This is a genomic window from Actinoplanes flavus (assembly GCF_017592555.1).
GTDB classification, from domain to species: Bacteria; Actinomycetota; Actinomycetes; order Mycobacteriales; family Micromonosporaceae; genus Actinoplanes; species Actinoplanes flavus.
Map to the genome: position 1 here is coordinate 126,432 of NZ_JAGFNS010000006.1, position 57,671 is coordinate 184,102.

Consider the following 57,671-nt stretch of genomic DNA (forward strand, 5'->3'; position numbering starts at 1 on the left):
GGGGGTGTGGCTCTCCGCCCCCCCCCCCCCCCCCCCCCCCCCGGCCGGAGGTGTGACGGCGGGCGGGAGGATCAGTTGGCGAGCCGGGTCCAGAGGGTGGTGGCCTTCGCGGTGTCGCCGGACTCCTCGGCCAGCTGGGCCTCGGCGAACCGCTGCTGCCAGCCGTCCGGCGCCCGCCCACCGGCCGCCTTCTCCTGGGCGGCGTCCCGGGCGTCGGGCGAAGCCATGGTGCGCAGGCCCCAGCCGTAGGGGAACAGCGGCTCGTACCCCCGGTCGCCGACGTTGACCGGAACCTGCTTCACCGAATCCGGCCAGCTCATCGGTAGGCGGCCGGTGAACGGCCGCCTACCGAAGAGGACGTCGGCGACACCGCCGCCCTCGCTGCCGGGCAGCCAGGAGGCGACCAGGGCGTCGATCTCGCCGAGCTGGTCGCTGATCACCTGTGGACGGCCGGAGACGATCAGGACGACGCACTCGGCGACCGCGCCGCAGACCTTGGAGACCACGGCCCGGTCGGCGGGTCGCAGGGTGAGCGACTTGGGTTCCTTCTGCTCCTCGGTGCCGCGCGTCCAGGTCGCGCTGCCGACGTCACCGAAACCTTCGGCGTACGGCGTCTCGCCGACCACGACCACACCGACGTCGGAGCCGCCGACCGGCGCGGAGGCGTCGGCGCTGTACGTGACGGTCGCGCCCGGGGCGACCTCACGGATGCCGTCGAGGATCGTGGCGCCGGGGATGATGTCGCCGTTGCGGCCCTGCCAGTCGATGGTCCAGCCGCCGGCCTGGTTGCCGATGTCGTCGGCGTTGCGGCCGGCCACGTAGATCTTCGCGTCGGCGGCGAGCGGCAGTACGTCGCCGCTGTTCTTGAGCAGCACCTGCGATCGGGCGGCCGCGGTGCGGGCCAGCGCCCGGTGTTCGGTGCCGCGGACGTCGCCGAGGGTGGCGTACGGGTTCTCGAAGAGCCCGAGCCGGAACTTGACGGCGAGGATCCGCCGGACCGCGTCGTCGATCCGGTCGGTGCCGATCCGGCCGGCGTCCACCTCGGCCTCGAGCACCTCCTGGAAGCGCGGCGCGGTGTGCGGCTCCATGAACATGTCGATGCCGGCGCCGACTCCGGCGCGGACCTGGCTGGGGGTGGGTTCGGGGGTGCCGTCCGGGTCGGTGGAGGGCAGTTGGTGGATGCCCTCCCAGTCGGTGATCACGAAGCCGTCGAAGCCCAGGTCGCCCTTGAGCTTGCCGGTGATCAGCTCCCGGTCGGCGTGCATCTTGACCGGGTTGCCGGTGCCGTCCTCGGTCCAGTCGACGCTGGAGTAGGACGGCATGACGCTCCGCACGCCGTGTTCGGTGACGGCGGAGACGTACGGCGCCAGGTCGACGCGGTCGAAGTCGGCGCGGCTGGTGACGGTGACGCCCTGGTCGATGGCGTAGTCGCTGTCGCCGGTGCCGTACTCGGTGTCGCCGTCGCCCGCGTAGTGCTTGACGGTGGCGATCACACCGTTCTTCTGGAGGCCGTCGACGGCCGCGCCGCCGAGCCGGCCGGCCAGGGCGGGATCCTCGCCGAAGCTCTCGAAGGCCCGCCCCCACCGTTCGTCGCGGGAGACGCAGACGCACGGCGCGAAGTCCCACCGGATGCCGGTGGCCAGCATCTCCCGGGCGGTGGCCTGGTAGACCTGTTCGACGAGGCGCGGGTCGCGGCCGGCGCCGAGGCCCACGTTGTGCGGGAAGACGGTGGATCCGTGCACGTTGCCGTTGCCGTGCACCGCGTCGATGCCGTAGAGCAGCGGGATCCTCAGCGGGGTGGCGAGCGCCGCCCGCTGGAGCGAATTGATCATGTCGACCCAGGCCTGCGGCGTATTGGGGTCGGGCACCGAGCCGCCGCCGGAGAGGACCGAGCCGAGCCGCCACTCGGTGACCAGGTGCGGGTCGCCGGCCACCTTGACCCGCTCGGCCTGGGTCATCTGGCCGATCTTGTCGGCCAGGGTCATCCGCCCGAGCAGGTCGGCGACCCGGCTCTCGACGGGTTGCCCGGCGTCCAGGTAGAGCGCGCCGGCGTCCTCGGCGGTGGAGCCGTCGCGTACCAGCGCGGTGGCCACGCCCGTCACGACGGCCGCCGCCAGCACGATGCCCCCGAGCACCGCCAGCCGGTTCCGTGATCGCATTCGTCCCCCTGATGGTTCGGGTGCAGCGGCTCCGAGTCTGCCGGAGGGATCCGGCCGCCCGTTCCGCGGGTCGCGGGGGCGGCGGCATCCGCGTTCGTAATCGCCCGGAAACGCCCCGGGTCGCGGCCGGCTGGCGCATGCTGGGACGAAGCACTTCCGACGGAGCTGACATGGTCGCATTGCTGATCGCCGAGGACGACGAGGACATCTCCCTGGTTCTGGCCCGGGTGTTCAAACGAGCCGGAATGACCGTCCTTCGCGCATCGGACGGATGGACGGCGTTCGAGACGATCGTCGAACAGCGGCCGGACGTCGTGCTGACCGATCTCGGCATGCCGCGGATGGACGGCTGGGAACTGATCGACGCCATCCGGTCACACGAGGACAAGGGGATCCGGCACATCCCGGTGGCGATCCTGAGCGGGCACCTGCGTCCCGGGGATCCGCGGGCCGGCTCCTCGAAGGTGTGCGCCATCCTGCTCAAGCCCTGCCCCAACGACCAACTGCTGGCGACCATGGAGGAGCTGGTCACGATCGGGCCGCACGACCATGACACGGTTGACTCCCGCTGTCCCGCCGACCTGCCTGTTTCAGTATGAAAATGTATGGAATATAGGGATCGGGCTAGGATGGTGACAGCCCGTGGCCACGGGCCTCGGTCGGGAGAATCGGGCGGGTCATGGTGGTGCTCGACGAGGCGGTGCTGACGGATCCGGGTCGTCTGCGTGCGGTCGACCGTGCCCTCCTCTCGCTACCCGGCCGGTCCACCCCCCTCGACGACACCGCCCGCCTGGTGACCCGGCTGCTGCACACCCCGATGGCCTGCGTCTGCCTGATCACCGAGGACGAGGAGCTGTTCGTCGGGGAGTACGCCATCCCGCACGAGCTGAGCCTGCCGCGCCGTGCCCCGCTGGCCTACTCGGTCTGCAAGTACGCGGTCTCCGCCGACGGGGTCATCCTCAGCCGCGACATGACCGCGGAACCCGACGAGATCCTCAGCAGGCACCTGCTCGTCGTCGAGTTCGGGATCAGGGCGTTCCTCGGCGTGCCGGTCCGCGACCGCGACGGCCGCCCGATCGGCTCGCTGGCCGTCCTGGACCGCCGTCCCCGGGACTGGACCGGCGAGGAGACCGAGATCCTCACCGCGGTCGCCGACACGATCCGGGTCCAGGACGACAGCGCCTTCCACGCCACGTTGCTGGAGAGCATGGAGGCCGGTGTGGTGGCCTGCGACCGCTCCGGCCGGATAGTCTACGCCAACCGCTCGGTGCGGGAGGTGATCGGGTTCGGCCCGGACGGGCCGCTGGCGCCCGAGTTCGAGGCGGAGGCCTACCGGCTGCTCGCCACCACCGACCAGCGGTCGATGCCACCCGGTGAGAGCCCACTGATCCGCGCCCTCAACGGCGAGTGCGTCGTCTCCGAGGACGTGCTGATCCGCCGGCCCGGCCACCGCACCCGGATCTTCGACACCTGCGCGCAGCCCATCCTCGGCCCGACCGGTGACGCGCTCGGCGCGGTGGCGGTCGCCCACGAGGTCACCGCGCTGCGCCGGGTCGAGCGGTTCCGCAACTGCCACATCGCCGTGCAGCACGTGTTGCAGAGCGCCGGCACGGTGGCCGAGGCGACCCCCGAGGTGCTGCGCGCGGTCACCGCCACCCTGGGCTGGCCGGCGGCCGAGCTGTACCTGATCGACGAGGCGACCGGGCTGCTCCAGGCGGCCGGGCACTGGGACTTCTCCGGGGTGGAGCCGGACGGCTTCTTCGGGCACACGCCGATCCGTGGGCAGGGCATCACCGGGCGGGCGTGGGAGACCGGGCGGCCGATCTGGGTGCCGGACCTGAGCTCGAGCCCCGATCTGCGGACCGCCCACGAGCGCGAACGGGTGGAGATCTGCCTGCGGCGTGGCGTCCGGACCGCGCTGGCCGTGCCGGTCCGCGACGGCGGGACCCTGCTCGGGGTGCTGACCTGCTACGCCGGCACCCAGGAGTACGAGCCGGACCTGCTCACCGTGCTGCTCGACGGGGTGGCCGCGCAGGTCGGCGTCTTCGTGGCCCAGCGCCGCGCCGAGGAGCTGTCGCGCCAGCTGGCCCGGGCGCAGGCGGACTTCGTCGACCTGGTGGGGCACGAGCTGCGCACCCCGCTCACCTCGATCACCGCGAACGCCGCCCTGCTGGCCGAGGAGACGTCCGGTCTGGACGCCGAGTCCCGGCACATGGTGGAGACCGTCGCCCGTAACGCGGCCGTCCTCCAGCGGATCGCCGACACCCTGCTCGACCTGGCCGGGCTCGACGCCGGGCACCTCGAACTGGACGTCGCCGAGGTGGACCTGGTGGCCCTGCTGTGCGACGCGGTGACCGAGGTCCGGCGCACCGCCGACCGGCTCACCCTGGTCATCGAACTGCCCGCCGAGCTGCACCTGCCCGGCGACGCGGAACGGCTCCGGCAGGTCGTCGACGACCTGCTGCTCAACGCCGTCCGGTACAGCCCGCCGGGCGAGCCGGTGCACGTCACGCTGTGCACCGACGACACGATGGCCGACCTGTGCATCGCCGACCACGGCATCGGCACGCCGCCCGGCGAGCACGACCGGGTGTTCGACCGGTTCTTCCGCGGCAGCAACGTGCGCCACCAGGGCACCCCGGGCAGCGGGCTGGGTCTCAGCCTGGCCCGGGCCATCGTGCTGCTGCACGGCGGCACGATCCGGCTCTCCGACAACCGGCCGTCCGGGACGGTCGTGTCCGTGCGCCTGCCGCTGGCCGGTCCGCCCGGCGCCTGATCAGGCCGCCCGGCGGCGGTCCACGGCGTCGAGCAGGGCGGTGGCGCGCAGGCCCGCGTTGATGCCGAGCCACCGCGCCGGTTCCGGCTCCCAGCGGCGCGAGCGATGATTCACCCACGGCAGGGCGGTCCGGTCGCTGTCGCGGCCGATGATCAGATCAGCGAGGGTACGCCCGGCGAGGTTGGCGGCCGCAACGCCGTCGCCCACGTAGCCCCCGGCCCAGCCGATCCCGTCCCGCAGGCCGACCGACGGCATCCAGTCGCGCGGAACGCCGAGCGGCCCACCCCACCGGTACGCGATCGGCGGGTCGATGCCGAACAGGTCGGTGAGCGTCGCCCGCAGCGCCTCGAACACCCGGGGCGCCCGGTCGTACTCCGGCCGGACCCGGGACCCGAAGTGGTACGGCGCCCCGCGCCCACCGAAGGCCAGCCGGTCGTCGGCGGTCCGCTGGCCGTAGACGACCAGCCGCCGCTCGTCCGTGAACGTCTCCCGGCGGGCCAGGCCGACCCGCTGCCAGAACTCCGCGGGCAGCGGCTCGGTGACGATCATCAGCGAGTAGACCGGGGCCAGGTCGCGGCGGTGACCGGCGAGCCCGGAGGTGTAGCCCTCCAGTGCCCGCACCACGTGCGCGGCGCGCAGCGTACCCCGATCGGTGGTGATCTGTCCGGTTTTGATCTGCTCGGCCCGGGTGCCCTCGTGGATGGTGACGCCGAGCCGCTCGACCGTCTCGGCGAGGCCGCGGACCAGTTTGGCCGGATGCAGGGCGGCGCAGTGCTCGCTGTAGACGCCGCCGAGCACGCCGGTGGCGGCGCAGATCGCGCGGGCCTCGCCGGCGCCGACGAAGCCCGGGTCCCGCCGGGCCCGCCGCACCTGGACCGGGTTGCGGGCCAGCGAGATGACGCCGCCCTTGGCGTAGTCGCAGTCGATGCCCTCGGCCGCGGTGACCCGCCCGACCTCGTCGACGGTGTCCTCGAGCGCCCGGGTCATCGCGGCGGCCGCCGCCGGCCCGAAACGGCGGGACAGTCTCGCCTCCGGGACCGGGAACAGACCGGACGCCCAGCCGCCGTTGCGGCCGGACGCGCCGAAGCCGCAGTACTCCGCGTCGACGACGACGATCCTCTTCCGCGGGGCGGCCCGGGCCAGGTAGTACGCGGTCCAGAGGCCGGTGTACCCGCCGCCGGCGATGGCCACGTCGGCCTCCCGGTCACCGTCCAGCGGCGGGCGTCTCCCGATCGGGCCCAGGGAATCGAGCCAGAAGGAGGGGCTGCTCATACGGTTACCGGGTCCCCCAGGCGTATGTCTGTTTCGCGAGGCGCAGGTACATGAAGGTGTCGGTCTCGCTGACGCCCTCGATGGCCCGGACCTTCTCGTTGAGGATGTCGAGCAGGTGCTCGTCGTCGGTGCAGACCAGCTCGACCAGCAGGTCGTAGCGGCCGGCGCAGATCACCACGTAGTCCACCTCGGGGATCTCGGCGATCCGGTCCGCGATGGCGCGCAGGTCACCGTTGACCCGCAGCCCGACCATCGCCTGCCGGGCGAAACCCAGCGTGAGCGGGTCGGTGACCGCGACGATCTGCATGAGCCCGTTGTCCAGCAGCCGCTGTACGCGCTGGCGTACCGCCGCCTCGGAGAGCCCGATCGTCTTGGCCAGCGTCGCGTACGACATCCGGCCGTCGCGCTGCAGGTGCTCGATGATCAGTTTGTTGGTGTCGTCCAGGGTCACGTCCGTCACGGCGCGATTCTTCCCTGTAGCGCTTGACGTAGGCAAAGGGGTCGCCCGTCAGGATCGCAGCGCGGCGTGGAGGATCTCGATGCCGCGCCCCAGGTCGGCGTCGGAGATGACCAGCGGCGGCAGGAAACGCAGCACGTTGCCGTAGGTCCCGCAGGTGAGTGTGAGCAGGCCGGCGTCGTGGCAGGCCCGCGACACGCGCGCGGTCCGGGTGGCGTCCGGCTCGATCCCGCCCGGCAGCACCAGCTCGATCGCGATCATCGCGCCCCGGCCGCGGATCTCGGCGATCCCCGGATCGGCCGGCTCCGCCAGCGCCGGTTTCAGGATCGACTCGATCCGCCGGGCCGCGGCGGCGAGGTCCAGCTCGCGCATCGTCTCGATGGCGGCGAGCGAGGCCGCGCAGGCGATCGGGTTGCCGCCGTACGTCCCGCCGAGCCCGCCCGCGTGCACCGCGTCCATCAGCTCGGCCCGGCCCACCACACCGGCGATCGGCAGCCCGCCGCCCATCCCCTTGGCCGTGGTGATCAGGTCCGGCTCCAGGCCCTCGTGCTCGGAGGCGAACCACTGACCGGTACGCGCGAAGCCGGTCTGGATCTCGTCGGCGATGAACACCGCCCCGTTCGCCTTCGCCCACGCCGCGATCGCCGGCAGGAAGCCCGGCGCCGGCACCACGAAACCGCCCTCACCCTGGATCGGCTCGATCAGCACGGCCGCCACGTTCGGCCCGCCGACCTGCTTCTCGATCACGTCGACGGCCTGGCGGGCCGCCTCGGCGCCGGACCGGCCGCCGTCGCGCAGCGGGTACGACATCGGCGCCCGGTACACCTCCGGGGCGAACGGGCCGAACCGGTGCTTGTACGGCATGTTCTTCGCGGTCAGCGCCATCGTCAGGTTGGTCCGGCCGTGGTACGCGTGGTCGAACACCACGACGGCCGGCCGCCCGGTCGCGTGCCGGGCGATCTTCACGGCGTTCTCCACCGCCTCGGCGCCGGAGTTGAACAGCGCGGCCCGCTTCTCGAACGAGCCCGGCGTCAGGGCGATCAGCTGCTCGCAGACCGCCACGTACGACTCGTAGGGGGCGACCATGAAGCAGGTGTGGGTGAACCGCTCCACCTGGGCGCGGACCGCCTCGACCACCCGCGGCGCGGCATTGCCCACGGTGGTCACCGCGATGCCGGAGGCGAAGTCGATCCACTCCCGGCCGTCGACGTCGGTGATCGTGCCGTGGCGCGCGTGGTCGACGTAGGCGTTCACCACCGAGCCGACACCCTTGGCGACGGCCGCCAGCCGCCGCTTGTGCAGGTCTTCCGACGAGGTCACGGTCAGGCCCCCACGTGGTGCATGACGTGCTTGATGCGGGTGTAGTCCTCGAACCCGTACATCGACAGGTCCTTGCCGTGGCCGGAGTGCTTGAAACCGCCGTGCGGCATCTCGGCGACCAGCGGGATGTGGCAGTTGACCCAGACGCAGCCGAAGTCGAGCCGCTGGGTCATCCGCATGGCGGTGCCGTGGTCCTTCGTCCACACGCTGGAGGCCAGCGCGTACTCCACGCCGTTGGCGTTGCGGACCGCCTCGTCCTCGTCGGTGAACCGCTGCACGGTGATGACCGGGCCGAAGACCTCGTTCTGGATGATCTCGTCGTCCTGCCGCAGGCCGGAGACGACGGTGGGGGAGTAGAAGAAGCCGCGGTCACCGACCCGGGCGCCGCCGGCCTGGAGCACCGCGTGGTCCGGGAGCCGCTCGATGAATCCGGCCACCCGGGCCAGCTGGTTCGCGTTGTTCACCGGGCCGTAGAGAACGTCGTCCTGGTCCGGGGCGCCGGTCTTGATCTCCCGGGCCTGGGCGGCCAGCGCGGCCACGAAGTCGTCGTGGACGCCGGCGCCGGCCAGCACCCGGGTCGCGGCGGTGCAGTCCTGGCCGGCGTTGAAGTAGCCGGCCTCGGCGATCGACGCGGCCGCCGCCTCCACATCGGCGTCGTCGAACACCACGACCGGGGCCTTGCCGCCCAGCTCCAGGTGGGTGCGCTTGAGGTCGGCGGCGGCGCTGCCGGCCACCTCCATGCCGGCCCGCACCGAACCGGTGATCGACACCATCCGCGGCGTCCGGTGGGTGACCAGGGCGCGGCCGGTGTCCCGGTCGCCGAGGACCACGTTGAACAGGCCGGCCGGCAGGAACTCGGCGGCGATCTCGGCCAGCATGACGCTGGTGACCGGGGTGGTGTCGGACGGCTTGAGCACCACGGCGTTGCCCGCGGCCAGCGCCGGAGCGATCTTCCACATCGCCATGAGCAGCGGATAGTTCCACGGGGTGACCTGGGCGCAGACGCCGATCGGCTCGCGCCGCACATAGCTCTCGAACCCGTTCATGTACTGCCCCGCGGAGCGGCCCTCCAGCACCCGGGCGGCGCCCGCGAAGAACCGCAGATGGTCGACGGCCGGCGGCAGCTCCTCGCTGGCGGTCAGGCCGAGCGGCTTGCCGGTGTTCTTCGACTCGGCGGCGACCAGCTCGTCGGCGCGGTCCTCGATGGCGCCGGCGAACCGGAGCAGGGCACGCTGCCGCTCGCCGGGGGTGGTGTCGCGCCACGTCTCGAAGGCGGTGGCGGCGGCCCGCATGGCCCGGTCGACGTCGGCGTCACCGGAGACCGGCGCGGAGGCGAAGACCTCACCGGTGGACGGGTCGACGAGATCCTCGTACCGGCCCTCGGCGGGTGCGACGGCCTCGCCCCCGATGAGGTTGTGCAGCACCGTCTTCGCCGTCATTACGCCTCCTGAGCCGTGGTATCAGCGCATTCGGCCCCATCTTTTCCGCTGAATCCGTGGCGAACAAGAGGTCCGAGAAATATTTCCGCACTGACCCGGGACCGGAAAACAGCCCGCCCTGGAACGGTGACACACCGGCCGTCAATCGCGGCGGCGAACGGCGAGAACCGCCACGTCGTCGGTCGGGGGATCGGCGATCCGGTCCGCCATGACGGTAGCGCAGACCTCCTCCGCCGCGTCGGCCCGCACGATGCGCAGCAGCCGGTCCAGCCCCTCGTCGATCACCTGGGCGCGCCGCTCCACGAGGCCGTCGGTGAAGCAGAGCAGCAGGGACCCGGGCGGCATCGGCACCGCGGTGGCGCGCCGCGGCCCGCCCGGGTGGGCCACCCCGAGCGGCGGGTCGACCGGGACCCCGGCCAGCACCGGCGGGTCACCGGGCACGGCCAGGATCGGGCGCAGGTGCCCGGCCGAGGAGATCACCGCACGGTCCCGGGCGGGGCTGACCATCGCGTAGAGGGCGGTGGTCAGGCTGCCCGCCTCGAAATGCAGAACCTTGCGGTCCAGCAGGGTGAGCGCCTCCGCCGGGTCGTCGCAGATCAGCGCGTACGCCCGCAGCGCGCTGCGGATCCGCCCCATCACCACGGCGGACGCCAGACCGTGCCCGGAGACGTCGCCGATCACCACGCCCAGCCAGCCGGACGGCAGGGGGAAGACGTCGTACCAGTCGCCGCCGATGCCGGTGGCGTGGCCCGGAACGTACCGCGCGGCGAGCTCGACGCCGGGCACCTCCGGCAGCCGGGTCGGCAGCAGGCTGCGCTGCAGGGCCAGGGCCGCCGAGCGGTCCAGTTTCGCCGAGCGGATCCGCCCGGCCACGGCCGCCCGGTCGGCGACCAGCTCCAGCAGCTTGACGTCGTCGTCGCCGAACTCGCGCCGGGTCAGCGAGCCGATGTGCAGCACGCCGAGCAGATCCTCCCCGGCCATGATCGGCACGCCGAGCAGAGACCGCACGCCCTTCTCCAGCAGAGCCGGGTTGACCACCTGGTCCGGGGTGACGTCGGTGATCCGGACCGGCCGGCGGGTCTCGGCCACCCGGCCGGCGAAACCGCGGCCCACGGCCAACCGGAAGCCGGCCCGCACCTCCTCCTCCAGGCCCTTGGCCGCGGTCGCGACCAGCTGGCGGGCGTGCGGGTCCAGCAGCAGGATGGCCGCGGTGTCCACGTCCAGCAGATCGCGCACCCGGTCCAGCAGCTCGTCGAGCAGGTCGGACGTCTCCAGGCGGGACAGCGTCGCATCGGTGACCGCTTCGAGACGGCGCAGCCGCTCGTCGTCGTTGATGCGTGGGGGCACAGCAGAAGCCTAATGGGCCACCGTCGGCGCCGGAGAGCGACCGGGTGTCACGAATCGGCGGGCCGCACCTCCACCCCGGTCACCAGGCGGCGGTCCGCTCCGGCCGGGCGGACCGGGCCGGTCAGCTCGACGGAGCCCTCGCACGGCAGGTCCCCGGCCGAGGTGCCGACGAGGATCCGCAGTTCGCCGGGCTCCACGACACGCCGCATGTCGCGGCCGGTGAAGGCGGTGCGGTCGGTGTGGACCGCGAACGTGACGTCGGCGGCGCCGCCCGCGGCCAGCTCCACCCGCCGGAAGCCGGCCAGCTGCCGCACCGGACGGGTGACCTGGGCGACCGGGTCGGCGAGATAGAGCTGCACCACCTCGGCGCCGTCGCGGCCGCCGGTGTTACGGACCCGGACGGTCACCGCGAACTCCGCGTCGGTCGGTACCCGGTCCGCGGAGATCCGCAGGTCGTCCACGGTGAACGAGGTGTAGGACCGGCCGTGCCCGAACGGGAACATCGGGGTCGGATCCAGGTTGCTCACGCCGGTGTGCGCGGCCCCGAGACGCGGTTGCAGGTAGGTGCCCGGCTGGCCGCCCGGGGTGCGCGGGATCTGCACCGGCAGCCGGCCGCTGGGCTGGACCCGGCCGGACAGCACCCCGGCGATCGCGGGGCCGCCCTCCTCACCGGGCATGAACGCCTGCACCAGACCGGCGGCGCGGCCGTCCAGGTCGCCCAGCGCGTACGGCCGGCCGGAGACCACCACGACCACCACCGGGGTGCCGGTCGCCAGCACCGCGTCCAGCAGCTCGCCCTGCACTCCGGGCAGCCGCAGGTCGGCGGCGTCGCAGCCCTCGCCGGAGGTGCCCCGGCCGAACAGCCCGGCCAGGTCGCCGACGAACGCCAGGCACACCTCGGCGGACGCGGCCGCGGCCACCGCCTCGGCGAAACCGGAGCGGTCGTCGCCGTCCACGGCGCAACCCTTCGCGTACGCGATCTCGGCGTCCGGGAACTCGGCCCGGACCGACTCGGCCGCGCTGGGCATCGCGATGCCGGCCGTGACCCCGGGGTAGCGGGGCAGCACGTGGTTGGGGAAGGCATAGCAGCCGAGGAAGGTGCTCGCGTCGTCGGCGCACGGGCCGATCACCGCGATCCGGCCGGGTCCGGTCCGGCCCGGGCCGGCCAGCGGCAGCGCGGTGCCCGGGTCGAGCAGCACGATCGAGCGTTCCGCCAGCTCGCGGGCGAGCCGGCGGTTCTCCTCGGAGTCCAGCGTCACGGTGCCGGCGGCGGCCACCGAGGCCTCCGGCGTCCAGCCGGCGTCGAGCAGGCCGAGCTCCGCCTTCTGGGTCAGCAGGCGGCGGGCCGCGCGGTCCACCAGCTCCTCGGGCACCTCGCTGCGGCGCACCCGGGCGACCAGCTCGTCGCCGTACCCGAGGGTGTCCGGCAGCTCCACGTCGATGCCGGCGGCCAGGGCCAGGGCGCCGGCGTCGCCCGCATCGGCGGCGACCTGGTGCATGCCGGCCAGGAACGGGATCGACCAGTAGTCGGAGACGACCGTGCCGGTGAAGCCCCACTCGTCGCGCAGCAGCTCGGTGAGCAGCCACGGGTCGGCCCCGGCCGGGACGCCGTCGACGTCGGCGTACGAGTTCATCACCGAACCGGCGCCACCGGTGCGCACGGCCGTCTCGAACGGCGGCAGGATGACGTCCAGCAGCTCCCGGCGGCCCATCGGCACCGGGCCGTGGTTGCGGGCGCCGCGCGAGGCGGAGTAGCCGGCGAAGTGCTTCAGCGTGGCGATCACCCCGGCGCTCTGCAGACCCCGCACGTACGCCGAGCCGACCATGGCCACCAGGTACGGGTCCTCGCCGATGGACTCCTCGACCCGGCCCCAGCGGTAGTCGCGGACCACGTCGAGGACCGGGGACAGCCCCTGGTGCACGCCGAGCGCCGCCATGTCCCGCCCGATCGCCGCGGCCATTCGTTCGACGAGTTCCGGATCGAAGGTGGCTCCCCAGTTGATGGCCGCCGGGTACACACTGGCACCGTGCATGGTGAAACCGGTGAGGCACTCCTCATGAACGATCGCGGGAATCCCCAGGCGGGACGATTCCATCACGATGCGCTGCTGGCGGACGAGCTCGGCGGCGCCCTCGGTGGCCGACACCGGGTAGCTGCCGTAGATCCGGGTGAGGTGGCCGAGCCCGTGCCGGCTGGCGTCCTCCAGCGCCTCGCCCGCGCCGAACTCGCTCTCCATCGGCGCGACGTCGTGCCCGTCCTCCGGCTCGGGGCCGGCCGCGCCGGTCGCCCCCTTGTCCTTGCCGAGCCAGCGGCTGCCGAGCTGGGCGACCTTCTCCTCGAGCGTCATCTCGGCGAGTAGCGCGCCGACGCGCTCGGACACCGGAAGCCTCGGGTCGCGCCACGCGGGCGGCGGCGCTTGGTCTGTGCTCAACGGTACCTCCGATGGTTTCCGAAACTTCCGAGCCGCGCCAGGCCTCGGCGGCGCCCATGGAAAGGGCTCGTGAGCGGCTGCGGGATGCCGCCTACTCTCGCGCTCAGGGCACTGTTACGGCAAGGGACTTGACACTCGTCACAGCGAAACTCTACGTTTACGAAACCTCACCTTAATTTGCAGCAGTCGCGCGAAACTTTCGGAAGCTTAACCGGTTTTGAAAAGTTTGCGGCAGGACTCGCGCGGTATCGTCAGCCGCCCCGCGGCTTCGTTCGAGTACGGAGATCAGCGTGAAGCGCAGAAATTTCTTGACCCTCTCCGCCGGAGCCGCCGCGGGTGCCGCGCTGGCCGCCTGTGGTAACGAAGGACCCGGCGGCAGCGAATCCGGCGGTGGCGGCTCGGCCAGCTACTGGTCGCTGAGCGGCGAGCCGGGCGAGCCCTACCGCAAGGCCGCCATCGACCGGTTCAACAAGGCCAACCCGGATTCCAAGATCACCCCGACGTTCTTCCAGAACGACGCCTACAAGCAGAAGATCAAGACGGCGCTGGGCGCGAACCAGGCCCCGACGCTGATCTGGGGCTGGGGCGGCGGCGGCCTGAAGAGCTACGTCGAGGCGGGCCAGGTCGAGGACCTGACCGGCCTCTTCGGCGACGCCGCTCTCAAGGGCAAGCTGCTGCCCGGCTCGTTCGGCGCGGCCACGGTCAACGGCAAGATCTACGCGATGCCGGTGGAGACGGTCCAGCCGATCGTCCTCTACTACAACAAGAAGATCTTCGACCAGGTCGGCGTCAGCGCCCCGCAGACCTACGGCGACATCCTCGACCTGATCCCGAAGTTCAACGCCAAGGGCATCGCGCCGTTCTCGCTCGCCGGGCAGTCCCGCTGGACCAACATGATGTGGCTCGAGTTCATGCTCGACCGCAACGCCGGCTCCGAGGTGTTCGACAACGTCTTCGCCGGCAAGCCCGGCTCCTGGTCCGACCCGGCCGTGCTGGACATGCTGACCAAGGTCCAGGACCTGGTGAAGATGAACGCCTTCCAGAAGGGCTTCGCCTCGACCGCCGCGGACACCAACGCCGACCAGGCCCTGCTCTACACCGGCAAGGCCGCGATGATGGTGCACGGCTCCTGGTCGTACGGTATCCAGAAGGCCCAGGGCGGCAAGTTCGTCCCGGACGGCGGCCTCGGCTGGATGAACTTCCCGCCGATCGACGGCGGCAAGGGCGACCCGTCCAACACCGTCGGCAACCCCGGCCAGTACCTCTCGATCTCCTCGAAGGCGACCGCCGCCGACAAGGAGACCGCGAAGAAATTCTTCTCCACCACGCTCGTCGACGAGGAGGAGAAGGCCGGCTGGGTCAAGTCCGGCGGCGTGCCGGTGCTGGCGAACAGCGACAGCCTTTACACCGGCGACGACGCGCAGTTCCAGAAGGACATGTCGGCGATCGCGGCCGGCGCCAAGACCTTCGCGCAGTCGTGGGACCAGGCGCTCAGCCCGACCGCGGCCGAGGTGCTGCTGGACAACATCGCCAAGCTGTTCCAGCTCCAGGTCAGCCCGCAGCAGTGGGTCGACAACATGAACGGGGTCATCGGTAAATGACGACGCTCGCTCCGCCCGTCGTGCGCGGTCAGGAGCCCACCAGATCACGCGGCGGGCGGAGCGACTCCGTCCTGGTATGGATGGTTCTGCCCGCGTTCGTCATGTTCGTCTTCTTCGGGATCGTCCCGCTCCTCGGCGTGGTGCTGCTCAGCTTCGCGACGTGGAACGGCATCACCCCGACCATCGAACTGACCGGCCTGACCAGCTGGAAGGCGGCCCTGACCAACCCCGGGCTGCCGAACGCGCTGTGGGTCACCTTCCTGATCATGGCGCTGTCCTGGCTGGTGCAGACCCCGCTGTCGATCCTCCTCGGGACGTTCATGGCCCGGCAGAGCCGCTACCGCGGCTTCCTCGCGGTCTTCTACTTCATCCCGCTGCTGCTCAGCTCGGCGGCCATCGCGATCACCTACAAGTCGCTGCTGGACCCGAACTTCGGGCTCGGCGCCGGCCTCGGGATCGACGCGCTGAACCAGGACTGGCTCGGACAGGCCAATCTGGCCATCGCCACGCTGATCTTCGTGGTCTCCTGGCAGTTCATCCCGTTCCACTCCCTGATCTACCAGGGCGCGGTCCGGCAGATCCCGCAATCGATGTACGAGGCGGCGCAGATCGACGGCGCCGGCCGGGTCCGGCAGTTCTTCAACATCACGCTGCCGCAGATCAAGTACACGATCATCACGTCGTCGACGCTGATGGTGGTGGGCTCGCTGACCTTCTTCGACCTGATCTGGGTGCTGACCGCCGGTGGTCCCGGCGACGCCACCCGGGCGCTCGCCGTGCAGATGTACCAGCTCGGCTTCCAGGCCAGCCTGATGGGCCCGGCCAGCGCGATCGCCGTCATCCTGGTCCTCGTCGGCATCGGGCTCTCGCTGCTGCTGCGGCGGATCGGCGGACGGGCCGACCAGAGCCAGATGGAAGGAGCCTGAGGTGGCGACCATGACTCCCACCCCGGCCGGGACACGGGCCGGTCAGGTCCCGGAACCCGCGGCCGCCGGCACCCGGGCGAGCCGCAAGTTCGCCGAGCGCAACTGGGTCGGCGGCAGCTTCGCCTGGCTCTGGCTGATCGTGGTGATGGTGCCGCTCTACTGGCTGGTGATCACCAGCTTCAAGACGCAGGCGAACTACTTCGTCACCAACCCGCTGAAGCCGCCGAGCGAGTTCACCTTCGAGAACTACCAGCTGGTGATCGAGAGCGACTTCGTCCGGTACTTCATGAACAGCGTCGTCGTCACGGTCGGCGCGGTCCTGCCGGCGACGCTGATCTCGTTCATGGCCGCCTACGCGGTCGTCCGGGGCGCCGGCAACCGGTTCCTCCAGGGAGTGAACGGGATCTTCCTGATGGGGCTGGCGATCCCGCTCCAGGCGGTCGTCATCCCGGTCTACCTGATCATCATCAAGATGGAGCTGTACAACACGCTCCAGGCGATCATCCTGCCGTCGATCGCCTTCGCCATCCCGCTGTCGGTGCTGGTGCTGGCCAACTTCATCCGCGACGTCCCGAAGGAGCTCTTCGAGTCGATGCGGATGGACGGCGCCACCGAGTGGGGGACGATGTGGCGGCTCGCCTTCCCCCTCACCCGGCCGGCGCTGGTCACCGTGGTCATCTACAACGCGGTGGGCATCTGGAACGGCTACCTGCTGCCGCTGATCCTCACCCAGAGCCCGGAGAAGGCGACCATCCCGCTGGCACTCGCGTCCTTCCAGACGCAGTTCGGCGTGAACGTGCCGGCCGTCGCCGCGTCGGTCACGCTCACCACGGTGCCGATCGTGCTGCTCTACGCGATCGGGCGGCGCCAGCTGGTCAGTGGTCTGACCGCCGGTTTCAGTAAGTGACGCCGCGGCCCCGGGCCGGGGCCGCGGTGCTCTCCCTGATCTCCAGCTTGGTGACCAGCTCCACCCGGGGGGTCTCGATGGTCTCGCCGCGCGACAACCGCAACACGGTCCGCGCGGCGAGACCGCCCATTTCGGCGAGCGGCTGGCGCACCGTGGTCAGCGGCGGCGACGACCAGCGGGACTCGGGCAGGTCGTCGAAACCCACCACGCTGAGCTGGTCGGGCACCAGGATGCCGCGACGGCGGGCCGCCTCGTAGACGCCGAGAGCCATCAGGTCGCTGCACGCGAAGACCGCCGTCGGGGGATCGGGCAGGTCCAGCAGGCGGCCGCCGGCCACGAAACCCGACTCGTGCCGGAAGTCGCCGGTCACCACCAGATCCTCGTCGACCGCCATGCCGGCGGCCTCCATGGCGGCCCGGTAACCGTCCAGCCGGGCCCGGCTGCACAGCAGCTCGCGGGGGCCGGCCACGATCCCGATCCGCCGGTGCCCCAGCGACAGCAGGTGATCGGTCGCGGTCCGGCCGCCGGACCAGTTCGTCGCCCCGATCGTCGGGACGTCCGCCGCCACGCCGCCGGCCGGATCGATGATCACCACCGGCACCTTGAGCCGGTGCAGCTCGCTGTGGATGGGCTCGGCCACGTCCGAGGTCACGAAGATGACCCCGTCCGACGCGCGGGCCCGAAGGTTCTGCAGCCACTGCCGGGTCGCGGTGCTGCGATGATGCACCTGCGACACCACGGTGCCGACGCCGGCCGCGTGCGTCACGTCCTCCACGCCGCGGACCAGCTCCAGGGCCCACGGGCTGTCCAGGTCGTTGAACACGAGATCCACCAGGCGGGCACGGCCCGGATGCCGAGAGTTGCGGGGTCGGTAGTCATGCTCACGCAGCAACCGCTCGATCAGCTCACGTGTGGTCGGCGACACATCGGAACGCCCGTTGAGCACGCGGGACACGGTGGGCACCGAAACCCCCGCGGCTTCGGCGATAGCCGCGATCGTCACTCTTCCCCTGCCAGCGGCCACGGGTGCGCTCCTTACCGCCGGCCTGTCGCGACTGCAACTTTCGGAACCCGGCACCGGAATTCTGCCACGCCCCGCCCGTCCGAGAAATGCCTGGTGACCCTGGAATCGCTCCCAGTTCTGTTTCCTCTCGCGAAACGCACATTTCCCCTGGTGAATGACCCGTACGAGGGGTGAGTGACCTCAGGCGAACTGGGGGACGACCTCCTCGGCGAGGCGCAGCAGCGGCTCGTGGTCGTAGGCCACCCGCGGGATGTAGACGATCACGTAGTCGGCGCCCGCCTCGGCCAGCCGCTCCAGTTTGCCGATGGTGTCGGCGGTCGGCTCGGCCAGGTCCAGGTGGTAGCTCGTCGACTTGGCGATGCGGTCGTAGTCGCGGCCCAGCGTGTCGCAGTGCTGCCGGAGCACGGCCGCCTTCTGCCGGAACACCTCCGGGTCGCCGTTGGCGAAGTTGCAGCCGTCGGCGTACCGCGCGACCAGCTTGAGAGTCACCTTCTCGCCACCGCCGCCCAGCCAGAGCGACGGGTGCGGCTTGCGGACCCCCTTCGGCTCGTTGATCGGCTGGTCGATGCGGTAATGCCGGCCGGTGAAGACCGGGCGCTCCTCGGTCCACATCTTGTGCACGATCTCGACGGCCTCCCGGAAGGCCCGCATCCGGTCGGGGACCTCGGCCCACTCGTAGCCGTAGGCCTTCCACTCGTGTTCGTACCAGCCGGCGCCGAGCCCCGCGTACAGGCGGCCGTGGCTGGCCACGTCCACGGTGGAGGCGATTTTGGCGTACAGGGCCGGGTGCCGGTAGCCGTTGCAGCCGACCATCTGGCCGATGTTCACCCGGCTGGTGTCGCGGGCCAGGGTCGAGGAGACGGTCCAGGCCTCGAAGGTGGTGTTGATCGTCGGTTCCGGAACCGTGTGGAAGTGGTCGTAGACCCACACCGAGTCCCACGGGCCCGCGTCGGCGAGCTTCGCGACGGCCGTCATCGCCTCGTACTGCTCGACCGGGTCGGCGATCTCGGTCAGGTCCATCCGCCATCCCTGGGGCACGAACACCCCGAAACGCATACTCATGATCTTTAACCTACCCAGACGTTCGCCGGGAAGGACCCCGCGCGGCCGAGGAAGTTTTCCTAGTGGCTTTGCGGATTTGACCCTGCCGGATCGTCAACGGGTTCCGTACAGTGGCGGCATGAACGGCGGATGGGTCACGGTGTACTCCTCGAACGGCGGCGGTCGATTCTCCCTGGCCGATTGACTGGCCCACCGCGGCATCGACTGGGACCCCTTCGAGGAGGGTGAGGTCGCCGGCGGCGTCATGTGCGGCCGCGACCCGGAGACCGGCCGCTCGTGGTGCCGGTACTACGTCCACGTCGACGCGGGCGCCCTGTGGCGCCTCGGCCTGCATCCCGACCAGCCGCTGTCCCGGATCGTCAGCCGCCCGCTGGCGCCCTCACACGTCAAGAAAATCTTGGCGGAACGGTTGGCACTCGAGGCCTGGCAGTGCTAAAAAATGTCTTGTCGGACCTGGTCAGCGAGTTCCAGGGAAGACCTCGGCGAGAGTTGTCAGCCGAGCGCCACGAGCCGCCGGACCGCCCGGCGGCTGTTCAGAGGAGGTGCATCGTGGTGCTGACTTTCGATCCTTTCCGCGAGTTCGACCGCCTGGCCGGCCAGATGCTCGGCGCCCCCGGCGTCGGCGGTGGCACCGCCGTGGCGATGCCGATGGACCTGTACCGGTCCGGTGACCACTTCGTCCTGCACTGCGACCTCGCCGGCATCGACCCCGGCTCGGTCAACGTCGACGTCGACGGCCGCGTGCTCACCATCCGTGCCGAGCGCTCCGCCCGCACCGACGCCGACGTCCAGTGGCTGCGCCGCGAGCGCGTCACCGGCACCTTCGAGCGCCGTCTCACCCTGGGCGACGGCCTCGACCTCACCAAGATCGACGCGACCTGGCAGGACGGCGTCCTCACCGTGACCATCCCGGTCGTCGAAGCCGCCAAGCCGCGCCGCATCGAGATCAACACCGGCCGCGCGCCGGAGCTCCAGCCCGCCGAGCAGCAGACCATCGAGGGTGAGTCCAAGGCTCTGGCCGACTGACCCGCCCGCTCGGCGCCCTTCCGGGTCGGCGGTTCGCCGACCCGGCTGCTCCTCCCACCGCGGCGGGGGGGGCCCCCCCCCCCCCCGCCCCCCCCCCCCCCCGCCGGGGGGGGGGGGGGGCCGGGCCGGGGGGGGGGGGGGGGGGGGGGGGGGGGGGGGGGGGGGCGGGGGGGGGGGGCGGGGGGCGGGCCCGGGGGCCCGTCCGGGAGTGGATCAGGGTGTGCCGGGCGCTCCGTGGCAGCGCTTGTACTTCTTGCCTGAGCCGCAGTAGCAGGGGGCGTTGCGCGAGGGGCCGTTCGACTCCGACTGGGAGGCCGAGGAGCGGCTCGGCGAGCCGGCGCCGGTGTGTGCCGGGCTGGCCGGGACGGGTGACCCGCCGGGGCCGATCTGGACCGGCGCCGACTCCTGCTGGATCACCGGGCGGCCGGCGCCCGCCTCGCCGTCGATGGCCGGCGCGGTGTACTGGAGGTTCTGCGGGCGGTTGGAGCCGCCGAGACCCTTGGCGTGCACCTCGACCCGCTCGGGCTCGCCGCCGGCGTCCGGCTCCTCGCCGACCTTGGGCAGCTCGTACGCCTGGCTGGGGTCGACGGTGACGGTGGGCTGCTCCTCGACCTGGACCTCCAGGTTGAAGACGAAGCCGACCGCCTCCTCCTTGATGCCCTCCATCATCTGGTTGAACATGTCGAAGCCCTCGCGCTGGTACTCCACCACGGGGTCGCGCTGGGCGTAGGCCCGCAGGCTGATGCCCTCCTGGAGGTAGTCCATCTCGTAGAGGTGCTCACGCCACTTCCGGTCGATGACCGCGAGCAGCACCTGGCGCTCCAGCTCACGCAGCGCCTCGGCGCCGAGTTCCTCCTCGCGGGAGCGGTAGGCGCCCTGTGCGTCCTGCTTGAGCTGTTCGATCAGGAACTCCTGGTCGATCGAGCCCTTCTCGCCGCCGGACTCCTCGACGATGTCGTCGATGGTGACGGTGACCGGGTAGAGGCGCTTGAGGTTGGTCCAGAGCTGGTCCAGGTCCCAGTCCTCGGCGTAGCCCTCGGCGGTGGCGACCGTGACGATGTCGGCGATCACGTCGTCGATCATGTGGGTGACCTGGTCGTGCATGTCCTCGCCGTCGAGCACGCGCTTGCGCTCGGCGTAGATGACCTGCCGCTGCTTGTTCATCACCTCGTCGTACTTGAGGACGTTCTTGCGGATCTCCGCGTTCTGCGCCTCGATCTGGGTCTGCGCGTTGCGGATCTGCTTGCTCACCATCTTCGACTCGATGGGAACGTCCTCGGGGATGTTGAACCGCTCCATGACCGCCTCGACGGCGCCGGCCCGGAACCGCTTCATCAGGTCGTCCTGGAGGGACAGGTAGAACCGGGACTCACCCGGGTCGCCCTGCCGGCCGGACCGGCCGCGGAGCTGGTTGTCGATGCGGCGGGAGTCGTGGCGCTCGGTGCCGAGCACGTAGAGCCCGCCGGCGGCCTGCACCTCGGCGGCCTCCCGCTCGGTGGCCTCCTTGACGAGCGGGAGCACCTCTTCGAGGGCCTTCGCGTACTCCTCCGGGTGCTCCACCGGGTCGAGGCCGCGCTGGTGCAGCTCGGCCGCGGCGGTGAAGTCCGGGTTGCCGCCGAGCAGGATGTCGGTGCCACGACCGGCCATGTTGGTCGCCACGGTGACCGCGCCCTTCCGGCCGGCCTGGGCGATGATCGTCGCCTCCTGGGCGTGGAACTTCGCGTTCAGCACGCTGTGCGGGATGCCCTTGCGGCGCAGCAGCTGGGAGAGGATCTCCGAGTTCTCCACCGAGACGGTGCCGACGAGGACCGGCTGGCCGGTGGCGTGCCGCTCGGCGATGTCCTCGATGACCGCGTTGAACTTGGCCTTCTCGGTCTTGTAGATGACGTCCGGGTGGTCGATCCGGATCATCGGGCGGTGCGTCGGGATACTCACGACGCCGACCTTGTAGACGCTGTTGAACTCGCCGGCCTCGGTCTGCGCGGTACCGGTCATGCCGCCGAGCTTCTCGTAGAGGCGGAAGTAGTTCTGCAGGGTGACGGTCGCGAGGGTCTGGTTCTCCTGCTTGACCTCCACCCCCTCCTTCGCCTCGATGGCCTGGTGCATGCCCTCGTTGTAACGGCGGCCGTGCAGGATGCGGCCGGTGAACTCGTCGACGATCAGGACCTCGCCCTCGGGGCTGACGATGTAGTCCTTGTCGCGCTTGTACAGCTCCTTGGCCTTGATGGCGTTGTTCAGGTAGCCGACCAGCGGGGTGTTCACCGACTCGTACAGGTTGTCGATGCCGATCCGGTCCTCGACCTTGGCGACGCCGCGCTCGGTGATCGCGATGGTCCGCTTGGCGTGGTCGACCTCGTAGTCGCCCTCGCCGTCCTTGCCCGGCTGGAGCCGCGCGACGATCTGGGCGAACTCCCCATACCACCGGGCGGAGTGCTCGGCCGGGCCGGAGATGATCAGCGGGGTCCGGGCCTCGTCGATCAGGATGGAGTCGACCTCGTCGACGATCGCGAAGTTGTGCCCGCGCTGCACCAGCTCGGTCTTCGACCACGCCATGTTGTCGCGCAGGTAGTCGAAGCCGAACTCGTTGTTCGTGCCGTACGTGATGTCGCACTCGTAGGCGGCGCGGTGCTCGGCGGCCGGACGGTTCGGCAGGATGACGCCGACGGTCAGGCCGAGGAACACGTGCACCCGGCCGACCCACTCGGCGTCACGCTGAGCGAGGTAGTCGTTGACCGTGATGATGTGCACGCCCTTGCCGCTCAACGCGTTGAGGTAGGCCGGGAACACGCCGGTCAGGGTCTTGCCCTCACCGGTCTTCATCTCCGGGATGTTGCCGAAGTGCAGTGCGGCGCCGCCCATCAGCTGGACGTCGTACGCTCGCTGGCCGAGCACCCGCTTGGCGCCCTCCCGGGCCACCGCGAAGGCCTCGGGAAGCAGCGAGTCGAGTGACTCCCCGTCCTGATAGCGCTCCTTGAACTGCTGGGTGCATTCGCGCAACTCGTCGTCGGTCAGGTCGACATAGTCGTCCTCGATCGAGTTGACCGCGTCCGCGATCGCCTTGAGCCGTCGCACCATGCGGCCTTCGCCGGCGCGAAGAATCTTTTCCAATATCGACACGGGTCAACGCTCCCCTAGACAGTCTGCTGAACCATCGTAGGCACCTTCCCCGTGGACCTGTGACCCGAGCCTCCCGTGAAACTCACAAAAGGGGCGAAATGCGCCATGAAGTTCGCTGACAGCGCATCCCTCGACTCATTTGCAAGCTGTTTGGCGCCCGGGCGCGTCCCGGACGAGGATGTCCCCGTGGATCAGAACAGCGAAGTGCGGCTCGAGGACGCGGGCGACGGGGCGTACGAGATCGTCGGCACCCGGTCCGGTGACCGCCTCGGCCGGGTGGCCCTCAGCGGGGACCGGGTGACCGTCGAGGTCGTGCCGGCGGCCCGGCGGCGCGGCGTGGCGACCGCCGCGCTGCGCGAGGTGAGCCGGCTCGCCCTGCGCGACCGGGAGCGGCTGGAGCTGCTGATCCCGTGGGACAACCCGGTCGCCCTGCGGGTCGCGCTGAACGCCGGCTACACCCGGGAGGGGATCCGCCGCGGCACGCCCGAGCTGCTGGTCTACTCCCGTCTGGCGACCGACAGCGGGGAGCCGGCGCCCCGCCTGCTGCCCGACCTGCCCGGTGGCGAACTGTCCGACGGTGTGATCACGCTGCGCCCGCTCGGCGAGGGCGACGTCGACTTCTACACCGAGTTGCACAGCGTGCCGGACGTGGTGACGACCAGCGTGCCGCCCGAGCCCAAGCCGGCCGACGAGATTCGCCGGCGCTGCTCGCGGGCCGCCACGCAGTGGCTCACCGGGAGCCGGGCCGATCTCGTCATCGTGGACACCGCGACCGGCCGGCCGGCCGGCGAGATCGATCTGTACTACCAGGAACCGCCGCTGGCTCAGGCGATGATCGGCTACAGCACGCTTCCGGCGTACCGGAAAAGGGGTTTGACCACCCGCGCGGCGCAGTTGCTCGCCCTCTGGGTCTTCGCCGAGACGGACATCGTCCGTCTCGTGGCCGGCGCGCTTCCGACGAACATCGGCTCGCAGCGGGTGCTGGAGAAGGCCGGCTTCACGCGCGAGGCCTACCAGCGGCAGCGTCTGCCCGGGCCGGACGGTGGCCGGCTCGACGACGTGCAGTACGTGCTCCTCGCCGGAGACCTGCTCGCACAGGCCTCCGGCGCGGGAACCTCACATGCCTAGGCTGAGGATGCCGTAGTCGTATCCGCGGCGCCTGTACACCACACTGGGCCGCCCGCTCTCCTTGTCAAGGAACAGATAGAAGTCGTGACCGACGAGCTCCATCTGGAAGAGGGCGTCGTCGACGGTCATCGGCTCGGCCGAGTGCTCCTTCTCCCGGACGATGCGCCACGGCTGGTTGTCCTCGTGCTCGGAGGGCTCGTTGTCGAGTTCCGGCTCGGTGAGCGTGGCGGTCCGTCCACCGGTCAGATCGGTGGGGAGGTTTGCGGTGGCCGCGGCGACGGAGACCGGCGCGTGCCGTCCGCGATGCACTCGGCGACGGTCGGCGGAGCGACGCAGCCGGGCGTCCAACTTGTTGATCGCACAGTCCAGGGCAGCGTAGAAGTCCTGTGCCTGCGCCTCGGCGCGGACCACCGGCCCTTTCGTCCTGACGGTGATCTCGACCCGCTGGCAGATGTCGGACTGTCGCGGATTGCGTTCGTGGAACAGCTCCACGTCCGCCCTCATCAGCTTCTGGTCGTAACGTTCGACCTTGCTCAGCTTGTCGGCGACATGCTCTCGATAATGGTCGGGAACCTCTACGTTGCGGCCCTTGACGACAATGTCCACTCGTGACCTCCCCCAACGTTGTGCTTGGCGGGCGCCGAACCACGGCGCATCGAGCTGCTCGGTGAAGACGCCGCGTGACGAGAACCGACGCGGCCTACGTGAGTGAGACGACTCCTTTCCGGTGCGGCGAACAAGCCCTGACTCGTGCGCTCCCGGTGGCGGGCAAGTTGATCGACTTACCCTCGTCACCTAGACGCTAACCTGCCTATGGCCGTCAGTCACCCCTCGTTCGGGATACCGGATGGCTGACATTCGCCTCTATCGGCAACCCGGACGCCGATCACAGCCGAAAACGCGGGGAAAACGTGCGCAACTCTGTCGCTGCGAGCACCGCGGCACCTGTGACCTGCATGTCCGCCTCCTCAAGCCGGCGTGCCACCGCGGCCAGTGTGGCCCCTGTGGTGACGATGTCATCCGCCACCACAAGAGTGCCTCGCCAACGGCCGTCGCGTCGCAGAACGCCGATCCGGGGAATCATTCGCAGCGAATTTACAGCTACTGTCGCCCGTTCGTGCGCATCCAGTGACGTTGAGTCAGGGCGCGGCAGGGCCCGCAGCGGCTGCACCACGTTCACCAGATAGCCGGCCGACCGCAACCGGCGGGCCGCGTGTCCGGCCAGCCGGGCCATGTGATCGCCGTACCGCTCCCGCCGGGCCGCAGCGGTGGACGGGACCGGAACGAGGACCACCGGCCGGTCCCGGGGCGCCAGCGCGGCCACCGCGCCGGCCAGCAGTGTGCCCAACGGCCGGGCGAGCCGGTGCCGGCCCTTCTCCTTGTACGCCAGGAGCGCGCCCCGCAGCGCACCCGCATAGGTCCCGACCGCCATGCACGGCGGGAAGCCGGCCGGCGGCGGCACCGGTTCGGCCGCCCGCGGGCGCAGGCCCTCCAGTTCGGTCACACAGTCGCCGCAGACGCCGTAGGTGAGGCGCACCCGTTCCGCCCCGCAGCCCGCGCAGGCGGCCGGCAGCACCAGATCCGCGAGGTCCGCCAGCAGCATGTCAGTCGAGGAAGAACGGCGCCCCGGGCACCACACCCGGCCGCGGCTCGCTGCTCGGGCCGGCCAGGCTGCCGGCCTTGAGCTGCACCGACGTGGACAGGCCCTCCCACGCGTCGGTGCCGGTCGAGTACATCAACGTGGAACCGGTGGGCCGATTGGTCTCCGGGTTCGCGGGGTATGTCGTCAGGTAGCTCACCGGGTTCGTGCCGATGTCGGCCAAACGGTCCGACTGGAGGGCCGCGTCGATCGAGATGTCCATGATCGCGATCCGCTTGCTGCTGCGGTCGGTGCCCGCCACCGTGAGCCAGCCCTCGCTGGTGAAGTCCACCGCGGTCACCGATTCGAGCGGCGGGTCCAGCTCCTGCATGCCGCTGAGGGCCAGGCCGTCGCCGCTGATGGTCAGCACCGCCCGGTAGAGGCGGCCGCCGACGGCCAGCGCCACCCGGTGCCCGTCCGGAGCGACCGTGATCGCCCTGACCTGCCCGGTCCCGCCGGGCCAGGTGACCTGGAGCGCCTTGCCGCCCTGCGCCCGGAACCGCCACAGCTTGCCGTCCGCGATGACCAGGCCGGCGGCCCCGTCGGTGTCGCCCTCCGGGGTGATCGCCCAAACCGGGTGACCGATGTCCCCGGGCAGCCCGGTGATCTCACGCAGCGTGGCGACCTGCCCGGCCGGGGCGAATCCCACCCGCAGCCGCTCGTTCTTGCCGGAGCCGGTGACCAGGGCCGCGTAGACGTACGACCCGGTGGTGGTGACCGCCGCGCGGCTGACGTCCTTGTTGTTGTCGGCGTTCAGGCCCGGCACGGTGTCCGGGGTCGGCCGGTCCGGCTCCACGAGACGCCGGATGGTGCGGTCGTACACCACGTACCGGTCCGGGTTGGGAACCAGCCGGTGTGCCGGATTGCTGGACAGGTAGTCGGTGCCGGAGTAGCTACGGACCTCCTGGTGACCGATCCTCAACTTCAGGAACTCGTACGGCAGGCGCCGCAGCGACCACTGCAACTGCCGCCGCAGACGCTCCACGGCCTCGTCGGCGTCCTGCGTGGGCACGGCTTGCGCACTCAACGTGATCGCCAACTGGTTGTTCTCGATCGCGGGGACCTTGCCCTCGGTGCGGGTGCCATCCGGCAGCGGCTTCACGGCGTCCTGGAGCCACGGTGCCGGGCCGCCGATCAGCCAGCCCAGGATGATCGTCGGCTCCTGCTCGATCGGCACGTCACCGAGCAGGTAGCGGACGTCCGGCACGAGGCCGGTGTACTCGGTGTTCCAGAAGTAGATCGTGCGCTCTTCGTAGAAGTTGTCCAGCCCGCGGGTGCTGAGGAGCAGGAACGGCGGCGCCTCGACCATGAAGAGGCCCTCGCCGGTGACCTCGGTCAGGGTGAACTCGTAGGTGCCGGTGGTCGGCTCGGCGGGCGGCTCGATCAGGCCGTTCTTGCCGAGGGTGCCGAGCAGTTCGTACTGGACCTTGACCTTGTCCTGGTCCGCGGTGAGCAGCGGGGTGTCGATCGTGCGGATCACCCGGGGCGCGGCCGGGGCGTTGAACTGCTCCTTCGCCGGCGCCGACATGAACTGCTTCACCCGGTCCAGCGCGGTGTCGTAGTCCCCCGCGGCGGCCTGGAGGTAGTTGGTGACGAACTGGGCCCGGTCGCTGGTCGACTCGCGGGTGAGCCGGCTGCGCAGGCTGCCGTCACCGGAGGAGATGCCGGTGGACGGGCCCGGGCCGAGGTCGGTGACGTCCGAGTCGTCCGGTATCCCGCAGCCGCCCAGAAGCACCAGGACCACGGTCGTACCGGCGATCATGCGGCGCAGCATCAACCCACCTCCGCGGTCCGGTCCCGGGTGATCAACGGCAGCGGCACCTCCGGGCCACGGTCCCGGGGGATCAGCGGCAGCGGCGCCGCGACCAGCCGGTCGCCGGCGCGCACCGGCAGGGTGAGCCGGAACTGGGCGCCCTCGCCGGGCGCACCCCAGGCCTCCAGCCAGCCACCGTGCAGCCGCGCGTCCTCGACGCTGATCGACAGGCCCAGACCGGTGCCGCCGGTCTGCCGGGCCCGGGACGGGTCGGCCCGCCAGAACCGGTTGAAGACCAGCCGCTCCTCCCCCGGTTTCAGGCCGATCCCGTGGTCGCGGACGGTGATGGCCACGGCCGCGTCGTCGGTGGCCATGGTGATCCGCACCGGTTTCGCCTCCCCGTGCTCGACCGCGTTGCCCACCAGGTTGCGCAGCACCCGCTCGACCCGGCGCGGGTCCACCTCGGCGATCACCGGGGTGTCCGGCAGGCGCAGCTCCAGCTCGACGCCGGCCCGCTCGGCCAGCCCGGTGAGCCGCTCGGCCACCCGCTCGACGATCGGGACCAGGTCGGTGTGCTCGGCGTCCAGCGCGGCGAACCCGGCGTCGAACCGGCTGATCTCCAGCAGGTCGGTGAGCAGCTCCTCGAAGCGGTCCAGCTCGGCCTGCAACAACTCGGCGCTGCGCGCCACCGCCGGGTCGAACTCCTCACGCTCCGAGAAGATCAGGTCGGCGGCCATCCGTACGGTCGTCAGCGGCGTCCGCAGCTCGTGCGACACGTCCGAGGTGAACCGCCGCTGCAACCGGGACATCTCCTCCAGCCGGACGATCTGCCGCTGCAGGTTCGCCGCCATCTGGTTGAACGCGGCGGCCAGCAGCGCCAGGTCGTCCTCGCCGTCCACCTTCATCCGCTGGTCGAGCAGGCCGGCCGAGAGGCGCTGGGCGGTCCGCGCGGCCACCCGGACCGGGGTCACCACGAGCCGGGTGACCAGGCCGGCCACCACGCCGAGCAGGATCACCAAAGCCAGGCCGGTGGCCAGCACGATGGTCCGGATCAGGTTGGCGTCCTGGTCCTCGGTGGTCAGCGGAACCATGTAGTAGAGCTCGACGTGACCGAAGCGGGTGGGCACCGGTGAGCCGTACACCAGGTATTTCGTGACCTGGCCGTTGATCTCGGCGGTCCGGATCTGGCGGGCCTGCTTGCCGGATCCGGCGGAGACCTTGTCGATCATGTCGCGGGTGATCAGGTCGCTGGTGTCGGCGGTCGGCGGCACGGTGACCGCCTGGAGGTCCGGGTAGTTCTCCGCCCGGATCGAGACGATCGACGAGCCCGGCGAGCCGGTCTCCCCGTCGTACAGCTCGTTGGCCAGATCGTTCAGCGCGTTCGGCAGCTCCGGATCCCGGGCCTGGGGATAGAGCGTAAGCTGCTTGAGCGCGTAGTCCACCTTGCCGTTCATCGCAGTCCGGGCCTCGTCCTCGGCGCGGCTCAGCAGGATGTCGGTGCTGCTGTTCGCGATGAAGGCGCCGAAGGTGCCGACCAGCAGGCTGGAGGCGACCAGCGTCAGCGCCACCACCCGCAACTGGAGCGAACGGCGCCAGGCCCGGCGGGCCGGCGCCGTGTAACGCTCCAGGTGGCGGGCCAGGACACGCCAGTAACGCCGCACCACTCGCAGGGCGCGGCGTACGGGCATGGGAAGCCAGGTGGGAGCACGCATCGCGGCAAGGTTATCCCCCCGCCGACGATCAGCCGGTGCCCGCCTTGTAGCCGACGCCGCGGACTGTGAGGATGATCTCCGGCCGCTCGGGGTCCGGCTCTATCTTGGCGCGCAACCGCTGGACGTGCACGTTGACCAGGCGCGTGTCGGCGGCGTGCCGGTAACCCCAGACCTGCTCGAGCAGCACCTCGCGGGTGAAGACCTGACGCGGCTTGCGGGCCAGGGCCACCAGGAGGTCGAACTCGAGCGGCGTCAGCTTCACCTCCTCGCCGTCCCGGGACACGGTGTGCGCCGGCACGTCGATGGTGATCTGGTTACCGGGCGGGCCGATGGTGAGCATCTCCGGCGCGGCGTCCTCGCCACGGCGCAGGCGGGCCCGCATCCGGGCCACCAGCTCCTTGGGCTTGAACGGCTTGACCACGTAGTCGTCGGCGCCGGACTCCAGGCCCAGCACGACGTCGACGGTGTCGCTCTTCGCCGTCAGCATCACGATCGGGATGCCCGACTCGGCGCGGATGGCGCGCGCCACGTCGATGCCGCTCATGCCGGGCAGCATCAGATCGAGCAGAACGATATCCGGGCGATTCTCCCGGAAAGCGGCCAGGGCACGTTCACCGTCCGCCACGAAGGAGGGTAGGAATCCTTCGCTGCGCAGGACGATGCCGAGCATCTCGGCCAACGCGGGATCGTCATCGACGACCAGTACCCGGGCTCTCATGCGGTCCAATATTGCACTGTCCTCCCGATCTTCGCGCTACCTGGGGGGCGATCTTGCCCGGGAAGCCCATCCCGCCCAGAGAAAACGGGCGGTCCCGGTCCGGGACCGCCCGTCGCGCGCGATCAATGATCAGAGAATCCCGATCACGCGCCGGGCCGGTCGAACTCTCCCGCTCGGACCCCGGCGATGAAGCCGGTCCAGCCCGCGTTGCCGAAGCTCAGCACCGGTCCGGTGGCATCCTTCGAGTCACGCACCAGCACCGCGGCGGGCACCTCGGCGACTTCGACGCAGTGCCCGGCAGCGCCACTGCGGCTGCTCTTACGCCAGGTGAGCGTGGTGTCCTGCATGATCATCTCCTTCCGTGGAATGCAAGTCCATTGGACCCCACGCCGGGAGATCACCGGGCCAGACGATCCCTCGTCTCAGCGATGACCGTTCGGCTGTCTTCTGGCGACAAAGAGCGTTCTTGCAGGTCATCGAAGGCGTCCTGGTACACGTCGATCTCCTCGGGCTTCACCCGGAAGAGGCCCCCGGTCAGCCCTTCGATGTGCACCACCGGGGCCCGGGTGCCGGTCGCGAACTCCAGCACCATGAACGACTCGGTCAGGCCGGCGTGCGCGCCCGCCTGGAACGGCAGGATCATCAGTTCCACACCGGGACGGCTGCTCGCCTCGTACAGCCGGGCCAGCTGACGGCGCTGCACCTCCGGCCCGCCGATCTCACGCAGCAGCACGCCCTCGTCGATGACGATCCGCAGGATGGGCGGCGGCACCCGGGTCAGCGTCGACTGCCGGGCCATCCGCAGCGCGAGCCGGCGCTGGATGATGGCCGAGTCGTCGATGTCGACGCCGGTCTCGATCACGGCGCGGGCGTACTCGTCGGTCTGGAGCAGGCCGGGCACCACCTGGGTCTCCCACTCGGAGATCCGCACGGCCTCGGCCTCCAGGGCCAGGTACTCGTCGTAGGGGTCCGGGACCGACGACCGGTACGGCGTCCACCAGGCCCGGGCCCGTCCCCGCCGGGCCAGGTCCCGCAGCCGGCCGCGGTCCTCCACGCCCACCCCGTACAGGGTGAGGAGCCGGTCCAGGTCCGGTTCACTGATCCCGGTGTGCGCCGTCTCGATCCGGCTGAGTTTCGACTCCGACCAGCCGAGCGCGGTCGCCACGTCGACCGCGCGGCGCTCACCGCGGAGCCGGCGCAGTTCCCCGCCGAGCTCCCGGCGCGCTGTCGATGTCGGCCTCGCCACGGAGTCACCATATCGACGGATCGGGTCCCCGTTGCAACTTGCATAGCCACCAATGCACTTGCAGCGCCCGGTGCCCCGTGACGTAATGGGTGGGTGACGGCCGTACCGGTGGCGGCAACCGCCGGGGAAGAGGCCCCGCCCGGGTCGGGCGGACGGCTGCTGCGGCCGGGATAGCGAACGGGGCGACAGGCCTGAGCCCGCCGCCCCGTTCATCCCCCCGGTTTGGTACCGCGCGCGTCCGTGGGACCCCCCGATCACCAATGACGCTGCGTGCTTCTAGATTCACACTCTGCAACCACCATGTCAAGGTATTTCGAGAAATTTCGGGCGCGAAGTGACGGAGTGCGACGGAGGGGTGGCGCAAATCGGCCCCGCCGGCGCGGCGGGGCCGAAAGCGGGCGAGTCGGATCCACGACAGACCCGCACGCGCGGGTCAGGCCGGAACGGCCGCCACGAAGATGGTGCCGAGGCCGGCGGCGGTGAGCGGGCCCGTGTCGGCCGGGGCGTAGGCGGCCGTACCCGGGTGGAGGGTCACCGGGATGCCGTGTTCCTCGCCGACGTGGACGTCCCCCTCGGTGCCCAGCAGGATGCGGGGGCCGCTGCCGGGGACGCGGGCCGGCGGGCGGTCGGCGGTGAGGGTGATCCGGTACAGCTCGAAGTCGGGAACCGGCACACGCCACGCCGTCACGCCGGGCGCCAGATCGTGCGGATGCAGCAACGGGTCGTCGAGGACCTCGAAACGGAGCACCCGCAGCAGCTCGGCCACGTCGACACGCTTCGGGGTGAGGCCACCGCGGAGCACGTTGTCGCTGGCGGCCATGAGCTCGACGCCCAGGCCGTTCAGATAGGCGTGCAGATTGCCGGCGGGCATCCAGATGGCCTCGCCCGGGGCCAGGCGCACCAGGTTGAGCAGCAGAGCCACCAGGACCCCGGGGTCGCCCGGGTAGTGCTCGGCCAGCGTCACGGCCAGGCGGTGCGAGGCGGCGTGCGGGTGGTCGGCGGGATGCGCGGCGATCGCCGTGACCACGTCGTCGATCAGCGGCTTGCGATCCTCGCCCGGCCAGGTGAGCAGCAGGCGGACGGCCTCGGACAGATCACCGGAGCGCAGCGCCGTGACGACCGGGTCCAGGCGGGGCAGGGCGAAGCCGGCGATCACCTCGGCGGCCGTCGCCGGCGGGCGGAACCCGCACAGCGCCTCGAACGGGGTGAGCGCCACCAGGATCTCCGGCTTGTGGTGGGCGTCCGTGTAGTTCTTCGGCGCCTCCGGGTCGGCCTCCTGGCGGGCGAACGCCTCCTTCGCGTACGCCGCGTCGGGGTGGGCCTGCAGGGAGAGCGGGGCGGCGGCGGCCAGGACCTTCATCAGGAACGGCAGGCGCGGCCCGAACCGCTCCGCCACGTCCTCCCCCAGCTGGCCGGCCGGGTCACCGGCGATGAGGCCGTCGAGGTGGACCGGCCCGTCGGTGCCGGGCACGGTGGACGGGTCGCCGGGGTGCGCGCCGAGCCACAGCTCCGCCTCCGGCTCCGCGGTGGGAGCGGGGCGGCCCTGCAACCCCGCGATCGCGGTCCGGGAGCCCCAGGCGTACGGCCGGATGACGCCGGTCAGCGGGTACACGGTCATCAGATGCCCTCCGGAAGTGGGTTCGAGAGCTCCTTCATCTCGCTGATCGCCGGAACCGCCATCGGGTCGAGGCCGTGGGCCAGCGCCAGGTACAGCGAGGCGAAGTCGGGCACCGCGACCAGCGACGCCAGCCGCTCCAGGCTGGATCCGCCCTCGGCGGTGAGCACGTCGCAGCGGACGCCCCGCCGGTCGGCCAGCGTCTGGATGGCGTCGGCCCGGCGCTCCTCGACGGCGACCGGCTCGTCGGCGTCGTCCTCCGGGTTGAGCCCGCCGTCGCGGAAGACCACCAGCCGGAGCCGGGTCAGCTCGTCGGCGTCGTCGGCCGGGTCGGCGAAGATGTCCCGCGACGTCTCGGCGAGACCGCCGAAGACGCCGTCGAGCAGGCCCACCCGGCCCCGGCCGGCCTCACCGAGCGCGCCGGCCATCACCGGGTACCGGGCGTTGGCGGCCAGGGTGTCGGCGAACCGGCGGGCCGCGACCGTGGCCAGCGGGGAGGAACCCCAGACGATCGGCACCGAGCCGGCCAGACCGAGGGCCAGCTCCTTGGCCGGGTTGACGAACGAGTCGGCGCCGGGACGGCAGCGCTCGGCGTCGGCGTCCAGCCGGGTGGCGGTCTCGGCGATGTCCGCCTCGGCCAGCTTGGCGATGCCGAGCGCCCGGCCGGCGAAGAGCACCGGAATGGTCAGACCCCACAGGGTGGCCCGGGCCGGGGCCCGGCGCGGCACGCCGATGAAGGGGGCGCGGGCCCGCTCGGCCACCGCCTCCAGGTCGGACCCGGGGTTGCCGATGGCGACCAGGCGGGCGCCCCGGCGGGCCGCCGCCTCGGCCGCGGCGAGCGCCTCCGGGCTGCGGCCGGAGGCGGACACGGCGATCACCACGTCGGCCGCGCCGACCCAGCCGGGCACGCCCGCGCTGCGGTGGCCGATGATCGGCACCGGGCAGCGCGGGCCGGCGACGGTGGACAGGATGCTGCCGGTGAGCCCGGCGGTGCCGATGCCGGCGACCACCACGGCCCGCGGGCGGCCCTCGTCGGCGAGCATGCTCAGGTCGACCTCGGCGGCGAGCGCCGCGGCCTCCCGCACCTGCGCGCCGGCCGAGGCGGTGGCCCGCAGCATGCCGCCGGGGTCGTTGTCGAGCATCGACTTCTCGTCGTTGAGCAGCGACTCGTCGGCGACCCGATGGCCGTTGACGCCGGCGGAGCCGCTCACTGGGCCGGCCATCAGTCCGTCTCCTCGTCGGCGGGCTTCTCGACGGAATCCTCGGCCAGCGGGCCGGCCGAGCGGGCGGCCGGCCGGTCCTTCGAAGAAGAGCCGGCCGGCTCCTCCGACGAGGACCCGGGCAGCCGCGCCTCGTCCAGCAGCAGGATCGGGATGTCGTCGCGGATCTCGAAGATCCGGCCACACTCGGTGCACGTCAGCGTCTGCGCGCCCGCGTCGTGCTCGAGGGGCGCGTGATGGGTGTCCGGGCAGGCCAGAATCTCCAGCAACTGCTGATCGAGCGCCACCGAGTTACTCCTAATCGCCGCGTTGAACTCCGGTCGTGGCGATCCTATCCACGAACGATGGCGAGCACCGCGTCGCGCAGCTTCGCCATCCGATCCGCGTCGGGCGCCTCCACGTTCAGGCGCAGCAGCGGCTCCGTGTTGGACGCCCGCAGGTTGAACCAGGCGCCGTCACCGAGCTGGAAGGTCATCCCGTCGAGGTCGTCCACCCGGGCGTCCGGGAACGCGGCACGCACCTCGGCGATCTTGGCGGCGGCGTCGGCCACCGTGGAGTTGATCTCACCGGAGGCGGCGTACCGCTCGTACTCGGCGGCGAACTCGGAGAGCGGCAGGTCCTGCCCGCCGAACGCGGCCAGCACGTGCATGGCGGCCAGCATGCCGGTGTCGGCGAACCAGAAGTCGCGGAAGTAGTAGTGCGCCGAGTGCTCGCCGCCGAAGACCGCATTGGTGGCGGCCATCTCGGCCTTGATGAACGAGTGGCCGACCCGGCTGCGGACCGGCTTGCCACCGTTCTCGGTGATGATCTCCGGAACCGCGGCCGAGGTGATCAGGTTGTGGATGATCGTGCTGCCCGGGAACTTGGCCAGCTCACGGGCGGCGACCAGCGCGGTGATCGCGGACGGCGAGACCGGGTCGCCCTTCTCGTCGACGACGAAGCAGCGGTCGGCGTCGCCGTCGAACGCGAGACCGATGTCGGCGCCCTGCTCGCGGACCGCCTTCTGGAGGTCCACCAGGTTCTTCGGGTCCAGCGGGTTCGCCTCGTGGTTGGGGAACGAACCGTCCAGCTCGAAGAAGAGCGGCTCGATGGTCAACGGCAGGGCCGGGAGCACCTGGTCACCGAGGACGGCCGGGACGGTGTAACCGCCCATGCCGTTGCCCGCGTCCACGATGACCTTGAGCGGCCGGATGCCGGACAGGTCGACCAGCGAGCGCAGGTGCGCGGCGTAGTCGGCGAGCAGGTTGCGCTGCTCCACCCGGGACGGTCCGTCGGCCTCCGCGTTCAGGTCGGAGAGCAGCTGCTGGGCGCGCTGGCGGACGATCGCCAGGCCGCTGTCCTGGCCGACCGGCCGGGCGCCGGAACGGCACAGCTTGATCCCGTTGTACTGCGCCGGGTTGTGACTGGCGGTGAACATCGCGCCGGGCAGGCTCAGCGCGCCGGACGCGTAGTAGAGCTGGTCGGTCGACGCGAGCCCGATGTTGATCACGGCCACCCCGGCGGAGTTCGCGCCCCGGGCGAAGGCGGCGGCCAGAGCAGGCCCGGACTCGCGCATGTCGTGACCGATCACGATCTGATCCGGCTCGTCACCGGACTCACGCAACATCTCGACGAACGCCGTGCCGATCGCTCGGGCCACCGTCTCGTTGAACTGGTCCGGGACGGTACCCCGTACGTCGTACGCCTTGATGATCTGCGACAGATCAGACACCACTGCACCCCTTGCGCCAATATCCCCTTTGGGCCCGAGGGTATCGGAGCGCCTCGCGCGTCAAGGTCTCAACCGCGCGGCCGTACGGTTAACGGAGGAGATCTCTACACGCACGGTCCGCGGCTCGCGTCGTCTCGGGCAGCCGGAACCGGGGCGCGAGTGCGAGTGTCAGCGCACAGGCCCGGTCCAGGCCGATCCGGTGTCCGACCGAGACGAAGACCGGTTTCACCCCGGCCTGGGTCCGCAGCACCGCACCGACCGTCTCCCCGGCGTCGACCAGCGGCGACCGCGCGCCCCGCTCTTCTCCGACCGGCTCCCAGTCTCCCACCAACCGGGTCTTCCCGACGCCGAACGCCGGGAGATCGGTGAGGACGCCGAGGTGCGCGGCCAGCCCGAAGCGGCGCGGGTGGGCCAGTCCGTGCCCGTCGCAGATCAGCACCTCCGGCGGGACGGTCAGCCGGCCGAGCGCCTCCAACAGCGCGGGCACCTCCCGGAAGGCGAACAGCCCGGGGACGTACGGGAACGCCGGCCGCCCCCGAACCACAGCCGTGTCCACCACCGTGAGATCGGCGACCCGCAGCACCACGACCGCGGCGGCGAGCCGGTCGTCGCCCTCGGCGTAGGCCACGTCCAGGCCGGCGACGGTCGCGGGCGCCTCCGGCCCGGCGCTGTGGACCACCCGGGAACGCAGGCCGTCCTGCACGGCGAGGGCTTCTTCTTCGGTACGGGGCCAGGGCTGCACGACCCGGAGCATAGAGACTGTTGTCACTTGCCGTGACGCGGGTCACGATGGGGCAGGAGGTGCTGCTGGTGAACCCGTGGCTTGCCCTGACCCCCGGCGACGACCCGGCCGAACGCATCCGTCAGGTCGGCCGCGCCCATGAACGGTTCCTCGCCGGTGAGCGGCGCCCGCCCACGATGCGCCCGGTGGTGGCCGAGTCGTGGGCGCGTTCGGCGGCGCACATCCGGGCCGACGCCACCGCGCCGATCGACCTGGCCGACGACGACCTGGAGGCGTACCGGTCGGCGCATCCGCTGTCCCGGGTCATGCCGATCTTCCGGGACCTGCTGGGCGGCCTGGCCGAGGACGGCGACCACATCCTGGCGGTCTGCGACGAGCACGGCCGGCTGCTCTGGGTCGAGGGGCACCCGGCCACCCTGCGGGGCGCCGCGTCGATGAACTTCGTGCCGGGCGCCCGCTGGGACGAGGCGCACGCCGGCACCAACGCGCCGGGCACCGCGCTCGCCGTCGACCACGCGCTCCAGATCTTCGCGACCGAGCATTTCAGCCATCCGGCGCAGCGGTGGACGTGCGCGGCCGCCCCGGTCCACGACCCCGGCACCGGCCGGCTGCTGGGTGCCATCGACGTGACCGGCGGCGACCATCTGGCCAATCCGCACAGCCTCGCCCTGGTCCGGGCCACCGCGCTGGCCGCCGAGGCGTACCTGCGCGGGGTGGGCCCGTTGCCGCAGCGGCCGCAGGTCGCGGCTCTCGGCCGGGACGAGGCCCGGCTCGCGGTCGGCGGGAAACCGGTCCGGCTCGGCCGGCGGCACTCCGAGCTGCTGGTCCTGCTCACCGTGCACCCGGAGGGGCGCACCGGCGACCAGCTCGGCTTCGACCTGTACGGCGACGACGTGAACCCGGTGACCGTCCGCGCCGAGCTGTCCCGTCTGCGCCGCATCCTCGGCCCGGAGCTGCTCGACTCCCGCCCCTACCGGCTGCGCACGGGAGTGGAGACCGATCTCGGCACGGTGGCCCGCCTGCTGGACACCGGACGGACCGCGGAGGCGCTGGACGCCTACCCCGGCCCGCTGCTGCCCGCCTCGGACGCGCCCGGCATTGTCCGGTTGCGACGGCGGCTGGACGACCGGCTGCGTGCCGCGATCCTCGGCAGCGGGGACCGGCGCCTGGTGCAGACCTGGCTGAACCGGCCGTGGGGCGGCGACGACCTGGAGATGTGGGAGGCCTACGCGGGGCTGATGCCGCGGGATCCGGTGGCCGCCCGGCGGGTCGCCGCACTGACCCGGGAATACGCGTGCAACGTTTCTGCAACGTGGCCGTAACTAGCGTCCGCCTCAACAGAGGGAGGCGAGACCGTGACCATCTACACCCCGCCCGGTTCCGAAGGCGCCATCGTCAGCTACCAGTCGCGCTATGACCACTACATCGGCGGCGAGTACGTCCCGCCCGCCAAGGGCCGGTACTTCACCAACCCGTCGCCGGTGACCGGGCAGGACTTCTGCGAGATCGCCCGGGGCACCGAGGAGGACGTGGAGAAGGCCCTGGACGCGGCCCACGCCGCCGCCCCCGCCTGGGGCCGCACCTCGCCCACCGAGCGCTCGGTGATCCTCAACCGGATCGCCGACCGGATGGAACAGAACCTCGAGAAGCTCGCCGTCGCCGAGAGCTGGGAGAACGGCAAGCCGGTACGCGAGACGCTGGCCGCCGACCTGCCCCTGGCCATCGACCACTTCCGCTACTTCGCCGGCGTCATCCGCGCCCAGGAGGGCACCGCGGGCGAACTGGACGAGGACACCGTCGCCTACCACTTCCACGAGCCGCTCGGTGTGGTCGCGCAGATCATCCCGTGGAACTTCCCGATCCTGATGGCGGTCTGGAAGCTGGCGCCCGCCCTGGCCGCCGGCAACGCGGTGGTCCTCAAGCCGGCCGAGCAGACGCCCGCCTCGATCCACTACCTGTTCTCGCTGATCGGCGACCTGATCCCGCCGGGCGTGGTGAACATCGTCAACGGCTTCGGCGTGGAGGCCGGCAAGCCGCTGGCCAGCTCGAACCGGGTCGCCAAGGTGGCGTTCACCGGCGAGACCACCACCGGCCGCCTGATCATGCAGTACGCCTCGGAGAACCTGATCCCGGTCACCCTGGAACTCGGCGGCAAGAGCCCGAACATCTTCTTCGACGACGTGTCCCGGGCCGACGACGACTTCTACGACAAGGCGCTCGAGGGCTTCGCGATGTTCGCCCTCAACCAGGGCGAGGTGTGCACCTGCCCGTCCCGGGCGCTGATCCAGCAGACCCACTACTCGGACTTCCTGGCCGCCGGCGTGAAGCGGGTGGAAAACCTCAAGCAGGGCAACCCGCTCGACACCGACACCCAAGTCGGGGCGCAGGCCTCCAACGACCAGCTGGAGAAGATCCTGTCGTACCTGGACATCGGCCGGCAGGAGGGCGCGCGTGCCCTGGTCGGTGGCGCGAAGGCGGAGATGCCCGGCGATCTGGCCGGCGGGTACTACGTCCAGCCGACCATCTTCGAGGGACGCAACTCCATGCGGATCTTCCAGGAGGAGATCTTCGGCCCGGTGGTGTCGGTGACCCCGTTCGGCGACTTCGACGACGCCATCAAGATCGCCAACGAGACCCTGTACGGCCTCGGCGCCGGCGTGTGGACGCGGGACGGGAACCAGGCCTACCGGGCCGGGCGGGCGATCAAGGCCGGCCGGGTGTGGACCAACTGCTACCACCTCTACCCGGCGCACGCCGCGTTCGGCGGGTACAAGCAGTCCGGTATCGGCCGGGAGAACCACCGGATGATGCTGGACCACTACCAGCAGACCAAGAATCTCCTGGTCAGCTACTCGCCGAAGGCCCTCGGCTTCTTCTAGGCCATGGCTACCCGAGTAGACGTGACTCCCGCGGCCGCCGCCATGATGCGGCGGCTGCGGGAGGAGCACGGCCCGTTGATGTTCCACCAGTCCGGTGGGTGCTGTGACGGAAGCTCTCCGATGTGCTACCTCGAGGGTGAATTCCGTACCGGCAGGTCCGACGTGCTACTGGAGTCTCTGGCGATCGAGGGGGTGCCGGAGCCGATCACGTTCTGGATGTCGGCCGGCCAGTTCGAACTGTGGAAACACACACATCTGACGGTGGACGTGGTCCCCGGTCGCGGTTCCGGCTTCTCGCTGGAGGCGCCGGAGGGCGTACGGTTCCTGATCCGCTCCCGGCTTCTGACCGAACAGGAGCTGGCGGAACTGAGCTGAAGATCAAGTCAAGGGCGGGGCCTCGGCTCCGCCCTTTTCGCGTGCGCGATGATACTCCGGCCAAAATCAATGTGGTCCGCTTTTGGTACGAAAGATGGGGATGGACTGGCGGCCGGCCGATATCCGAGGCATCGTCGTCAGCCCGCCACCGACCTGGGGAGGTCTCTTGATACGGCTGTCGCACACCCGGAAGGCCTTCCTGATCAGCGCCGTGCTGATCATGACCGGTCTCCTCGGCCAGGCGACGGCGGCGACGACGACCGCGCAGGGGGATCCCGGGCCGACGGTGCCCGCCGGCCCCGCGCCGTCCGTCACCGCACCCAGCTCCGCCCCCGCGCCCGCGCCGACGGCGACGCCGACGCCCACCCCGTCGAAGCCCTCGCCGCGCGTCGAGAACACCGTCGCCGACACCAAACCCAAGGGCCGGACCGGCCCGGCCGGCAGCATCATGACCACCGGCACCAAGGGCGTGGCGCTCACCTTCGACGACGGCCCCGACCCCGACTACACGCCCCAGCTGCTCAAGCTCCTCGCCAAGCATCAGGTGAAGGCCACGTTCTGCCTGGTCGGCACGCAGGCGCGGCGCCATCCCGACCTGGTCCAGGCGATCGCCGCGGGTGGGCACAGCCTCTGCAACCACTCCTGGAACCACGATCTCAAACTGGGCAAGAAGTCACATGCCGCCATCCGCGCGGACCTGGAACGCACCAACGCCGCCATCCGCGCCGCGGTCCCCGGCGCCGAGATCCGCTACATGCGCGCCCCCGGCGGCAACTTCACCCCCGCCATGGTCAAGGTCTCCGCACAGCTCGGCATGCGCTCCATCTACTGGAAGGTCGACCCCCGCGACTGGGAGCAGCCGGAGACCGAGTCCCGCAGCGCCCACCGCAAGCGCATCATCCGCATCGTCCAGCAGCACACCCGCGCCGGCGCGATCGTCCTCTCCCACGACTACGCCCAGCCGGACACCATCGACGCCTACCGCGTCCTGCTCCCGTGGCTACACAAGCGCTTCCAGCTGGTCCCTCTGACCTGAGATCGAACCCCTCTCCGGTACGGGCTGCGCCGCCCCGCCGAAATCCACCCCGTCCCGCCCCGCCCCGCGAGGCGCTGCCACGCAAGCCTGTGCCGCGCCCACCGGGCGGAGATCGGTGGTCACCCCCAGAGCACCGGCTGGACGTCAGGGTTGTCTCAGCAGGGCTGAGACAACCCTGAGAGCCAGCCGAGGGGGAGGGTGACCACTTACGCAGGTCGCGCGGGGTGGGGAGCGGTCTGGACGCGCCAGCGGCCAGCGAGCCGGCCCGCGCCCTCGGCGGGAGCAGCGGTCCGCACCCACCACCGGGATGCGACATGCCCTTGATCTTCGAAGGCGCCCGGCTCAGTGGGAGGGGGGAATCACTCTCAGGTGGCCGCGGCGACCGGTCTGCGGGGTGTGGTCGGTGTCGTCCGGGCGTGGCGGGACCGGGCGGGCGGCTTCGCGGACGGCCTCGGCGAGGGCGACGAGGTCGTCGGTGGTGGGGGGTGGGGGCGCGAAGTCGCCGTCGTGGCGGACGAGTTCCCAGCCTCGCGGGGCGGTGAGGCTGCGGGCGTGCGTCTCGCAGAGGTCGTACGTGTGGGGTTCGGCGAAGGCCGCGAGCGGGCCCACGACGGCCGTGGAGTCGCCGTAGACGTAGGTCAGGGTGGCGACCGCCTGTCGGGGACAGCCGTTCCGGGAGCAGCGCCGTGGTGACCTCACGGCGGCAACTTATCTCCCCGCCCGCGATTCTGGGGAATGTTGCCCCGCGACACGCCGACCCGGACCGCATCACGATTCGGCCATGGTCGTTAGACACGCCGCCCCGTTGGGGCGAATTAACGGCACGGACACACGATGAGCACGGGCTGACCGCTCCTGCCGCCCGGGTGGGGATACGCTGGCCGCGTGACCACCAGCCCTGAACGCCGCCGAACGGATGGCAAGGCGACGCGCGGCTCCGGCCCGGGTCATCCGGCCCGGCGTGACCGGCACGGGCGCGGGCTCCGCGGCCGTCTGGTGCCGGCGACCGTGCCACTGGCCCGCACCAAGGCGGAGATCTTCGACGACCTGGTGCTGGACACGGTCGAGAGCCTGGAGCGCCGCTACGCCAAGGAGCTGGCCGGCGTCGAGTTCGCGGTCGAGGACGTGCCACCGGAGCTGAACGTCTACGACTCGGATGTGCTCGAGGACGGCGAGGTGCCTCTGGCCCGGCTGCTGCCCGGGCGTCCGGGGCGGCACGAACTTCCCCCGAGGATCGTGCTCTACCGGCGCCCGCTGGAGTTCCGGGCGATGGATCGTGAGGACCTCGCCGACCTCGTCCACGATGTGATCATCGAGCAGGTAGCCAACCTGCTGGGAGTGGATCCGGACGAGCTGGCCTGAGTCCGGTCAGGCCACGCGCCGCTTCAGCTTGCGACGTTCACGTTCGGACAGTCCACCCCAGATCCCGAAGCGTTCGTCGTGACCGAGTGCGTACTCCAGACACTCGGCTTTGACATCACAGCGGCCGCAGATGCGCTTCGCCTCGCGCGTCGAGCCGCCCTTCTCCGGGAAGAAGGCTTCGGGATCGGTCTGCGAACACAGCGCCCGTTCCTGCCACTCGGGCGCGTCCCCGAGCAGGTCTACCCCTTCAACCTGCGCTTCCATCGGCGTGCCTCCAAAATTCCGCGCCGGCGCGAAACCGGCGCTGACCCCCCACGCACGCGGCGTGTTTTTGCGGGTTCGACGCCTTTGTGCCACATCGTCCCCGCAACCCCACCAAAATTACACGCGTGTAAGACGTGCGTCGTCAAGCCGAACCTGCTAAATGGGCCCGTTTCCCCGACGCTTGAGAACGGTTCATGGCCCCGTTCCTGCCCTATCTCTCCAGGGCATTGGAAGGTAACGCGAGGCCGGGCCTTCGCGTCCAATTTAACCCGATTTGTAACCTGTGGGCAGGGGGGTCCCCAGGACGGGTCCGCCGAAGGGATCAACTTGTCACCTGCGGCCGTACACCGTGGTCCGTTCCACCGCCGGGCGACCGGCCGACGCGGCCAGTTCTTTCAACTCCGCGACCGTACGAGACGAGCCGTGTTCCGAACCGGCCATTCGTGAAATTGTTTCCTCCATCAGAGTTCCACCAAGGTCATTACAGCCACTGTCGAGCATCACCCTGGTTCCCTCGTCGCCGAGTTTCACCCACGAACACTGGATGTTGTCGATCCGGCCGTGCAGAAGCACCCGGGCCATGGCGTGCACCACCCGGTTCTCCCGCCAGGTCGGGCCGGGGCGGGCGATGCCGGCCAGGTAGATCGGGGCGTTGGTGTGCACGAACGGCAGCGCCACGAACTCGGTGAAGCCACCGGTGACGTCCTGGATCCCGGCCAGCACCCGGAAGTGGCCGAGCCACTGGCGTGGGTGGTCGACGTGGCCGTACATCATGGTCGAACTGGAGCGGATGCCCACCTGGTGCGCCGTGGTGACCACCTCGGCCCAGGTCGCGGTGGGCAGTTTGCCCTTGGTGAGGACCCAGCGCACGTCGTCGTCCAGGATCTCGGCGGCGGTGCCCGGGATGGTGCCGAGACCCGCGTCCCGCAGGTCGGTCAGCCACTCCCGCAGCGAGACCCCGGCCTTGGCCGAGGCGGTGACGATCTCCATGGGCGAGTACGCGTGGACGTGCATGCCGGGGACCCGCTGCTTGACGGCGCGAACCAGATCGGCGTACGCGGTGACCGGCATCTTCGGGTCGATGCCGCCCTGCATGCACACCTCGGAGGCGCCGTCCCGCCACGCCTCCTCGGCCCGGTCGGCGACCTGCTCCACCGACAGGCGGTAGGCGTCGGCGTCCTTCTCGCGCTGGGCGAACGCACAGAACCGGCAGCCCACGTAACAGACGTTCGAGAAGTTGATGTTGCGGTTCACCACGTACGTGATGTCGTCGCCGTTGACCTGGCGGCGCAGACCGTCGGCGATCCGGGCCAGTTCGTCCAGGGCCGGGCCGTCGGCGTTGAACAGCGCCATGGCCTTGTCCTCGTGCTTCTCCAGCAGGAGCGCGCCCGGGTCGGTCTCGGCCAGCCGGAGCGCCGCCACCACGTCGGTCGGCATGGTCGCCGGGGCGCTCCTGACGTGCGCGGCGACCTCGTCCCAGTCGCCGTAGACGTCGTCGAAGTCGGTGCGCCGGTCGCCGGTGCGGCCGTCGGTGTCGATGCTCTTGAAGAGGTCGGTGCGGCCGGTCCCGAAGGCGTCGTCCGGCTCCTGCCACGGCGAGCCGACCGGGATCGCGCCCTCCTTCGCCAGGCCGCTGTCCTCGGCCAGCGCCGCGACGTGCGCTTTCACTCGCGGGTCCAGCCAGCCCTCGTCACCCCGGCGGACGTACTCCGGGTAGATCGTGAGGCGCTCCCGCAGCTCGAATCCCGATTTTTCGGACATTTCGGCTAGTAGGTTGATCTGGGGCCACGGGCGTTCGGGGTTCACGTGGTCCGGCGTCACCGGGGAGACCCCGCCCCAGTCGTCGATGCCGGCCCGCAACAGCAGCGAGAACTCGTCGTCGATCAGGTTCGGCGGGGCCTGGATGCGGGCACGCGGGCCCATGATGATCCGGGCGACGGCCACCGTGGCGGCCAGCTCGCGCAACTCGGCGTCCGGCATCCCGCGCATCGCCGTGTCCGGCTTGGCCCGGAAGTTCTGGACGATGACCTCCTGGATGTGCCCGAACTCCCGGGCCGCGCGACGGATCGCGAAGAGCGACTCGACCCGCTCGGTGACGGTCTCGCCGATGCCGATCAGGATGCCGGTGGTGAACGGGACGCCGACCCGGCCGGCGTCGTCGAGCACCCGCAACCGGACCGCCGGCTCCTTGTCCGGCGAGCCGAAGTGCGGGCCGCCCTTCTCCGACCAGAGCCGGGTGGCGGTGGTCTCCAGCATCATGCCCATGCTCGGCGCCACCGGCTTGAGCCGCTGCAACTCGGCCCAGCTCAGCACCCCGGGGTTGAGGTGCGGCAGCAGGCCGGTCTCCTCCAGCACGGCGATCGCGCAGGCGCGCACGTAGTCGAGAGTGGAGTCGTAACCCCGCTCGTCGAGCCACTGCCGGGCCGCCGGCCAGCGCTCCTCGGGCCGGTCGCCGAGGGTGAACAGCGCCTCCTTGCAGCCCTGTGCGGCGCCCTGCCGGGCGATCTCCAGCACCTCGTCGCGCTCCAGGAACGCGGCCGGGAGCTTGTGCGGCACGGTGGCGAAGGTGCAGTAGTGACATCGGTCGCGGCAGAGCCGGGTCAGTGGGATGAAGACCTTGCGCGAGTACGTCACGACGCCCGGCCGCCCGGCCTCCCGCAGACCGGCGTCGCGGATGCCGCCGGCGATCGCCAGCAGCTCGTCGAACCGGTCGCCGGTGGCCGCGAGCAGCGCGGTCGCCTCATCGATGTCGATCGCCTTGCCGTCGGCGGCGCGGCGCAGTGCGCGGCGGATGCTCGCCGGTGTCGGTACGGGTTCCACGTTGACCTCTACCACGCGAAGCAGCCTAGGCCGGAATCGTGTCGCCCGCCGCCGCTGCTCCCGGACCGGAGCGTGTCGTGAAACACCCCCGGACCGGGAACAAAGTCACTGCCGGGGCGGATCCTGGTCAGCCGGGCCGAAGCCGGGACGGTTCTCCGGCAGCACCTCGGTGTGATCGGGCGCGGCCGGGGCGGGCGGCGGCACCGCCTGGGTGGGTTCGGCGAACGGCGCCGGCGGCGGCACGGCCTGGGTCGGCTCGGCGAACGGGGGCACCGGAGGCGGCGGGGTGGGGACGCCGCTCACCGGGGGCTGACCCCAGCCCGGAGGCGGCGGAGGGGTCGGCTGGCCCCAGCCGGGCGGGGGCACCGGGGCGCCGCTCACCGGGGGCTGGCCCCAGCCGGGCGGCGGCGGGCCGGGCTGACCCGCCGGGTACTGGCCGTGGCCGTAACCGGGCGGCGGGTAGGCGCTGTAGGGCTGGCCGTACGGCTGCCCGTAGACACCGGGCTGCGGCTGGGGCTTCGGCACGTAGTAGAGGCCCTGCCAGAGGCGCAGCACCGCGTACCCCGCGACACCGAGCAGCCCGAGGTAGGTGACCCGGTAGAGCAGCGCCGTGAAGGCGGTTCCGGCGTCCAGGCTGGCGAGCCCGCTCACCCCGAAGAGGATGCCGAAGACCGTCCCGAAGACGGCCGCCACCACGTACTCGACGCCCGCGATCACGGTGATCAGCCGGGCCTGCGGGTGGAGCGGCTTGACACCGGTCGCGAGGAGCACCGCCGCGAGGGGGAAGAACACCGTCTCCAGGTTCACGAAGCCGCCGAAGCTGTACCGGGTGCCGGCGATGAAGTCGTCGCCGAACATGCCCAGGAACGCCACGAACAGGAACACTGCGGGGGCGCCGACGAGGGCGTACGCCGCCAGGTCGCGCACGGGCCGGAGGAACTGCCCGATGGGCTTCTCGCCGGCCGGTCCCGGCTGCGGAGGTGTGGTCACGATTGCTCCCGGTACGTGGATCGAGGTCGGCTCAGAGTAAACCGATACCCGCCACCCGATGGGATGACGCGTGTGCGGGAGGATGAGGGAATGCGGATCGTGGTCCTGACCGGGGGCATCGGCGGTGCCCGTTTCCTTCTCGGCGTGCGCGCGCACGCCCGCGCCATCGGCGCCGACGTCACGGCGGTCGTCAACGTCGGCGACGACGTGCGCATGCACGGCCTCCAGATCTGTCCCGACCTGGACAGCGTCATGTACACGCTGGGCGGCGCCGCCGACCCGGAGCGCGGCTGGGGCCGGGTCGGCGAGACCTGGGTGGTCAAGGAGGAGCTGGCGAAGTACGGGGTGGAGCCGTCCTGGTTCGGCCTCGGTGACAAGGACACCGCCACCCATCTGGTGCGCACCACCATGCTGAACGCCGGTTACCCGCTCTCCGCGGTCACCGCGGCGCTGTGCGAGCGCTGGCAGCCGGGCATCACCGTGCTGCCGGCCTCGGACGACCGGCTGGAGACGCACGTGGTCGTGGAGATCGACGGCGCGCGGAAGGCGATCCACTTCCAGGAGTGGTGGGTGCGCTACCGCGGTGAGCTGCCGACACACCAGTTCGTCTTCCGCGGCGCCGAGTCGGCGAAACCGGCCGCCGGGGTGCTCGACGCGATCACGGCCGCCGACGTGGTGCTGATCGCGCCCAGCAATCCGGTGGTCAGCATCGCGCCGATCCTCGCCGTACCCCATCTGAAGGAGGCCGTGGCGAACGGCCCGGCGCCGGTCGTCGGGGTGTCGCCGATCATCGGTGGCGCGCCGGTCCGGGGCATGGCCGACAAGTGCCTGGCCACCCTGGAGGTCGAGGTGAGCGCCGACGCGGTCGGCCGGATGTACGGTCCCCGCGCCGACGGCGGCCTGCTGGACGGCTGGCTGGTCGACGAGTCGGACGCCGGCGCCGACGTGCCGGGCGTGCGCACCCGGGCCGTGCCGCTGTGGATGCGCGACGAGGTGGCCACCGCCCGGATGGTGCAGGACGCCCTGGAGCTGGGCGGTGTGGCGTGAGCGACGGCCTGGAGATCCTCCCGGTCCGCGGCATCGGCGACGTGACCGCCGGCGACGACCTCGCCGAGCTGATCACCGGGGCCGCCCCGTGGCTCGCCGACGGTGACGTCCTCGTGGTGACCAGCAAGATCGTGTCGAAGGCGGAGGGCCGCCTGGTCGAGGTCCCGGCCGACGGGCCCGAACGCGAGGAGGCCCGGCAGCGGGTGCTGGCCGGGGAGACCGCCCGGGTGGTGGCCCGCCGCGGCAACACCACCATCGTCGAGACCCACCACGGTTTCGTGATGGCCGCCGCCGGCATCGACGCCTCCAACGTCGACAAGACACATCTCGTGCTGCTGCCCCGCGATCCGGACGCCTCGGCCCGCCGGTTGCGCGCCGACTTCCTGGCCCGTGGCCTGGACGTGGCGATCGTCGTCTCCGACACGATGGGCCGGGCCTGGCGCAACGGCCTCACCGACGTGGCTCTCGGCGCGGCCGGCATCGAGGCGCTGCGCGACCATCGCGGCGAGTTCGACCCGTACGGCAACGAGCTGAGCCTCACCCAGATGGCCGTGGTCGACGAGCTGTCCGCGGCCGCCGAGCTGGTCAAGGGCAAATGCGACCAGGTTCCGGTCGCCGTGGTGCGCGGTTACCCGCGCCACACCACCGGCGACGGCGCGGGCGCGTCGGTCCTGGTCCGCGATTCCGCGGGCGACATGTTCCGATGGGGTACGGCGGAGGCCCGCGCCCTGGGTCTGCGGGAGGCCGCTTCCGGCTCCGTCCCCACAACCGGCGCCACGCCCGACCCGGAGGCCGTCCGCCGGGCCGTCGCCCTGGTCGCCGCCGACGTCGAGCAGGTGGCGGCCGGGATCCGCCTGCGTCCCGCCGGGACCGGCCCGGCCGCCCTGATCCGGGTGGGCGCCGACGCTCAGCGCCTGCGTGCCGCCCTGCTGGCCGAGGACGTCCCCACCGACCTGGTGATCGACGACGACGGCGTCACCCTGACCTTCGGAGTGCCGGCATGACCGACCTGTACGAGGACGCCGTGGACGTTCTCTCCACCTGGACCGCCCCGTCCGAGGCCGCCGAGACGAATCGCAAGCGCACCCTCGACCTGCTCGCCGACGGCCCGGGCGCGATGACCCGGGCCCACCGGGCCGGCCACGTCACCGCCAGCGCCCTGATCGTCGACGACTCCCGGCGCGTGCTGCTCTGCCTGCACGGCCGTCTGGGCCTCTGGATGCAGCTGGGCGGCCACTGCGAGGAGGGCGACCCGACGCTGGCCGCCGCGGCGTTCCGGGAGGCCACCGAGGAGTCCGGCATCGCCGGTCTGGTCCTCGACCCGGTGCCGATCGACATCGACATCCACGAGGTCCGGTGCGGCTCCCACGAGGGCGCGCCGGCCACCCCGTCGGTCCACTACGACGTTCGATTCCTGCTGCGGGCCCCGGCCGGCGCGGTCGAGCGGATAAGTGACGAGTCGTCAGATCTAGCGTGGTTCCGCCCCGACGCTCTACCGTCACCTCTGGCCGACGGCACGATCCAGCAGATCGCCCCCGCGTTGGCCCGTTTGACGTGAAGCGCGCCGCTGAGATGGAGACATGCGTAACCCCTCGAGGCCGGTCATCCCCGCCCTGGCCACCGTCCTGGCGCTGACCGCCTGCGCCGAGCCCGGCTCGGTGCCCGCCCCGGCAGCCGCCGAGGCGCCGGCTCCCGCCTGCCTGACCAGCGATCTGGAGGCCACGGTCACCCTCCAGCCGGCCACCGCCAGCCTGGAACGCATCGCCCTGGTCAGCCTGGTCAACGTCGCGGGCCGGGCCTGCACCGTGAACGGCTGGCTGACGGTCACCCTGGTGACCGCCGGCCGCCGGGTGCTGCCGGTCCCCACCACGAAGCTGGACGAGCCGGCGCCGGGCCGGGAGTTCGTGGTCCGGCCCCGTCAGGGCGCCTACGCCGGACTCCGGTGGACCTCGTGCACCCGATCCGAGGCGGACTGCCACGCCGGCGGCGTGTTGCGCTACGACGTGGGCCTGAGCAAGGACGGCCCGGCGGCCGTCCTTGCCGACTTCCCCACCTCGCGGCGCAACGGCATCACCATGAACGAGCTCCGGATCGGCTCGCTACAGCAGTTCAGCGACCGGGCCCTCGACTGGTGACCTAGATGTAGCCGTGCTGGCCCAGCTCCTTGAGCTGGTCGACGAGGTGCTTGACCTCCTGCGCCCGTTCCCGCGGGCACACCAGGACGGCGTCCGGCGTGTCCACGATGACCAGGTCCCGGACCCCCATGGCGGCCACCAGACGGCCCGACGACGGGACCACGACCAGACTCTCGGTCTCGCGCAGCAGCACGGTGTGCCGCTCGGCGAGGTCATGCCCGACCACCACGTTGCCGGCCTGGTCCGCGGTGAGCACCTCACCGAGGGTGTGGAAGTCGCCGACGTCGTTCCACCCGAAGTCGCCGGGCACGGTGCCGACCCGGCCGGCCGCGGCCGCGCCCTCCATCACCGCGTAGTCCACCGAGATCTTGGGCAGCGTCGGCCAGACGTCGCCCATCACCTCTTCCTGCTCGGCGGTGCCCCACGCCTGCGCGATCCGGCTGATGCCCGCGGCCAGCTGCGGCTGCTGCCGGTGCAGCTCGGCCAGGAAGGACTCGACCCGCCAGACGAACATGCCGGCGTTCCACAGGTAGTTGCCGGACTTCACGTAGCCCTCGGCCACGTCGTACGTCGGCTTCTCCTTGAACTCCTCGACCTTGAGCAGCGGGCCGTCGCCGACCGGGCCGCCGCACTGGAGGTAGCCGTAGCCGGTCTCGGGGCGGGTCGGCGTGATCCCGAGGGTCATCAGCAGACCCTCCCGCGCGCCGGCCATCGCGGACCGGATCACGTCGGAGAACGCCTCCTTGTCGGCGATCAGGTGGTCGGACGCGAAGGAGCCCATGATCGCTTCCGGGTCGCGGCGGGCGATGACCGCGGCGGCCAGGGCGATCGCGGCACACGAGTCCCGCGGGGACGGCTCGACCAGAACGTTGTCCTCGGGCATGGCGGACAGCTGCCGGGAGACGGCGGCCGCGTGCGCCACACCGGTCACCACGAAGACCCGATCGGGGGAGGCAAGACTGTCCAGCCGGTCCACCGTCGCCTGGAGAAGGGACGCCTCCGTACCGGTCAGAGGGTGCAGAAACTTGGGATGACCGGCGCGGGACAGTGGCCAGAGACGGGTTCCGGTTCCGCCAGCAAGAACCACTCCGTACAACACAGCCTGTTCGTCGCTCATGCGCGGAGAGTTTAGTAGATGATCAAGCGGCAACCCGATTCCACGTTGTTACGTGTACCTCCGCACTTGACGTCCAGGTGAACTCTTTCGCACGGTCGAAGCCCGCCTTCGCCAACGTCCGGCGACGCTGCTCGTCGTGGAGCAGGTCAGCGAGGTCCTCGGCGATCCGCTCCGGCGCTTCGGTCGTATAGGCGACAGCGTCACCGCCGACCTCCGGAAGCGACAGCCGGGGCGTGGTGAGCACCGGCGTGCCGCAGGCCATCGCCTCCAGGATCGGCAGGCCGAACCCCTCCCCGAAGGAGGGATAGCAGGCCACCAGGGCGCCGCCGAGGAAACCGGGCAGGTCCGCGTACCGCAGATAGCCTGGTCGCAGCAGCCGCAGGTGGGCCGGGACCTCGGCCACCGCACGGTCGATGTCGTCGTCGTGCCCCTGGCCGCCGGCGAGCACCAGGGCCGGCGGGTGGGGCCAGTCGGCGACCGCACGGGCCCAGCCACGGATCAGGTTCGGCACGTTCTTCCGCGGCTCCTTGGCGCCCAGGAACGCCACATAGCCGGAGTCGCCCAGGCCGAGCCGGGCCCGGACCCGCGCCTTCTCGTCGTCGGTCGGCGCGTGGAAGGCCGCGTGGTCCACGCCGTGGTAGGACACGTCGATCCGGGTCGGGTCGGCGTCCAGCAGGCGGATCAGCTCGTCCCGGGTGGCCTTGCTCGGCACGATCACCCGGGCGGCCCGGCGCAGCGACGTCTTGATCGCGCTGCGGAAGAAGGTCCGCTTGGTGTTGTCGTAGTGCTCCGGCTCGGTGAAGAACGTCGCGTCGTGCACCGTCACGGTCACCGGGCAGCCGGCACGCAACGGGCAGGTGTAGAACGGCGAGTGCAGCACCTGGGCGCCGACCTGCTGGGCGAGCAGCGGCAGACCGGTCTGCTCCCAGGCGAGACGGGCCGGCCGGTGCACGATCGCGGCCGGGCCGGGGATCACCTCGGCGGAGGGCAGCATCCGGCGGTAACGCTCCGCATCGGAACGCTGTGCCACGACGGCGAGGTCCACTCGGTCGGAACCGACCTGGCCGAGCGCTCCGAGCAGACCGTCGACATATCTGCCGACACCACCCCGGTCCGCGGGGACACTGGTGGCGTCGACGAGCACTCGCGGGGGGCGACCGGGGGTCACGAGGCATCTCCTTGGCGTCTCTGACGTACCGATGCGGCGATGGAACTACCGACGATTCGAGGGTACGCCTGGAACGCGTCGCGGACGTGTCCACGACACCGCCGATCGCCATAGTCAATCCGGGGCATCACGGACCGTAATCGGCCGGCGCGAGCGCGGGTCGTAAGGTGTGTGGTGATGAAAACGACGATCCCGCAGGCGTTCACGGAGGCGGTCCGGCGCGATCCGGCCGCGCCGCTGCTGACCTGGTATGACGACGCCACCGGCGACCGCACCGAGCTGTCCGGGGCGACCCTGGACAACTGGGTGTCGAAAACCGCGAACCTGCTGGTCGACGGGGTCGGCCTGGGTCACGGCGACGCGGTGGCCCTGCTCCTGCCGCCGCACTGGCAGACCGCGGCGCTGCTGCTCGGCGTGTCGGCCGCCGGATTGGCCGTCGACCTGGGCGGCGACCCGCAACCGGTGGAGGCGCTCTTCACCACTCCCGACCTGGTGGACCGGGCCGCGAGCTGGACCTCCCTCGACCGCTGGGCCACCGGTCTGCTGCCGCTGGCCATGCCGCTGCGCACCCCGCCGCCCGGGTACGCCGACTACGTCACCGAGGTCCGCAACCACGGCGACCACTTCCGCGGCGCGCCGGTCGCCCCGGCCGACCGGGCCCTGGCCGGCCCGGTCGAGCTGAGCCACCACGAGGTGATCGGGATGGCCGCCGACCGGGCCGCCGAACTCGGCATCACGTCCGGCGACCGGGTGCTGATCGACGTCTCGCTCTACCCCGACCCGGCCGACTGGCTGCTGGCCCCGCTGGTGGCCGACGCCTCGATCGTCCTCTGCGCCAACCTGGACACGTCGAAGGCCGGGGCGCGGGCCGCCACCGAGAAGGTCACCGTGACGCTGGCCTGATCCGCTCCCGGGCCAGGTCGGCGAAGGCGGTCAGCGAGTCGGGGTTGGCCAGGGCGCCCTTGGCCGCCGCCGACTCCACCGGGGTGCCGGTGAGGATCCGCTTGACCGGCACCTCCAGCTTCTTGCCGGAGAGGGTGCGCGGCAGGGCACGCACCTGGTAGGCGGCGTCGGGCACGTGCCGGGGCGACAGCGCCCCGCGCAGCTCCCGCGCGATCCGCCCGCGCAGGGCGTCGTCCAGCTCCAGCCCCTCGGCGAGCACGACGAAGAGCAGCAGCTCGCCGTTCGGGTCGCCGGGCTTGTCCAGGTGTACGACCAGCGAGTCGGCGATCTCCGGCAGGCTCTCCACCACCGAGTAGAACTCGGCGGTGCCCAGGCGCACGCCACCCCGGTTGAGGGTGGCGTCCGACCGGCCGGTGATCACGCAGCTGCCGTCCGGGTCGATGGTGATCCAGTCGCCGTGCCGCCAGACGCCCGGGAACACGTCGAAATACGCCTCCCGGTAGCGGGAGCCGTCCGGGTCGTTCCAGAACCCGACCGGCATGCTCGGCATCGGCGCGGTGATCACCAGCTCGCCCAGGCCGCCGATGACCGGCTTGCCCTCCGGGTCGAACGCCTCCACCCGGGCGCCGAGGCTGCGGCAGGTGATCACACCGGCTCGTACCGGCAGCAGCGGCGCCCCGCCGACGAAGCCGGTGCACACGTCGGTGCCGCCGGACAGCGAGGTCAGCTGCACCTCCCGGCTGACCGCCTCGTAGACCCAGCCCCAGCCCTCCGGCGGCAGCGGCGCCCCGGTGGAGCCGAGCCCCTTGAGCCGCTTGCCCGGGGTGATCCCGGCTTTGCGGCAGGCCATCAGGAACGGCGCCGACGTGCCGAAATAGGTGATCCCGGCGGTGTCGATCAGATCCCACAGGGTGTCCAGCGAGGGCCAGCCCGGATTGCCGTCGAAGAGCACGATCGCCGCGCCCACCGCCGGACCGCTGGCCAGGTAGTTCCACATCATCCAGCCGGTGGTGGTGAACCAGAAGAACCGGTCGGACGGGCCCAGGTCGTGGTGCAGCGCCAGGATCTTCAGGTGCTCCAGGAGGATGCCGCCGTGACCGTGCACGATGGGCTTGGGCAGCCCGGTGGTGCCGGAACTGTAGAGCACGTAGAGCGGGTGGTCGAACGGCACCGGCTCGAACTCCAGCGGGTCGTCGCCGTCGAGATCACCCCAGTCGCCGCCCTCGCCGAGGTATCCGATGGTGACGACGTGCTCGATCGACGGAATCGCCGCCCGGATCGCGGCGATCTCCGGGCGGCGGTCGACGTCCTTGTCGCCGTACCGGTAGCCGTCCGTCGCGACCAGCACCTTCGGCTCGATCTGGCTCCAGCGGTCGATCACGCTGCGGGCGCCGAACTCCGGCGCGCAGGACGAGAAGACCGCGCCGAGGCTGGCGGTCGCCAGCATCAGCACGTAGGTCTCCGGGATGTTCGGGGCATAGGCCGCGACCCGGTCACCCTTGCCGACCCCACGGGCTTTCAGCCCGGCCCGGACCCTCCGCACCTCCTCGCGCAGCTTCCGGCCGGTCAGGGTGACCGGCTCACGGCTCTGGGAGTACGCGATGACGACCGGATCGTCCTCGCCGCGCCCGGGCATCCGCAGCACGTTCTCGGTGTAGTTGAGCGTGGCGCCGGGGAACCAGCGCGCGCCCGGCATGGCCGTGCCGTCCAGCACCGCGGTCGCCGGCTCGTGCGCCACCACCTCGAAGTACTCCCAGATGGAGCCCCAGAACGCGGTCAGGTCGGTGACGGACCACTCCCACAGTGCCGCGTAGTCGGCGAACGAGAGGCCCCGCTCCCGCTCCAGCCACTCCAGATAACGCCCGATCCGGGACGTCTCCCGGATGTCCGCCGGCGGCTCCCAGAGAAGTGTGCCGGCCGTCACCACACCTGTCGTCATCACCACACCTTAACGGTGGATCAATCAGTACCCGGCCGGTGCTCGGCGCGGGCCTTCTGGATCGCCGCCCGGCGGGCCAGGCGGTGGTCCCGGCGGATCATCGCCTCGGTGAACCGGCGCTTGTCGGCGTCGTCGTCGGGCAGCACCGGCGGCACCGAACGCGGATGCCCGGCCGCGTCCACGGCCACGAACACCAGGTAGGCCGTCGCCACCGGCAGCGGAACCGCGCCGACCGCGTCCCAGCGTTCCGCGGCCAGCTTCACGCCCACCTCCATCGACGACGTTCCGGTCCAGTTGACCTGGGCGTACGCGTGCACGAGATCACCCACCCGGACCGGCTCCAGGAAGACGATCTCGTCGATCGCCGCGGTCACCGCGGTGCCCCCGCTGTGCCGCGCCGCGGCCGCGCCCGCCACGTCGTCCACGAACTTCATCAGTACGCCGCCGTGCACGGTGCCGTAGAGGTTCACGTCGACCGCCGTCATGATCCGGCTCAGGGTGACCCGGGAGAGCGCCGTCGGCCGTCCGGAGAGCTGTTCTTCCATGGCCGGTACGTTACGGCGGCGTTCGCGGTTCCTTGCCGCGCCCGGGTACCGTGCCGGATCATGCGCCACCTCAGGTCGATCTTCTACGCGCTCGTGCTGGCCCCCAGCATCTGGGTGCTGTCCGGCGTCGGTTTCACACACGACCTGAGCAGCCGAGGGCGCGAGCTGTTCGCGGCCGAGTCGATCTCCGGTCTGCTGCTGCTGATCTTCGCCGGCATCCTCTTCGCCATCCTGGCGTTCGCCCCGGTCTCCCCGGCCGGCCCGGTCCTGGCCGGCGCCACCTACCTGGGCGTGACGATCTGGGCGTGGCAGTCGCCGGCGGCCTACGCGGCGCTGTGGGCGCCGGAGGTCTCCAAGGAGGGCTTCGACCTGAGCCGGCCCGGTTACGGTCTGGCCGCCCTCCTCGCCGTGCCGCTGCTCGGGACCGCGCTGAGCGCCCGCCGCTGGTCCCGCTACGAGCCGCCGGTCCTGCCGATCATCGGCGAGATCGGCCGCTTCCGGGGCGCCGCGAAGGTGGCCGGCATCCCGGTCTCCATCGCCGAGACCACGGTGATCCGGGTCGGCACGCCGGCCGACCCCACCGAGGTCGTGACCGCCGCCGACCGCACCGTCACCATGCCGGCGGTCCCCGCCGCCACTCCAGCGCCCCCGGCCGCTCAGGCGCCGCTTGCCACTCCGACGTCGCTGAACACTCCAGCGCCGCTGGCCACTCCAGCGCCGCTGGCCACTCCAGCGCCGCTGGCCACTCCAGCGCCGCAGGCCACTCCAGCGCCGCAAGCCACTCCCACGCCGCTGGCCACTCCAGCGGGCCCGGCCGCCACCGCCTCGGAGCCGACCGTCGCGATCCGGGTGCCGGAGGCCGAGCCGACCACCGTCCTCGGCTCCCCCGCGCAGCCGGCCGCCACGGTTCACCCGGCCGCGGAGCCAGCGGTCGCTGCGACGTCCGCGCCGGCTGCCAAGGCCGCTTCCGCGGAGACGACCGCGGCCGCCCCGGACGGCGGGACGCCTGGCGAGATCGAGAAGGACGACGAGACGTTCGTGCTGCAACGGGCGGCCGACGACCGTACCCGGCCGTTGTCGATCGCGACGACCGCGCAGCCGGAGACCGAGGCCGACCCGGACGTGACACGTCCCATGGTGATGCCGGCGGCCGAGCCCGCCGCGAAGGCCGAATCCGACGACCGGACCCTTCCGCACGGACTCGCGGTGGACACCGCGAAGAGCGAGGCGAACGGCGACGAGCCGACCCGCCCACACGGACTCGCGGTAGAAGCCGCGAAGAGCACGGAAACCGCGAAGAGCGAGGCGAACGGCGACGAGCCGACCCGCCCACACGGACTCGCGGTAGAAGCCGCGAAGAGCACGGAAACCGCGACGAGCGAAACGAACGGCGACGAGCCGACCCGCCCACACGGACTCGCCGTGGAAGCCGCGAAGAGCACGGAAACCGCAAAGAGCGAAACGAACGGCGACGAGCCGACCCGCCCGCACGGGCTGGTGACGCCGCCCGGCGATGTGACCGAGCCGCTGCGGCTGCCCACCGAGCCGACCGCGCTGATCCCCGCCCAGCGGCAACCCCCGGAGATCGAGTCCTGAGCCGAGCGGGGGGGGGGGGGGGCCCCCCCCCCCCGGGGGGGGGCGGGCCGGGAGCCCCCCCCCCCCCCCCCACGCGCGGGGGGGGCCGGCCCCCCCACGATCGCGACCTGCATCGTCTCGCCGCGGCCGGGCCACGGCGACACAGCAGCCAGGCGACGACGTACGCGCTCCCGGTGGGTCAGTTGAGGGTCCACCTCTGGTTGGCGCCGGTGGTGCAGGTCCAGATCTGGAGGCGGGTGCCGTCGGCGGAGGTGTTGCCGGTGACGTCCAGGCACTTGCCGGAGTACGTGTTGACCAGCCGTTGCGAACTGTCCAGGGTCCACTTCTGCGAGGTGCCGGTGTGGCAGTCCCAGAGGTGCGCGACGGTGCCGTCGGCGTTGCTCGGCCCGCTGATGTCCAGGCACTTGCCGAGCGAGCGCAGCGTGCCGTCACCCGGCCGGGACCACTGCTGGGCGGCGGTGCCGTTGCAGCCGTAGAGCTGGATCGCGGTGCCGTTGGCGGTGGCGGCGCCGGCCACGTCGACGCATTTGCCGCCGAGCCCGGTGATGGTTCCGCCGGGCGTCTGGGACGCGGTTCCGGACCAGGTGAAGGTCGCGGTGGTACGCGCCGGGAGCGTGTAGACGAAGGATTGTCCGCCCCAGTTCACCCGCACCGACTGGCTGCTCGTGCCACCGTTGTGCGCGATCAGGGCCTTGCCGCCGTCCGGGTTGCGCCACGCCACGTTCTGCACGGCGGTGTTGTTCGACGCGATCCGTACGGCGCCCGGCTTGACGAACTTGGTGAGGTGCCCGGTCGTGTAGTACTCGACGGTGTAGTCGACCTGCCCGGCCCGCGATCCGCCCTCCTGCACGGTGATCAGCCCGGTGCAGGTGCCGCAGCCGCCGTTGTGCGGTCCCATGTTCTGGTTCAGCGCGAGACTCCACTTGACGAGGCTGCTGCTGTAGTTCCGGGCGTAGTTGACGATGTCGGCCAGGTCCTCGTTGTGCTGGTTGGTGATCCAGGTGCCGCCGGAGTGCTCGGTGCTGAACTGCTTCACCGCCGGGAACTGGTCGTGGACCTGGGTGCCGACCGCCGGGTCGCCGAAGTAGCCGTGCCAGGCGATGCCACCGAAGAGCGGATCGTTGCGTACCCCGGAGTCGGCGAGGA

The 57,671-nt window shown here is 71.3% G+C and carries 49 protein-coding genes and 1 pseudogene (1 of these 50 only partly in view); 19 read left to right on the forward strand and 31 right to left on the reverse strand.

The window, feature by feature from the left end:
* Window positions 1-71 precede the first annotated feature (71 nt).
* Window positions 72-2,159, reverse strand: coding sequence for a glycoside hydrolase family 3 protein (locus tag J5X75_RS10985; RefSeq protein ID WP_238487685.1), 2,088 nt, complete (start codon window positions 2,157-2,159; stop codon window positions 72-74).
* Between the two features lie 170 nt (window positions 2,160-2,329).
* Between J5X75_RS10985 and J5X75_RS10990 the strand changes: the two genes are divergently transcribed.
* Both J5X75_RS10990 and J5X75_RS10995 read left to right on the forward strand, forming a co-directional pair.
* The gene (locus tag J5X75_RS10990; protein ID WP_208467248.1) at window positions 2,330-2,758 is read left to right on the forward strand and encodes a response regulator; all 429 of its coding nucleotides are present in this window, start codon (window positions 2,330-2,332) and stop codon (window positions 2,756-2,758) included.
* Between the two features lie 80 nt (window positions 2,759-2,838).
* Window positions 2,839-4,935, forward strand: coding sequence for a GAF domain-containing protein (locus tag J5X75_RS10995; protein ID WP_208467249.1), 2,097 nt, complete (start codon window positions 2,839-2,841; stop codon window positions 4,933-4,935).
* On the opposite strand, the gene J5X75_RS11000 is transcribed toward J5X75_RS10995, so the two are convergent.
* The 6 genes from J5X75_RS11000 to J5X75_RS11025 all read right to left on the reverse strand — a co-directional run bounded on the left by J5X75_RS11000 (window position 4,936) and on the right by J5X75_RS11025 (window position 13,202).
* Complete coding sequence (locus tag J5X75_RS11000) at window positions 4,936-6,207, reverse strand: NAD(P)/FAD-dependent oxidoreductase (RefSeq protein ID WP_208467250.1); 1,272 nt, start codon at window positions 6,205-6,207, stop codon at window positions 4,936-4,938.
* A 4-nt stretch (window positions 6,208-6,211) separates the two neighbouring features.
* Entirely contained in the window at window positions 6,212-6,667 is a 456-nt protein-coding gene (locus J5X75_RS11005; protein ID WP_183222112.1) for an Lrp/AsnC family transcriptional regulator, read from the reverse strand.
* 48 nt (window positions 6,668-6,715) lie between these two features.
* Window positions 6,716-7,984, reverse strand: coding sequence for a 4-aminobutyrate--2-oxoglutarate transaminase (gene gabT / locus J5X75_RS11010; RefSeq protein WP_208467251.1), 1,269 nt, complete (start codon window positions 7,982-7,984; stop codon window positions 6,716-6,718).
* 2 nt (window positions 7,985-7,986) lie between these two features.
* Window positions 7,987-9,423 (reverse strand): gamma-aminobutyraldehyde dehydrogenase, encoded by a 1,437-nt coding sequence (locus J5X75_RS11015; RefSeq protein WP_208467252.1) that lies wholly within the window; start codon window positions 9,421-9,423, stop codon window positions 7,987-7,989.
* 141 nt (window positions 9,424-9,564) lie between these two features.
* Window positions 9,565-10,770 (reverse strand): PP2C family protein-serine/threonine phosphatase, encoded by a 1,206-nt coding sequence (locus tag J5X75_RS11020; protein WP_208467253.1) that lies wholly within the window; start codon window positions 10,768-10,770, stop codon window positions 9,565-9,567.
* A 47-nt stretch (window positions 10,771-10,817) separates the two neighbouring features.
* Complete coding sequence (locus tag J5X75_RS11025; RefSeq protein WP_238487687.1) at window positions 10,818-13,202, reverse strand: beta-glucosidase; 2,385 nt, start codon at window positions 13,200-13,202, stop codon at window positions 10,818-10,820.
* A 290-nt stretch (window positions 13,203-13,492) separates the two neighbouring features.
* Here J5X75_RS11025 and J5X75_RS11030 point away from each other — a divergent pair, with 290 nt between their 5' ends.
* From J5X75_RS11030 to J5X75_RS11040, 3 genes are all read left to right on the forward strand, one after another.
* A complete protein-coding gene (locus tag J5X75_RS11030; protein ID WP_208467254.1) occupies window positions 13,493-14,803 on the forward strand; it encodes an extracellular solute-binding protein in 1,311 nt (436 codons plus the stop codon).
* An 80-nt stretch (window positions 14,804-14,883) separates the two neighbouring features.
* Window positions 14,884-15,729: a carbohydrate ABC transporter permease gene (locus J5X75_RS11035; RefSeq protein WP_238487688.1), complete on the forward strand. Its 846-nt coding sequence runs from the start codon at window positions 14,884-14,886 to the stop codon at window positions 15,727-15,729.
* A 10-nt stretch (window positions 15,730-15,739) separates the two neighbouring features.
* Complete coding sequence (locus J5X75_RS11040) at window positions 15,740-16,636, forward strand: carbohydrate ABC transporter permease (RefSeq protein ID WP_208467414.1); 897 nt, start codon at window positions 15,740-15,742, stop codon at window positions 16,634-16,636.
* Here J5X75_RS11040 and J5X75_RS11045 read toward each other — a convergent pair.
* Window positions 16,626-17,660 carry a LacI family DNA-binding transcriptional regulator gene (locus J5X75_RS11045; protein ID WP_208467256.1) on the reverse strand — a complete coding sequence of 345 codons (1,035 nt, stop codon included), beginning with the start codon at window positions 17,658-17,660 and terminating at the stop codon, window positions 16,626-16,628. The genes J5X75_RS11040 and J5X75_RS11045 overlap by 11 nt on opposite strands.
* Before the next feature lie 180 nt (window positions 17,661-17,840).
* The gene (locus J5X75_RS11050; protein ID WP_208467257.1) at window positions 17,841-18,722 is read right to left on the reverse strand and encodes a TIGR03560 family F420-dependent LLM class oxidoreductase; all 882 of its coding nucleotides are present in this window, start codon (window positions 18,720-18,722) and stop codon (window positions 17,841-17,843) included.
* 244 nt (window positions 18,723-18,966) lie between these two features.
* On the opposite strand from J5X75_RS11050, the gene J5X75_RS11055 reads away from it, so the two are divergent.
* Together J5X75_RS11055 and J5X75_RS11060 are read left to right on the forward strand one after the other, a co-directional pair.
* On the forward strand, window positions 18,967-19,158 hold the full coding sequence (locus tag J5X75_RS11055; protein WP_208467258.1) for a hypothetical protein: 192 nt from the start codon (window positions 18,967-18,969) through the stop codon (window positions 19,156-19,158).
* 113 nt (window positions 19,159-19,271) lie between these two features.
* A complete protein-coding gene (locus J5X75_RS11060; protein ID WP_208467259.1) occupies window positions 19,272-19,748 on the forward strand; it encodes an Hsp20/alpha crystallin family protein in 477 nt (158 codons plus the stop codon).
* 213 nt (window positions 19,749-19,961) lie between these two features.
* On the opposite strand, the gene secA is transcribed toward J5X75_RS11060, so the two are convergent.
* The gene (gene secA, locus J5X75_RS11065) at window positions 19,962-22,865 is read right to left on the reverse strand and encodes a preprotein translocase subunit SecA (protein WP_208467260.1); all 2,904 of its coding nucleotides are present in this window, start codon (window positions 22,863-22,865) and stop codon (window positions 19,962-19,964) included.
* Window positions 22,866-23,051: 186 nt separating this feature from the next.
* Between secA and J5X75_RS11070 the strand changes: the two genes are divergently transcribed.
* Window positions 23,052-23,993: a GNAT family N-acetyltransferase gene (locus J5X75_RS11070; RefSeq protein WP_307798021.1), complete on the forward strand. Its 942-nt coding sequence runs from the start codon at window positions 23,052-23,054 to the stop codon at window positions 23,991-23,993.
* On the opposite strand, the gene hpf is transcribed toward J5X75_RS11070, so the two are convergent.
* The 12 genes and pseudogenes from hpf to nfi all read right to left on the reverse strand — a co-directional run bounded on the left by hpf (window position 23,982) and on the right by nfi (window position 36,349).
* Window positions 23,982-24,599 (reverse strand): ribosome hibernation-promoting factor, HPF/YfiA family, encoded by a 618-nt coding sequence (hpf, locus tag J5X75_RS11075; protein WP_208467262.1) that lies wholly within the window; start codon window positions 24,597-24,599, stop codon window positions 23,982-23,984. The two genes, J5X75_RS11070 and hpf, sit on opposite strands and share 12 nt — an antisense overlap.
* Before the next feature lie 280 nt (window positions 24,600-24,879).
* Window positions 24,880-25,596 carry a ComF family protein gene (locus J5X75_RS11080; RefSeq protein ID WP_208467263.1) on the reverse strand — a complete coding sequence of 239 codons (717 nt, stop codon included), beginning with the start codon at window positions 25,594-25,596 and terminating at the stop codon, window positions 24,880-24,882.
* A 1-nt stretch (window position 25,597) separates the two neighbouring features.
* Window positions 25,598-27,406, reverse strand: a complete 1,809-nt coding sequence (locus J5X75_RS11085) for an LpqB family beta-propeller domain-containing protein (RefSeq protein WP_208467264.1) — start codon at window positions 27,404-27,406, stop codon at window positions 25,598-25,600.
* Complete coding sequence (gene mtrB / locus J5X75_RS11090) at window positions 27,406-29,097, reverse strand: MtrAB system histidine kinase MtrB (RefSeq protein ID WP_238487689.1); 1,692 nt, start codon at window positions 29,095-29,097, stop codon at window positions 27,406-27,408. Before mtrB ends, J5X75_RS11085 begins: the two co-directional genes overlap by 1 nt.
* 28 nt (window positions 29,098-29,125) lie before the next feature.
* Entirely contained in the window at window positions 29,126-29,815 is a 690-nt protein-coding gene (gene mtrA, locus J5X75_RS11095; RefSeq protein WP_014688036.1) for an MtrAB system response regulator MtrA, read from the reverse strand.
* A 143-nt stretch (window positions 29,816-29,958) separates the two neighbouring features.
* On the reverse strand, window positions 29,959-30,162 hold the full coding sequence (locus J5X75_RS11100) for a DUF397 domain-containing protein (RefSeq protein ID WP_183224962.1): 204 nt from the start codon (window positions 30,160-30,162) through the stop codon (window positions 29,959-29,961).
* Between the two features lie 50 nt (window positions 30,163-30,212).
* Window positions 30,213-31,061, reverse strand: coding sequence for a helix-turn-helix domain-containing protein (locus J5X75_RS11105; protein WP_208467265.1), 849 nt, complete (start codon window positions 31,059-31,061; stop codon window positions 30,213-30,215).
* A gap of 433 nt (window positions 31,062-31,494) precedes the next feature.
* Window positions 31,495-32,679 (reverse strand): mannose-6-phosphate isomerase, class I, encoded by a 1,185-nt coding sequence (manA, locus tag J5X75_RS11110; protein ID WP_238487690.1) that lies wholly within the window; start codon window positions 32,677-32,679, stop codon window positions 31,495-31,497.
* Window positions 32,679-33,899 (reverse strand): SIS domain-containing protein, encoded by a 1,221-nt coding sequence (locus tag J5X75_RS11115; protein ID WP_208467266.1) that lies wholly within the window; start codon window positions 33,897-33,899, stop codon window positions 32,679-32,681. Before J5X75_RS11115 ends, manA begins: the two co-directional genes overlap by 1 nt.
* A 122-nt stretch (window positions 33,900-34,021) precedes the next feature.
* Window positions 34,022-34,183: pseudogene (locus tag J5X75_RS44150) on the reverse strand (Trm112 family protein); the annotation flags it as partial.
* A 44-nt stretch (window positions 34,184-34,227) separates the two neighbouring features.
* Entirely contained in the window at window positions 34,228-35,607 is a 1,380-nt protein-coding gene (locus tag J5X75_RS11125; RefSeq protein WP_208467268.1) for a phosphomannomutase/phosphoglucomutase, read from the reverse strand.
* 88 nt (window positions 35,608-35,695) lie between these two features.
* Complete coding sequence (gene nfi / locus J5X75_RS11130; protein WP_307798022.1) at window positions 35,696-36,349, reverse strand: deoxyribonuclease V; 654 nt, start codon at window positions 36,347-36,349, stop codon at window positions 35,696-35,698.
* A gap of 65 nt (window positions 36,350-36,414) precedes the next feature.
* Here nfi and J5X75_RS11135 point away from each other — a divergent pair, with 65 nt between their 5' ends.
* The 4 genes from J5X75_RS11135 to J5X75_RS11150 all read left to right on the forward strand — a co-directional run bounded on the left by J5X75_RS11135 (window position 36,415) and on the right by J5X75_RS11150 (window position 40,639).
* Window positions 36,415-37,671 carry a GAF domain-containing protein gene (locus tag J5X75_RS11135; RefSeq protein WP_307798035.1) on the forward strand — a complete coding sequence of 419 codons (1,257 nt, stop codon included), beginning with the start codon at window positions 36,415-36,417 and terminating at the stop codon, window positions 37,669-37,671.
* A gap of 33 nt (window positions 37,672-37,704) precedes the next feature.
* Window positions 37,705-39,228: an acetaldehyde dehydrogenase ExaC gene (gene exaC, locus J5X75_RS11140; RefSeq protein WP_208467270.1), complete on the forward strand. Its 1,524-nt coding sequence runs from the start codon at window positions 37,705-37,707 to the stop codon at window positions 39,226-39,228.
* 3 nt (window positions 39,229-39,231) lie between these two features.
* Entirely contained in the window at window positions 39,232-39,603 is a 372-nt protein-coding gene (locus tag J5X75_RS11145) for a DUF779 domain-containing protein (RefSeq protein WP_208467271.1), read from the forward strand.
* A gap of 166 nt (window positions 39,604-39,769) precedes the next feature.
* On the forward strand, window positions 39,770-40,639 hold the full coding sequence (locus tag J5X75_RS11150; RefSeq protein WP_238487692.1) for a polysaccharide deacetylase family protein: 870 nt from the start codon (window positions 39,770-39,772) through the stop codon (window positions 40,637-40,639).
* Between the two features lie 342 nt (window positions 40,640-40,981).
* Here J5X75_RS11150 and J5X75_RS11155 read toward each other — a convergent pair whose 3' ends face one another.
* A complete protein-coding gene (locus tag J5X75_RS11155; RefSeq protein ID WP_188121151.1) occupies window positions 40,982-41,338 on the reverse strand; it encodes a DUF3499 domain-containing protein in 357 nt (118 codons plus the stop codon).
* A 186-nt stretch (window positions 41,339-41,524) separates the two neighbouring features.
* Here J5X75_RS11155 and J5X75_RS11160 point away from each other — a divergent pair, with 186 nt between their 5' ends.
* A complete protein-coding gene (locus tag J5X75_RS11160) occupies window positions 41,525-42,001 on the forward strand; it encodes a metallopeptidase family protein (protein WP_372441875.1) in 477 nt (158 codons plus the stop codon).
* Window positions 42,002-42,007: 6 nt separating this feature from the next.
* Here J5X75_RS11160 and J5X75_RS11165 read toward each other — a convergent pair whose 3' ends face one another.
* From J5X75_RS11165 to J5X75_RS11175, 3 genes are all read right to left on the reverse strand, one after another.
* Complete coding sequence (locus J5X75_RS11165) at window positions 42,008-42,265, reverse strand: WhiB family transcriptional regulator (protein ID WP_015619224.1); 258 nt, start codon at window positions 42,263-42,265, stop codon at window positions 42,008-42,010.
* 330 nt (window positions 42,266-42,595) lie between these two features.
* Window positions 42,596-45,100 carry a bifunctional FO biosynthesis protein CofGH gene (locus J5X75_RS11170; protein ID WP_307798023.1) on the reverse strand — a complete coding sequence of 835 codons (2,505 nt, stop codon included), beginning with the start codon at window positions 45,098-45,100 and terminating at the stop codon, window positions 42,596-42,598.
* Window positions 45,101-45,190: 90 nt separating this feature from the next.
* Window positions 45,191-46,075, reverse strand: a complete 885-nt coding sequence (locus J5X75_RS11175; RefSeq protein ID WP_208467272.1) for a hypothetical protein — start codon at window positions 46,073-46,075, stop codon at window positions 45,191-45,193.
* Window positions 46,076-46,165: 90 nt separating this feature from the next.
* Between J5X75_RS11175 and cofD the strand changes: the two genes are divergently transcribed.
* From cofD to J5X75_RS11195, 4 genes are read left to right on the forward strand one after another with little or no spacing between them, the layout of a single operon-like run.
* Window positions 46,166-47,122 (forward strand): 2-phospho-L-lactate transferase, encoded by a 957-nt coding sequence (gene cofD / locus J5X75_RS11180; RefSeq protein ID WP_208467273.1) that lies wholly within the window; start codon window positions 46,166-46,168, stop codon window positions 47,120-47,122.
* A complete protein-coding gene (locus tag J5X75_RS11185; RefSeq protein ID WP_208467274.1) occupies window positions 47,119-48,126 on the forward strand; it encodes a coenzyme F420-0:L-glutamate ligase in 1,008 nt (335 codons plus the stop codon). The genes cofD and J5X75_RS11185 overlap by 4 nt, the downstream gene beginning before the upstream one ends.
* Window positions 48,123-48,680 (forward strand): NUDIX hydrolase, encoded by a 558-nt coding sequence (locus J5X75_RS11190; protein WP_208467275.1) that lies wholly within the window; start codon window positions 48,123-48,125, stop codon window positions 48,678-48,680. The genes J5X75_RS11185 and J5X75_RS11190 overlap by 4 nt, the downstream gene beginning before the upstream one ends.
* Before the next feature lie 22 nt (window positions 48,681-48,702).
* Window positions 48,703-49,257, forward strand: coding sequence for a DUF4232 domain-containing protein (locus J5X75_RS11195; protein ID WP_208467276.1), 555 nt, complete (start codon window positions 48,703-48,705; stop codon window positions 49,255-49,257).
* Window position 49,258: 1 nt separating this feature from the next.
* Here J5X75_RS11195 and J5X75_RS11200 read toward each other — a convergent pair whose 3' ends face one another.
* Together J5X75_RS11200 and J5X75_RS11205 are read right to left on the reverse strand one after the other, a co-directional pair.
* On the reverse strand, window positions 49,259-50,356 hold the full coding sequence (locus J5X75_RS11200; RefSeq protein WP_208467420.1) for a mannose-1-phosphate guanylyltransferase: 1,098 nt from the start codon (window positions 50,354-50,356) through the stop codon (window positions 49,259-49,261).
* Window positions 50,357-50,396: 40 nt separating this feature from the next.
* Window positions 50,397-51,542 (reverse strand): glycosyltransferase family 4 protein, encoded by a 1,146-nt coding sequence (locus J5X75_RS11205; RefSeq protein WP_208467277.1) that lies wholly within the window; start codon window positions 51,540-51,542, stop codon window positions 50,397-50,399.
* Window positions 51,543-51,719: 177 nt separating this feature from the next.
* On the opposite strand from J5X75_RS11205, the gene J5X75_RS11210 reads away from it, so the two are divergent.
* Window positions 51,720-52,445, forward strand: coding sequence for a TIGR03089 family protein (locus J5X75_RS11210; protein ID WP_208467278.1), 726 nt, complete (start codon window positions 51,720-51,722; stop codon window positions 52,443-52,445).
* Here the strand turns inward: J5X75_RS11210 and J5X75_RS11215 are convergent.
* On the reverse strand, window positions 52,426-54,384 hold the full coding sequence (locus J5X75_RS11215; RefSeq protein ID WP_208467279.1) for an acetoacetate--CoA ligase: 1,959 nt from the start codon (window positions 54,382-54,384) through the stop codon (window positions 52,426-52,428). The genes J5X75_RS11210 and J5X75_RS11215 overlap by 20 nt on opposite strands.
* Window positions 54,385-54,404: 20 nt before the next feature.
* Complete coding sequence (locus J5X75_RS11220; protein WP_208467280.1) at window positions 54,405-54,929, reverse strand: acyl-CoA thioesterase; 525 nt, start codon at window positions 54,927-54,929, stop codon at window positions 54,405-54,407.
* Window positions 54,930-54,989: 60 nt separating this feature from the next.
* On the opposite strand from J5X75_RS11220, the gene J5X75_RS11225 reads away from it, so the two are divergent.
* A complete protein-coding gene (locus J5X75_RS11225) occupies window positions 54,990-56,525 on the forward strand; it encodes a hypothetical protein (RefSeq protein ID WP_208467281.1) in 1,536 nt (511 codons plus the stop codon).
* 178 nt (window positions 56,526-56,703) lie between these two features.
* Here the strand turns inward: J5X75_RS11225 and J5X75_RS11230 are convergent, their stop codons facing one another.
* Window positions 56,704-57,671, reverse strand: the 3' portion of a protein-coding gene (locus tag J5X75_RS11230) for an RICIN domain-containing protein (RefSeq protein WP_208467282.1). Its footprint extends 874 nt past the window's final position; 968 of the gene's 1,842 nt are visible here — the last part of the coding sequence; its start codon lies beyond the right edge, outside the window; its stop codon occupies window positions 56,704-56,706.

Bases quoted from the DNA above. Each gene is read 5' to 3' on its own strand.
- J5X75_RS11085 (WP_208467264.1), bottom strand. From the start codon at position 27,406: ATGCTGCGCCGCATGATCGCCGGTACGACCGTGGTCCTGGTGCTTCTG.
- J5X75_RS11040 (WP_208467414.1), top strand. From the start codon at position 15,740: ATGACTCCCACCCCGGCCGGGACACGGGCCGGTCAGGTCCCGGAACCC.
- J5X75_RS11195 (WP_208467276.1), top strand. From the start codon at position 48,703: ATGCGTAACCCCTCGAGGCCGGTCATCCCCGCCCTGGCCACCGTCCTG.
- J5X75_RS10995 (WP_208467249.1), top strand. From the start codon at position 2,839: ATGGTGGTGCTCGACGAGGCGGTGCTGACGGATCCGGGTCGTCTGCGT.
- J5X75_RS11000 (WP_208467250.1), bottom strand. From the start codon at position 6,207: ATGAGCAGCCCCTCCTTCTGGCTCGATTCCCTGGGCCCGATCGGGAGA.
- J5X75_RS11165 (WP_015619224.1), bottom strand. From the start codon at position 42,265: ATGGAAGCGCAGGTTGAAGGGGTAGACCTGCTCGGGGACGCGCCCGAG.
- cofD (WP_208467273.1), top strand. From the start codon at position 46,166: ATGCGGATCGTGGTCCTGACCGGGGGCATCGGCGGTGCCCGTTTCCTT.
- J5X75_RS11220 (WP_208467280.1), bottom strand. From the start codon at position 54,929: ATGGAAGAACAGCTCTCCGGACGGCCGACGGCGCTCTCCCGGGTCACC.
- mtrA (WP_014688036.1), bottom strand. From the start codon at position 29,815: ATGAGAGCCCGGGTACTGGTCGTCGATGACGATCCCGCGTTGGCCGAG.
- J5X75_RS11080 (WP_208467263.1), bottom strand. From the start codon at position 25,596: ATGCTGCTGGCGGACCTCGCGGATCTGGTGCTGCCGGCCGCCTGCGCG.
- J5X75_RS11190 (WP_208467275.1), top strand. From the start codon at position 48,123: ATGACCGACCTGTACGAGGACGCCGTGGACGTTCTCTCCACCTGGACC.
- J5X75_RS11055 (WP_208467258.1), top strand. From the start codon at position 18,967: ATGTGCGGCCGCGACCCGGAGACCGGCCGCTCGTGGTGCCGGTACTAC.
- J5X75_RS11115 (WP_208467266.1), bottom strand. From the start codon at position 33,899: ATGGCCGGCCCAGTGAGCGGCTCCGCCGGCGTCAACGGCCATCGGGTC.
- mtrB (WP_238487689.1), bottom strand. From the start codon at position 29,097: ATGCGTGCTCCCACCTGGCTTCCCATGCCCGTACGCCGCGCCCTGCGA.
- J5X75_RS10985 (WP_238487685.1), bottom strand. From the start codon at position 2,159: ATGCGATCACGGAACCGGCTGGCGGTGCTCGGGGGCATCGTGCTGGCG.
- J5X75_RS11225 (WP_208467281.1), top strand. From the start codon at position 54,990: ATGCGCCACCTCAGGTCGATCTTCTACGCGCTCGTGCTGGCCCCCAGC.
- J5X75_RS11215 (WP_208467279.1), bottom strand. From the start codon at position 54,384: ATGACGACAGGTGTGGTGACGGCCGGCACACTTCTCTGGGAGCCGCCG.
- J5X75_RS10990 (WP_208467248.1), top strand. From the start codon at position 2,330: ATGGTCGCATTGCTGATCGCCGAGGACGACGAGGACATCTCCCTGGTT.
- J5X75_RS11015 (WP_208467252.1), bottom strand. From the start codon at position 9,423: ATGACGGCGAAGACGGTGCTGCACAACCTCATCGGGGGCGAGGCCGTC.
- J5X75_RS11145 (WP_208467271.1), top strand. From the start codon at position 39,232: ATGGCTACCCGAGTAGACGTGACTCCCGCGGCCGCCGCCATGATGCGG.
- J5X75_RS11100 (WP_183224962.1), bottom strand. From the start codon at position 30,162: ATGCAGGACACCACGCTCACCTGGCGTAAGAGCAGCCGCAGTGGCGCT.
- manA (WP_238487690.1), bottom strand. From the start codon at position 32,679: ATGACCGTGTACCCGCTGACCGGCGTCATCCGGCCGTACGCCTGGGGC.
- J5X75_RS11035 (WP_238487688.1), top strand. From the start codon at position 14,884: ATGGTTCTGCCCGCGTTCGTCATGTTCGTCTTCTTCGGGATCGTCCCG.
- J5X75_RS11210 (WP_208467278.1), top strand. From the start codon at position 51,720: ATGAAAACGACGATCCCGCAGGCGTTCACGGAGGCGGTCCGGCGCGAT.
- J5X75_RS11050 (WP_208467257.1), bottom strand. From the start codon at position 18,722: ATGAGTATGCGTTTCGGGGTGTTCGTGCCCCAGGGATGGCGGATGGAC.